The sequence below is a fragment of the Microvirga puerhi genome, from assembly GCF_020089865.1.
Taxonomy (GTDB): Bacteria; Pseudomonadota; Alphaproteobacteria; order Rhizobiales; family Beijerinckiaceae; genus Microvirga; species Microvirga puerhi.
Genome location: NZ_JAIRBM010000014.1, coordinates 57,672 through 114,604, shown reverse-complemented (window position 1 = coordinate 114,604; position 56,933 = coordinate 57,672). Strand labels below are relative to the sequence as shown.

Genomic DNA, 56,933 nt, shown 5'->3' with positions numbered 1-56,933 from the left:
GGCGGGACCGTCAGCATTGCCCAGATTGCCTTCCAGCACCGCCACATCAAAGATGATTTGGCTGCCTTCCATCTTTGGGTTCTTCAGAGTGACGACTGCATCCTTTACCGAAGCTCCTGCCTTGTCGAACACCGACACGGTCGCGTTCGGTGGGTCCTTGGCAAAGCTGTCGGAGCCGACCGCCCACTCTTCGAGGAGATGAGCCGTCAGGGCGTGGCCCGCCGCCCGCACCGGACGATCAGCGAAGATGATGGAGTTCGGAGCGACGCCCGTGAGAACGAGTTTGTCTCCCTCGAGCTTCGCTCCTGCGGAATTCATGACGATCAGCGCCGGCTCGACCTCGGGCTTCACCTTGCCGATCTGCTTTTGACCTGGTTGCCGGATGGCATCCTGGGCCTGCGCGCCAGCACACAGGAAGGCCAGGACGGCGGCCACCTGAATGGCTGTCGATGGTGCTCTTCTCATAGTGATCTCTCCTGTGCGGGCTTCGAGGTGATGACGGACGTCAGTCCCCGAACACGCCCTGCTGCCGGGGGACACTTCGCGGATCGGGGACTGCCGCAGACCGCCCGTGGAAACGGGGCGTATCCGGGCATGACGTTAGCAAGCGACCGCGATGGCCTGCCTGTAGCATCGTGTAATTTACGGAGTGGCGATCGCAGTAAGTGCCGGGTTCGAGGGCGTCCGGACGATGTCCCCGCAGGGCTGTCCCACCCGCACCTACAGTAAGTTACTTCCGTTTCGAAGCCCTTCCATCGATGATGTCCGTTGCCGGACGGCACACCTGCGCTTCCGAACCCGGCAACGGGGTTGCACCATGCACCACGCCGTCCAAGCCGCTATCGCCCGCTTCCCGGACCGGGGCCACGCCATCGAGGAGCTGGCCAAGGCCGACGAAGACTTCCTGTCGCTCTGCGAAGACCTCGCGGAGGCGCAGGTGGCCCTCGCGCGCTGGGAGCGCTCGGACGCTCCGGTTAGGACGACACGCTGCGCCGAATACCGGGAGCTGGTGAGGGAGCTCGTTGCCGAACTCGAGGCGGCGCTTGATCGGAATGCCTAGGAGCTTCCCATGAGGGCACACCCTAGGAACTGGACGAGGATCGCATCCTGATGAGACATCCGATCCGCACTTTCGCCGAAGACAGGATGATGTGACATGGAGCGGATCGGCACGACCGCAGTCATACCCCTCCTGAACAAGGCGGCCCCCCCGAGGCGGAGGTCGGGCGCGACGCTCCGAGGAGCCGATCAGGGGCGGTGCGAATGCTCGGTCCCTGCGACCTGGCCCTCGCCAGCCCGCATGAGCAAAGGTCCGGGGCGGAAGGCGGTGGCGCTCATGGCTGACTTCATCAGGTCCACGCTTCTCCAACACCGATCGCCTTGGCACGCCCTCACCCGTTCCCGCTCTGAATCTGCAAAGGAGAAGTCGATGCTCGTCAGACTGCCATTTTTCCTGATCCTGTCCGTACTGGTCTCCGGCTGCATGTCGGGCACTTCAGGCAGCCAACCGCCAAATTACGTCGAGGCCGGGCTCACACAGAGCCCGCTCCCACGCGGATCAATGGTCGCGTCGCCGGATCTGCCTGGGGCCATTGGCGGTCCTGAATAGGCCGCCTCCTCATCAGCGGCCTATCCGAGACCCTGCATCAGCCGCGGCTGCGCGAGTGATTATGTCGGGGTGTTGGCGACCAAGGATTGGGCGGCAGCTTGCTGCCTCTCAAGTCACATCCGTATGTCACGGCGCGTGCTGGCGTTGGCTCCGTTCGCCCGAGCGCGTTCGGATACCGCAGGTGCTCACGCCGGCCGAAGCATGGCGGGGAATGGCAAGACACGCCACCGGACTCATTTTTGAATGGCTCCGCAATGGAGACTCACCAGCACGCAACTGCTCAAGCCTTGAGAGCAAGCGCCCCTGAACTGCAATCCTGATGCAAATCAAATCGGCTTCATCTGGTGGAGGTCGACCTGTCGTCCGGCGGCTGTTGCGATGGCCAGACGGCCTGGAACATCGCGAACATGAATGCGGTGGTAAGTCCGAACAGCAACACCCCGGCAAGGGATTGCAGGACACCCATCATCTGCCAATGAGGCGCCAGCGCGATGTTGCCGGTGCCGAATCCCGTCATGGCTCCCAGCGAATAGAGCATGGCGGACTTCACGTCCGGGATGGCGCCGAGTGTGAGATAGGCGAGGGCCCAAGTGATCGCCTCGATCCCATGCAGCGCCACGATCAAGAACACCGCTGCGTTCATGACCGCAGCGAACCGAAACATGAATTTCCGCTTACGGCTTACCTCTCGAAAGAGCACGGTGAACCCATCATAAATGAAGGCAAGGCCGAAAACGTGAATGATCACGTTCAGCAGGATCAGCGGAAGGCTCCAGGCCCAATCGCTGCCCCACGGCGTCTCGTCGAGAACATTCATGGTGTCGTCCCATCAAAACCGACCGGAAGCGAGCCCACGCACCATCACCAGTGGCGCATCCAATGCCGGCAACCGCAGCGCGGGACTATGTGCCGCGCACGTTATCGGAAGTTGCCGTTCCGCGCCAGGATGCATCGGACAGCGCGTCCGGCCGGGCAGTACCGCTTCGCGTTTCACGGAGGAGGTGACCTCATCACGCCCAGGATTGAACTTCGGTAACTATCCAAGGTCAGGACATGGCGCTCCTCGGACCAAAGAGCTTGGTTCAGTTCGGCGCTAAAGAGCTGACGTTCGTTGAGCGGCGGGATTGTGAAAGTCTGACCCATAGGAGATATTTGAGCTCAAACCAGGGCTTCAGACTTGGGTCAAAAAAAGTGCATTTCAAGCCTACAGGAAAGATGGCGCGCCACAGCCGTCCTCGGAGCGCCGAAATCGGAACGCTTCAAGCTGTTCATCTCAAGCCACCGGAAGACCACTGCTTGGCCCGCGATCGTCAATGGATCGGTCCGTTGTCCGCGGGCGCACGAGGCGCCTCTTCACGTAACCTACCGTAACATACTCCCCAAGCCTGCGGCATAGGGCGATGCTGGAGACATGGGACGGCGCATCCGTGCCGCCCGCGTTCGGCAACAACGTGGGGCGGACCGGGCCGCCGTTCCCGTCACGATCCTCAGCCACCCGGAGAGAAGCAATGCAATTCCCATCAATACTGACGCTTGGCGCGCTCAGCCTGGTCCTAGCAGCGTGCCAAACCCCACAGCAGGCGGTTCAGAGTAAAGAAAACCTGCTTACAGCAGCCGGCTTCACGCTTCAGCCAGCCAATTCGCCTGCACGGGTTGCCGCCATGAAGAAGCTCCCGCCGAACAAATTTGTTCACCAGACCTCGGGCGGGACAGTGGTCTATGTCTATGCCGATCCGGTCGATTGCCAGTGCGTCTATTTCGGCAATCAGGCAGCGTGGTCGAATTATCGTGCCGCCGTCTTTGCCAAGCAACTGGCCGATGAGCAGCAGATGACCGCAATGATGAACCAGAATGCCTTCGACTTTGGGCCGTGGGGTCCCGGCTTCTGGTAGGTCGTTCTTCGCACTCAGATACGCTGTCGTTCCGTCGGATGTGGCGCCGGATGTTTCTGTGTTTGCAGCGTCGAGCACGTAGATGAGGGCGTCCTGCCTGTGTTCAGGCCATGTTGCATGTCATCGAAAAACGGACGGTGCCACATACTGGAGAGCATAAGGAATTGTGGGGCAGCGATGTCTCTCGCGATATTGAACTGCCACCGATCCGACTTGCCGCAACCTTCTGAAGGGCCCCCGCACTGGCCGTCCCACACTTTCTCATGCTCCCCTAAATGGTTCGCAAGGAGCGTCGCGCTAGATTCCAAGATGCCGCACGGGATATCTGAAATGCTGTTCGAATTGGCGATTATGGCCGATGAGGAGCGACGCTTCGGATGGAAGATCGCCTTCGCTGATCGATTCGAACCCTGCCAGTGAGCTCAGAAGGACTGCATTCGGCAGGCTCGCGAGGAGCGTAGCTGGAGCCGGATCGTGGCTTGAGACTGCGACCAGCATCATTTGCCCAGGGCAGCCGAGCTTTGTGAACAGGTCCTCGAATTGATCCTGGACCTCCTGCCATTCGCCTGACTCAATCGTCTTGCGGGCCCAGATCATTGTGATGCCTTGTTGCTTCGGCTGGCCGACGCCGGGTGGCCGAGCGAGCCAATGCCGATTCCCAATGTGCTCCCCCGCATCATGGCTCAGATGAGCTTCCATGCGGCGAGCTCATTCTTCAGATACGCATAGTAAATGGGAGCCGCAATGAGGCCGGGAATCCCAAACACCGCTTCCATGACGAGCATCGCCACGAGAAGCTCCCACGCACGGGCGTGAATTTGAGTGCCCATGACCCGGGCATTCACGAAATACTCCAGCTTGTGAATCGCCACGAGAAACAGCAGAGAGCTGACGGCCAGCACGGGCGACACGCTCAGACTCACGATCACGATCACGGTGTTGGAAATCAAGTTGCCGATCACGGGCAGAAGCCCGGCGATGAAGGTCACCGCCAGCATGGTTTTGGTCAGTGGTAGCTGGGCACCCATCAAGGGAACCAGCCCGAGCAAATACAGTCCCGTCAGGATCGTGTTCAGCGCCGAGATCCTTACCTGAGCAAACACGACGCTGCGAAAGGCTGCTCCGAGGAGGCGGGCTCGCTCCCCTAGGACTTGCGTTAGAGGACCGCCTTCGATCTCGCCGGCCTCGTGGCTGATGGCGATCATCGCCCCGATGATCAGTCCCACGACAATATGCACCACGATCCGCCAGACATCCTCGCCAATCAGCCGCAACTGGCCGGCATTCTCGCGCAGCCATGCGGAGCTTGCTGTCTTCAATCCCTCTGGGTCAGCCGGGATATAGCCACCAACCCAGGACGGGAGGTGCGGGCGTGCGCTCTCGATGACATCGGCCATGCGCCGAAGCAGAATGGCAAGGCTTTCAGGCCCGCCCGACAACAAGGAAATCAGGCCCAAGATTCCGGTGCCGATGGCGATCACAACAAGCGTTGCGAGGAGCGACACAACAACAATCTTGCCGGTACGCCGGGTGACAAGGGCACTGGGTTCCGGGGCTAGCACATGCACCAGTTCATAGACCAGTAACCCGGCCAGTAGCGCGGCGAGCAGGCCAACCTTGAGTGCGCAAAGCAGAGCCAAGCCAGTGAGGATCTGGGTTATCGCTGCGAGCTGAGGGGATCGGCTTGCCCCTTCTCCGGGAGCAAGCGGCTCCTTGGACGAGAGACGGCGCCCAAATCGGTTGAGCATCGCCTACCTCAGGGGTGCGCAGGACACGGCAATTCTGCCCAGCATTGCGCGCATTGTCGATAGAATTCCGTCTGGAGATCGGGGCACTCTGCGCTCACAGTTCCTCATCTGCCCGATCTGCCGTGGGAGGCGATCGCCGGGCGCCTTTGGTCTGGCGGCCGGCTGGCAGTCGCGCTGTGACCTGACCGAAGCAGCGCGGGTCCTGCTTTTCGATGGACAACTGGTCGATGTCGGCGATCTGGTACTGCACGATGCCGGCATGGAGGGGTCGGAACAAGAATTGTTCCCACCCCCACAAGAGACCATGGGCATGCCTCCAGGGGTAGCCATGGCTAAATGGCTACCCCTGATGCTCAGAGCGAGTACAGATCCAAGGCACCGCTGAACCGGGTCCGGTACTGATCGAGCCGGCGCTCGTCCTTCTCCTCGGCTGCTCGCTCGACGAAGGGCGCATAATTGATGACGTTGAGCGCCTTGAGGATGGGTGCCATGGCCCGGACCTCCTTCTCGCTCAGCCCGTAACCGCCGAGAAACGCCTGCTTGGCATCGACCGAAAGGTCATGCAGCGCCAGCGCCAAGTCCCAGTACGGCGCTACGTTTGACGAGCAGAACTCCCAGTCGATCACTGCCGTGATGGCCCCCGCGTCATCCACCATCACGTTCTTCAGCCGCATGTCGCCGTGGTTCAGGACAGGATTCGCCTCCAGGTTCTCGATGTCTCGCAGCGTCGTGTTCAATGCCTTGAGTTGCGGCTTCGACAGCATCCTGTTCATCTCCAGCACCTTCAGCCGCTGCTCGATGTTGAGCTCGCGCTTGAGGTATTCGGCCCATGTCTCCTTCCGGGAGAGCTGATTGCTGGACCAGTCGAAGGTATGGCCGAATCCGCTGGTCGGGATGGTGTGGATCAGGGCGGTCAAGTGTCCCATCTCCCGCAGCACCGCCATCTGCTCCGGATGATGCGTCGCCTCGCCGCCCTCGACCTTGCGCGATACCATATAGGGGATCGGCACCACGTCGGCGCCGACCTCCAGCACCTCCGGTACCGGAACGCCAACCTTGCGGACCTGGGCCATGGCCCATTGCTCCTTCAAGTACTCCTTCACCTTGGCCGCCTGCGGGCTCATCCGGACGATGAAGTCGCCCTCCGCATGGTTGGTCTCGAAGACGAAATTGGTGATGCCGCCGCCCTTCTGGCTGACTCGCTTCGGCTTGGACCCGAAATGGTGGGCGATGATCGCCCGGGCCATGGCTCGCGCCTGACCTTCGCTGATCCTCGGCGGCTCTGGCAGGTTCTCGTTCAATGAGCGTCTCCGTGCAACAGATCGGCAAGCCGGGCAAGCAGATCGCCGAGTTCGAGGGAGTCGCGCACCTTCACCGTTCCGGTCAGACCCTTGTACTCCAGGTCGAGGGATCCGACGTGAACGGCCAGGCCGACGCCCTTCAGGAAGGTGTCCATCGGCGTGTCGCCGGCGCCGACTGCATGCGCCAGGTCGACTCCGAGACGTCCGGCCAGCGCCTCCAGGCCCGACAGCTTGTCGATCCCTGTATGCGTGATGAAGTTCGACTGCTTGGCATGCTGGTACGCCATCAGCCGATCCTGCTCCGCGTTGATCAGGAGGAAGATCATGCAGATGTCCCGGGCGTGGAGTTCATCCCTCAACGTCGCGGCAGGGGATGACGTGACGCGGGTGGCGCTGAGGTACTTGGCCCGAACCTCCTCGACCTTGTCCAGCGCCGGGGTCCAGATGAGTTCCCCTTGGGTCCAGTCGCGTGGGTAATAGAACAGCAGCAGGTCGCTAATCCCGCCCTCCGTCAGCCCTCGCACCCCGACCAGCACCTCGTCGATTTCGGTGGCCGTCAGGGGAAAGGCGTGGATCTCCTCGAACGCAATTTCGCCATCCTGCGTCTCGAAGAGGCTGCCCATGAGGCCGCCATTGAGGGAGACCAGAGGGAGCGGCGCATTGGTGATCGCATACCATTCCCGCCCGAAAGTGCGGATGACGTTCAGGGGAAAGCGCAGCGAGTTCAGGATCACGGGCCGGCCGTGGTCGCGCAGGCGCTTGAGGCCGTGGGAGACGGCGTCCGGGATGACGATGCGTCCCTCGAACTCGTGCACGGCCGTGCCATCGAGGTCGGTGACGATTGCCCCCTCACGGCCAAAACGTGAGGCCCGGACGAAATCCCGCAGGGTATGATCAGTCAACTCTGGTGCCATTGTGCGATGTGTAAGCTCAGCAGGAACAGGATCGAAGCTCCGCCGACCAAACGCCCGAAGCCCGGCTCCGTTCACGCGAAGCCGGTGGACAATAGCGGTCGGCTGGACGCCCGCTTGGGGTCAGCGCAAGTTCTGTGCCCAATAATACGCTAAGGTCGTCCGTAGCAGGAACACGGATCGAAAACCTGATCGGCAGACCGATCCGAAGACCGAAGATGGCGTGATTCTGGGATCGAAGCTGCTGTCTCAGACCGATGACCGATGGAGGAGGGGAGAGGCCTTCAGAGAGGCGTTCGCAAGACAGTAGAGTGGTCGTGATCGGGTCGACAAAGCGAAATCGCGCAATGGCTTCAACCGGGGACCTGATCAACGTGAGGATCATCCTGCCGCACATCGAAAGGGCAGTGCTCAAGCCTCCACGGGAGAGAGTCCCGATCCGTTCTGCCTTAGCGCATCAAGAGGTACAGGTCTTGTTCCGACCCCTGTTCGACACCCAACGCGACAAATCTCAAAGTTAAAGGCAAAGTGACAGCCGCCGAATCGCTCAGGTGTGCTCTCGCAGCTCGCCCAGGCTCTTTATCTTGACGCTGTGGTCCTGAAATCGCGCGACGATCTCAAGCTCTCCGCCTATGGCCTCGATGAAGCGCCGGAGCGTGCTGAGGTACATGTCCGCGCGCTTTTCGAGCTTGGCGACTGAAGCCTGTCCGATGTTGAGCGTCTGAGCGAGTTCGTCCTGCGAGAGTTGGAGTGCGCGCCGCACTTCGGCGAGGTCCATCTCCTCGACCGACCGCGCTGTCTCCGCGGCGGCTCGAGCTTGGGCCTCGGGCGAAAGCTCTGAGCGAAGTTCCGCAAAAGAGCGCCTTCCTGCCATTGTCTCTCTCCTCGTCTTTGAGCTCTTTAAGGTGCACGTCGTAGAGGTCGTCCGCGACGGGCACGAAGGTGTCGTAGAAGCGGTCATCCCCGGTCTTGTCCCCTCCGATCAGGAGGATGGCGACGCGGCGCGGGTCGAACGCATAGAAAACCCGGATCGGTCGACCGCCGCTCTGGACACGTAGCTCGCGCATGTGCTCACGTCGCGAAGTGGTGATCCCACTGGAATAGAGGAACGGGAGGCTTGGCCCGCGTTGCTCAAGCATGCCAACACGGGCAGTGATCTCCTCCTGGTCGGCCTCACTGAGAGTGTTCCACCAGTCCCCAAATTCGTCCGCATATTCGACCACCCAAGCCATGCCTATTAATATTCCTTTGAAGGAATGGTTTCGAGTGCCTTTAGTCGAGGGCCGCGTTTGTAGCGGGGCGGCAGGAGGCGGTCGGGAGCACAAGGATCTGTGGGGCATCCAGTGACACATCAGTTTCAGGAACCGGCCGTCTCAAGATGTTGACGAGCCCGTCAATGAAGACCGCCCTTAAGCGCTCCATAACTGCCCCACAAAACCTCATGCTCTCTGTGTCTGACGGGTGGCGGACTAAACATGCGAAGCTGCTCGCTCAAACTTGCCGCGGCCTTATCAATAAGCGCTCAGGAGAGTGCCTAAAGCCAAGCTGACGCCTTATTGCCACGATTGCCCGGCGAACTGTCCCCAAGCAAGGGGACTTTCATGATCTCTCGTCTCGTCCTGGGTTGCGCCGTGATGGCGTGTGCTCTCCCAGCAGCCGCGACTGACCGTGCCACCATCGAAGCCCTCGTGGCACAGCACGCCAAGGCTCATGGGATTCCGGAAACATTGGTGCATCGGATCATCAAGCGGGAGAGCGGCTATAATCCTCGTGCGTCGAACCGGGGCAATCTCGGTCTGATGCAGATCCGTTACGCGACAGCCCGTGGCATGGGCTACACCGGTCCTGCCTCCGGACTGCTCGATGCCAACACCAATCTAACCTATGCGGTGCCATACTTGGCCAATGCCTACAAGGTCGCTGGCGGCAACATGGATCGAGCCGTGTCGTTGTACGCTGGGGGCTACTATTACGAGGCCAAACGGAAACGTCTGCTGCAGCAGCTTCGAACGAGTGTCAGCGAGCCGGTTTCGACCGGGGCCATATCAGCTCCGTCCGCTCCACTGAAAGAGTCATCGTTCACGTTAGTGGGACGAGAATAGCTCCGACACGGTTCTTCACGTCAGCATGAACTCGGCGCGAAAGCTTGGGTCTGGGCCGATTGGGTCCAGTGACTGGACCTGTGGCCAAGGATGGCAGGAAAGATACGGAGGAGTCCAATTCCCTATGCTCCTGCCTTAGCCTGGGACCGTGACTTTCGTGAACTTGGAATCCAGGAAAAACAAGGGTTTTCGCCCCACAAAACTCATTCTCTCCTACTGAGAATGACCCAGTGCAATTTGGGCCACGGAGCGTCGCTGATCATACACCTATGGGCTTGTTTGTGGCTGGCGGATATGCAGCGCGATAATCTCCTTGAGCCATGCGGCGTCGCGGGCGGCGAGAGCCTCGACCATGGCATGATGCTCGCGGGCCGACTGCTCGACGCGCGCCCGCCTGCTCCATTGCCCAGCCAAGGCTGAGGACGTCCGGCTGCGAAGCTCAGTGACTAGATTGAGGAGCTCGGGGTTCGAGCACAGGCCAAGCAACTCCCGATGGAAGGCTAGGTTCGCCTCGTACTGATCCAGGATGGTCCCGTGAAGGATCGTGCCGTCGAACCGCCGGGCCAGATCGCGAAGATGCTCGTCTGCGGCGGGCGTTGCGCAGGCCACGATGCTGTCGACAGCGGCCGTTTCCAAAATGACGCGGAGTTCAAGAATATGGGCGGTCTGCTCACTGTCGGGCATGAAGACGTGATGGCCGCGATTGGGGGCGTGCTGCACCAGACGCTTCTGCGTCAGATAGTCTAGGGCACGCCGGACGTCCGGCCGCCCGTAGCCGTAGCGGTTTTCGAGATCGATTTGCTTCAACCACATGCCCGGACCAAAGACGCCGGACCGGACATCGCGTGTGATGAGGTCGGCCACAGTCATCCAAGCCTTCTTTGGCGTATCCGAGTTCGAGTCGGTTGTCGCCACGTCGTGTCCTTCCATCGCTGACCGTCGGGGTTTCTTGCCCTTTAGACAGAATTCGGCACCACCGCAAAATTGCTACTAGAAGCCCTCTTGCGTCCCTTCCATACCCATGCATCATATTGGTACCAATTTTGGAAAACATCTAGGCGCCTCACTTCTGAAGCCGCCCGGCCTCGAAACAAGGTGTCATGCTAGGAATGAGATCAGGCCGTGTCCGCGAAAAACTCCTCCCATATCTGGGATCTGGTCGAAGCCAAGCGCGAGGCGTTCTTTGCTCTCAGCGACCGCATCTGGGAGATGCCGGAACTCAATTATGAGGAATATCAATCCAGTGCCGAGCACACGGCGATGCTCGAGCAGCAGGGATTTCGGATTGCGCGCGGGGTCGCGGGCATTCCGACCGCTGTCATGGGCGAGGCGGGCGAGGGCGGACCTGTAATTGCCATTCTGGGCGAATACGATGCTCTGCCGGGCCTCAGCCAGGAAGCGGGAATTGCAGAGCAGAAGCCGGTCAACGCAGGCGGCAATGGTCATGGCTGCGGGCACAACCTGCTCGGCAGCGGCTCTCTCATGGCTGCGACCGCAGTCAAGGAATATCTTGAGGTCCATGGTCTAAAGGGGCGCGTGCGCTACTATGGCTGCCCAGCCGAGGAGGGCGGCTCCGCAAAGGGCTTCATGGTGCGGGCGGGCGTCTTCGACGATGTCGATGTCGCCATCTCCTGGCATCCCGCAGCCTTTGCAGGCATCAACAATCCGATCTCACTTGCCTGCAATGAGATCAATTTCCACTTCAGCGGCCGTTCTTCGCATGCGGCGGCCTCCCCGCATTTGGGCCGCAGCGCGCTCGACGCAGTGGAGCTCATGAATGTCGGCGTCAATTATATGCGCGAGCACATGCCCAGCACGGCGCGCATCCACTATGCCGTGACGGATACGGGGGGCTCGGCGCCGAACGTGGTGCAGGCTCGCGCGACAGTCCGCTATCTGATCCGTGCGCGCGACCTGCCGGAAATGCAAGGATTGCTGAGGCGGGTCCAGAAGATTGCCGAGGGTGCGGCGCTGATGACCGAAACGACGGTGCGCAGCGAGATTGTCAGTGGCGACGCCAATCTCATTGGCAACACGCCACTCGAACAGCTGATGCACCAGAATTTGGAGCGGCTCGGCCCCCCGTATTCGACGAACGAGACAAAGCCTTTGCTGCGGAAATCCAGAAGACCCTGACGGATGAGGACATCAGATCGTCCTTTGCTCGTTTCGGCGTTAAACCTCGGATGGGAGTTCCGCTCTGCGATACCATCTTCCCGCCCGAAAACGGGGATGGCACCCTCGTAGGATCCACTGACGTGGGCACCGTCAGCTGGGTCGTTCCGACAGTCCAGATGCGCGGCGCCACCTACGCCATTGGCACGCCGGGGCACTCCTGGCAGCTTGTGGCCCAGGGGAAAGCACCTGCGGCGCATAAGGGAATGGAACATGCGGCTAAAGTGATGGCCGGCACGGCTGTCGATCTCTTCGAAAATCCGGCTTTGATCGACGAGGCGAAGGCCGATTTCCGGCAGCGGTTGTCCGGCACGGCCTTCGTCAACCCCATCCCGGATGACGTGAATCCACCCATTCCCGAGAGATCCACCGATGTCTGAACTGCAGCGCTCCTCCAGTTCCGGGCCTGCCGGAACGAGCTCTCTGGGCGCGACTGTAGAGCCGACAAGGCTGATGGGCCATCTCCGTGAGTTTGCTCGCCGGGTGAAGCTCTCCGGCACACCGGAGGAGCTTGAAAGCTTTCGCTATCTCCAGAGGCAGATGGAGCAGTTCGGTTATCGGACGCAGCTGATCTTTCATGATGCCTATATCAGCCTGCCAATCCGCTCACGGGTGCTGATCGATGGCCACGAACTCAAGAGCATCACCCACTCGATGTCGGTGCCGACGCCGCAGGACGGCCTGACGGCCGATCTGGTCTATGTCGGGGAGGGCGATGAGGCAGCCATCACCCGGCAGGACGTCCGTGGCAGGATTGTGCTTGTCGACGGCATCGCCACGGAAGATGTCGCAGCTTTCGCATCTCGCGCTGGAGCCCTTGGGCAAATTCATATCAGTCCCAACGAGCATCTCTACGAGATGTGCGTCTCGCCCGTCTGGGGCAATCCATCCCAGCATACGCGAGCGCACCTTCCCAGCACCGCAATCTGCACGATCAGCCGTGACGACGGCGCGATCCTGCGCGAGCGCTGCTTGAACGGCGAGACGGTCCGGGCCTCGTTGAGAACCGAGGTCGATACCGGATGGCGCAAGACACCGTTGCTGGTGGCGGACCTCGAAGCCCCGACGGGTGACCCTGACAGTCCCTTTGTCCTGCTCTCCGGGCATCACGACACTTGGCACTATGGCGTCATGGATAACGGTGGAGCGAATGCCACCATGCTTGAAGCCGCACGGTTGCTCGCGGAGAGACGCGCCGATTGGAGGCGTGGTCTTCGGATCTGCTTCTGGTCCGGTCATTCGCATGGGCGCTACTCGGGTTCCGCCTGGTATGCCGATGAATACTGGGATGACCTTGACCGGCGCTGCGTTGCCCATGTCAACGTGGATTCGACAGGAGGCGAGGGGGCCACCATCCTGACCAACTCCGGCGTGATCGATGAGCTCAAGGGTGTCGCAGCCGATGCCGTAAAGGCGGTGACAGGTCAGATCCATGCCGGGCGGCGCCAGGGGAGGGCGGCTGACCAGTCCTTCTGGGGTGTCGGCATCCCATCCATGTTCGGCAGCCTCAGCCATCAGCCGCCGGGCCCGGTCAAGATGCTCACGGCGCTGGGCTGGTGGTGGCACACGCCGCACGACCTGTTCGAGCACATCGACCCAGATAACCTCGCGCGCGACACCAAGATCATCTTGTGGGTTCTCGATCGCCTCTTGAAGGAACGTGTGCTGCCGCTCGACTATACGGCGTATGCGGATGCCCTGTTGGCCGAACTCGCCCCTCTGGACGATGAGCTCGCCGATATCCTTCCAATCGACGGTCTCAAGCGCGCCGCAGAGACGCTTCGCAGGCACGCCGCAGCCCTGACGGCGATGGCATCGACTGCGTCGGATCGGGATGCCGAGAGGATCAACCAGACGCTGATGCAGGTCGCACGGGCATTGGTGCCGATCAATTACACGACCGGCGAGCGCTTCCACCACGACTCTGCCATGCCGCATCCCGCATGGCTGGCCTTGGAGGGACTGCGTGAGCTGGCCCGGCAAGACGCCCGCTCAACGGATCTACCTTTCTACGTCGTACATGCTCGGCAGACCCGCAACCGGGTTGCCCATGCGCTGCGGCAGGCCAATGAAGCCATTGAGGTGCAACTCCTCGATCACGCGAGGGGAGCATGATCCCCGTGACAAACCCGTCGCTGACGCACCAGCGGCCAACCAGGATTGCAGAATGAGGAAGATCAAGCTCTTTTCGGCCGTTATTGCGGCTGCTGTGGCACTCGGCGGGACCGTGGTTCATGCCAAGGACTGGACGAAGGTGAAGATCGGCGTCGAGGGTGCCTTTCCGCCCTGGAACATGATCAGCCCCGATGGCAAGCTGTCCGGCTACGACATTGATCTGACGGAAGACCTTTGCCGGCGAGCGCGGGTCCAATGCGAGCTCATCGCGGGCGAGTGGTCGAGCCTCATTCCGAGTCTCAATGCGGGCAAGTTCGACCTCGTGCTGACGCTTGGGATCAATGAGACGCGCAAGAAGGTGGTCGACTTTACCATTCCCTATGCAAGCGGAGTCGCGACTTTCCTGACCCTCAAAGGCAGCCCGATCGCGACAATGCCGATGACAGGCGAGCGCCTGAACCTCAACGACAAGAACGCTGCCGACCCCGTGATGACCCGGATCCGAGAGATCCTGAAGGGAAAGACGGTCGGCGTCGTTCAGTCGACAAGCCAGGAACAACTGATCCGCGCTTACTTCGGCAATGATGTGGATGTCCGCACGTACAAGACCTCGGCCGAACGCGACCTCGACATCACCGCAGGCCGCATCGATGCCGGGTTCGACAGCGGCGTCTATGCGACGACCGCGTTGGGCAAATCCGAAAACCAGGATCTCGTCATGACCGGCCCATTTATGAGAGGGGCAATGCTGGCCACGGATGTCGCCCTCGGCATGCGCAAAGGCGAGACCGAGTTGAAGGCCAAGTTTGACGAGGCGATCCGTGCCGCAGCGGAGGACGGCACAATCCGCAAGCTTTCAGTGAAGTGGAGCAAGCTTGATCTGACACCAAGCCTATCGCCTGCTGCCGCTTCGTCGCAGTAAGCAGCCGCAGGTAGCCAATATGTAAGGCCACGCGACTTAGCGGCCTTACGAACATCTGAAGCAACAAAGGATCGCCAAGAAACGGCCCGACCCATTTAGCAGGGCAGGTGTGGAGGACGAGAGCAGTGAAGAAGATTGTGTTGACGACAATGCTTGCCTTGGCTGGCACCTGTCCGGTCTTTGCGCTGGGCGCTCAAGCACAGGAAAAGACCTGGACAAAGATCCGCATTGCGACGGAAGGAGCGTTCACCCCGTGGAACTTCACGAAACCGGATGGCACGCTGGATGGCTTCGAGATCGATCTCTACAAGGATCTCTGCAAACGCATGAAGGTCGAATGCTCGATCGAGGCGCAGTCCTTCGATGGCATCATCCCGGCGCTGAATGCCGGCAAGTTCGATGCCATCATGGCCGGCATGTCAGCGACCGCCAAGCGCGAAGAAGTCATGGCCTTCACCCAGCCCTACGGCACGACTGGCCAGACCTTCGCGGTCCTGAAATCGAGCCCGCTCGCAAACATGCCCCTGAAGGACAGGGTGTTTTCGCTGTCGAGTAATGAAGCGGGTGCCGCTGCCGCCATCGACGAGTTGAAGCCTGTCCTGAAGGGCAAGGTCATCGGCGTGCAGGGCTCGTCGATCGCGGCGAACTTCCTCGATAAATATCTGAAGAGCACGGCGGAAATCCGCGAGTACAAGACGACAGAGCAGCATGATCTCGATCTCACGGCGGGACGCATCGATGTCATCATGGCCTCGACCGCCTACCTGTCCGGTGCGGCTGCGAAATCCGGCAACGAGGAGATGACCCTCGTCGGGCCGCGCTTCCAGGGCGGCATGCTGGGTCGCGGAAGCTCGGTCGGCCTTCGCAAGAGCGATCCGGAGCTGAAGGCCATGTTCGACAAGGCCATCACAGAGGCGAAGGCCGATGGAACTATCGAGAAGCTGTCGATGAAGTATTTCGGCTTCGACGTCACGCCACGTTAAGAAGACCCGTGCCGGCGAGCAGAACGTCTAGCCGGGGCTGCTGTTTGCGTCGGAGCCATGATCGGCTCTGACGCAGTGGTATATCAGCCGCCTGAAGGGTTCCCTCCGTCTCAGAATTCCAGACCGGCAAAGCCGCTCAGCGCCGGCTTGTCAAAAGCTGGGGATCCCATCAGAACCCGTTAAGACACGACCGCTCCACATTAGTTCCGCGAGCGACCTGCCAGATCATCGCATCACGAAGCTCAGTCACGCTACCAAGGGTTCCTGGCGCAGGTCGACGATTTGCGGGGGCCCAGCCAACCGTTTGCCGGTTTCCCGGTCGAAGGCATGCAGCCTCCTCGCCGGACATTCGAGACAGATGGTGCGGTGATCGAAATTCTCTGCGTTCCTCGGCAATTCAACGGCGAGCTCTTGCGGACCAACCGGGCAATAGGCGACTCGGCTACTCCCGAGCTCCTCGATCAGGTCGATAGAAACGGCCAGGCCACCATGCTTCGTATCGGATGAGACGACGACATCTTCGGGGCGGATGCTGAGCGTCAGCTTGGTGCCGGCAGCCAAGTTGGGCCCCTCCGCCGAAACGGCATGGGTCGGCGCACCATCGAAGGCCAAACGATCGTGATCTATCACCGAACCAGGAGAGCATGAGGTTTTGTGGGGCATTCAGTCATGGGTGCTTCACGAGCCCGCCCCTGCAACACGTTGACCTTTGCGTCGAATGGGACTGCCCTCAAGCGGTCTATATCTGCCCCACGAAACCTCATGCTCTCCCACTGGAGACCTCTGACGGGAAATCTGCCTGGATCACCGACGAGGTGCCACTGAAACGACGACCTTCCATCAAGACCATGAGGCCTGCGCGACAGGGGCATGACCTACCGCCCGGGCTGGAGTTCTTGAGGCGGACTTGACTGTTTTAGGACGCCGGCGGGAATACCGAAGACCCTGAACAGGATCTCTGCTGCCCACCATGTTCAACAATGATCGCTCCCGAAATCCGCGTGCAGGCAAGACTGGAGTATCAACCTCGAACAACATCAAATGGCGGTCATCGAGGGCCCAAATACTTCACAAGCTTCGATGACGCCGTCTACAAGACAAGCACCTGCAGCCGATCGGCTTGATGAACATGTCGAAATAGTTCTTGCCGTAATTGTAGGTGATCTCATCGCCAGGCTTAATGCGTTTGATGGCCCTGATGCGGATCCGGCCCCGGGACACTACCGCTTCGGCATTCGGCCGACAGGCATGATTGATGTAGCGGGCCGTATTCCAGCGCGGCGACCCGTCTATGGTCCAGCGACTGTTGATCTCAAACAGATAGCGTGTGCCTCGGCGGCGATGGACTTCCTCGTTTGAGACCCGCGGGCCCACGTACTCGATGATGAACGTGCCCTTCTCAATTACGTCTGCCGCAAACAGGCCGAGACCGGTTTCGGACCGCCCGATGCGAAAAGGCTCTTTTAGTGCTTTGGCTCGCATAGCGTTGAATAGACTCCAATCACCTCAAACCGACTGTGGTGTTTCCAAATGTCCGGCACCAGATCATGTTCGCGTGCCCAATCACGAAGATCTCCGCCAGATGAAATTGCATCGACTTGCCTAAAATCGACAGATTTGTGCTCGGCCTCGGCGGTCAAGCTTCATTACTCACAAGTCCACGCAAAATCTACGACGCTCAGGCCTGCTGTCGCTTTGCTCCTCAAGGCGAGATAAGGAACTCAACACCATCACTGGCAAGCCTTTGCCGCTCGATGTGAGATTTTGCCGATAAAATTGAGTTTTTCCCCCTAAAAGTGAGTCAGCGTTGACAGGGGCGTGCGGCTGGCTGCGATGGAACGGGACCTGACAGAGGCCGCCCAGGTTGCCTTGCTCCGGAGCTGTCACCAGCAAGCCCGTTGGCGCCACCGTCGATCGTCTCGCGCGCCGGATCCAGCACCGCGGTCACAGGCAGGGATCCAAGAGCAGCGAACAAACCTGAGCGGCCTCTCGCCTTGAAGGGCAAAGAATGTCGCTTTTCGACACCCAACCCGACGAAGCTCAAAATTAAAGGCAAAGTGACGATGGAGAATCTGACGGTCACCGAGATGGCGAGGAAGCATAAGCATCTGTGGGGCACCCAGTGACACATCCGTTTCAGGAACCCGCCATCTCAAGACGTTTATGAGCCCGTCAATGACGACTGCCCTCAGCGTTCCATAAACTGCCCCACAAAACCTCATGCTCTCCTGGTCCGCCCATAGCGCGATCAGCCCCTTCTCCTGAATGGGTGGCCGACGAGCTGCAGGTTCACCAGCGACCGTCCGCTTGACGCTGACGGAGCGCAAGTTCGTCATCGCTTGGGGGTTTTGTGGCAAAACTGCCGACGCGAACCTCTCCATTACGCGCAAACGATGCGAAGTGGACGCCCTTCGGCGAGTGCGTCTGCTCGACCAGCGTCCATGAACGCGCTGTCGCCGGATCGCTCGAATACCAGCGCTTGCCGCGTCCAAGCATAACCGGGAAGGTAATCAATGCCAGCTGATCGACAAGGCCTGCGGGAAGCAGCGCCTGGTAGAGCATACTGCTGCCCTGGATAAGCAGGTCCGGTCCATCGCTGGCCTTGAGGCGCGCGACAGCCTCGGCGGGATCGCCGAGGAGGCGTTGGCTGTTGTTCCATGTCAGCGGCCGGTCGGACGATGTCACGACGTGTTTTCGAACGGCATTGAACGTCTCGCCGATCGGCTGGTCGCCGTTGTGCGGCCAATAGGCGGCGAAGATCTCGTAGGTTCGCCGGCCTAGCAGCAGCTCAGAGCTGCCGCCCAGCAGCCGCCCCATCGGCTCGTCCAGCGTGTCGTCGAAATAGGGAAACGCCCAGCCGCCGTGCGCAAAGCCGGTCTGGTCCTCCTCCGGCCCACCTGGTGCTTGGATCACGCCGTCGAGAGACTGGAAAAGGGAGCCGATGACTTTACGCATTGACGGCTACACCGCGCTCCGCAGCCTCGATCCGGGCGATGTCGATCTTGCGCATCGTCATCATCGCTTCGAACGCTCGCCTAGCCGCGGCCTTGTCAGGATTGCTGTTAGCCCGCAGCAGCGCACGGGGCGTGATCTGCCACGAAAAGCCCCAGCGATCCTTGCACCAGCCACAAGCGCTTTCGTGCCCGCCATTGCTGACGATGGCATTCCAATAACGGTCGGTTTCTTCCTGGTCGTCGGTCAGGACCATGAAGCTGACCGCCTCATTGGCCTTGAAATTGGGTCCGCCGTTCAGGCCGACGAACGGCCGGCCGAGCACGGTGAACTCGACCGTGAGTTCGGTGCCCTCTGTCCCGCCCGGGAAGTCTGACGGGGCGTGCATGGGAGCGCCAACACTGCTGTCGGGAAAGGTTGCGGCGTAGAACTCCGCAGCCTTGCGGGCTTCCCCGCGATCGAACCACAGGCAGGTCATGAGCTTGTCGCTGGCCACAATATTTCTCCTCACTGACGCGGGCCTATCAATCCGAAGACGGCGCCCTGGGGGTCAACAGCGGTCAGCGAATACTCGCCGCCCGGGATTTCGTTGGGGCCGTGAAGGATCGTGCCACCGCCGGCACGCGCGGCGTCCGCCGCCCGGTCGATGTCGTCGACTCCGATGTAGAAGGTCCACGCAGCCTGGGACGCCTGCGGCGTCCTCGGCATGATGGCGCCGATCATGGTCTCGCCCTGATAGAGGAAGCGGTAGGAGCCGAAGTCGCCCATTTCCATGGCGCCCTCCTGCCGCCAGCCAAAGTGCTGGGTGTAGAAGGCGACCGCCCGATCCTGGTTGCTTGCCTGCAGCTCGTTCCAGCGGACGTGCTGCGGACGATCGACGGAGAAGACGTCGCTCTCCATATCAGGCCGACCGGCGGGCGGGGTTGGTGTCATCAGGTAGAAGGGCGCGCCGTCGGGATCAGTCACCATGGCGATGCGTCCGACGCCGCGAATGTCGCGGCCCGGCATCAGCGTCCGGCCACCGTCCTCCTCGACCCGGGCGACCGCCGCATCGACATCGGGGACGCCGAGATAGCCGAGCCAGCACGGCCGCGCGCCATGCCGCTGCATCTCCTCGGTCAGCCGTAACACCCCGCCGCTGTTGCCGCCATCGCTTCGGGAAATCAGCCGGTAGTTCATCTCGCCGAACGGCTGCGCCTCAATGGTCCAGCCCGCGACGACCGCGTCGTAGAAGCGCTTGGACCCGGCTGGCTCAGGGGTCATCAGCTCATACCAGATGAAGCTGCACGCAGGGTTGGCCATCGTCCCTACTCCGCCGCCGTGTCGAGGATCGGGTGGAAGCCGCCCCAGAACATGCGCTTGCCGTCGAACGGCATCGGAGTGCTCTGCTCAGGATCCGCTGCCATCATCCTGGCCCAGCCCGCATTCCGGGTCGCCTTGTCGGGCCACTGAATGTAGGAATAGACGACCTCTTCCCCATGCTGGGCCTGCACGGCGCGCCAGTAGTCGGTCACTTTGCCGGTCGGCACATCGTCACCCCAGGCCTCGAGCACTCTGACCGCACCGTACTCCTTAAACTTGCTGGCCATACGCTGGGCCAAAGCCTGGTAATCCGCCTTCTTCTCCGACGGAACCGGCACCACGAAGCCATCGGTGTAGCCGGCCGTGCCCGAGCCACGCTCATCGACGATGGTGTCGAAGCCGCCGTAGATCATGCGCTTGCCGTCGAAGGGCATTGCCGCGCCCATTTCCTTCATGCGCGGATCGCTCCCCATCTTCTCGTTCGCGGCATCCCGCGCGGCCCGGTCAGGATATTCGAACCAGGAGAAGACCACCGCTTCGTCATCCTTGGCCTGGACCGCCTTGCGGAAGTCGGTGACTTTGCCCTCCGGAACGTCGTCGCTCCAGCTTTCGACCATCCGAGTGGCCCCCAGCTCCCGGATCAGGGGTGCGAAGCCAGTCGCATGGTCCACATACGCATCCTTGTTGGCGATCGGCACCGCGACGATGAACCCTTCGATGTAGGTCATTTTCCGTCTCCTTCTTTCATGCTGGGCTCAGGCATTCGACTCGATAGCCCTTGAAGCATGACGCGGCGAGTTATATAATGCAACTGTGAAGTTAGAAAAAACAACTAAGACGCGGCGAAGCGAGCCTAGGCAGGGATACGACGATGCCTGCGGGACGGCGCATGCGCTGGAGCTGATCGGGGAGCGCTGGGCGCTGCTAGTGCTGCGCGAATTGCTGCTGGGTCCACGGAGATTTTCCGACCTACGGGCGGACCTGCCGGCGATCAGCGCCAACGTGCTGACTCAGCGGTTGAAGGAACTGGAAAGCCGTGGGTTGGTGCAGCGGCGCAAGCTCCCGCCGCCGGCCTCCGTGCAGGTCTATGAGGCGACCGAATGGGGGCTGGAGACGGCACCGCTGATCCGTGAAATGGGGCGATGGGCGGCACGGTCGCCAGAGCATGATCCAACCCTGCCATTGTCAGGCGTATCGATCATGTTGTCCTTCACTGCCATGCTGGATGCCGAGCGCGCAAAAGGCTTCGCAGGCACCGTCGCGTTCCGTTTTGGCGAGATGGTTTATGTGGCCCGAGTAGCAAGCGGCGCTATCGAGATACGGCGCGGAGCGGCGAAGGAGGGCGTGGCGCTGATCACTGGCGAGCCAAAGGAAGTTGCGGCGGTCGTCTACGGCGGCGCGGCGCTGGACTTGTTGCAGATCGAGGGAGATCGGAAGTTAGCCAAGCGATTCCTATCGCTCTTCACTCTGCCGTCCAAGGCCAGTTGAGACCCACAGTGACAGGGTCTCTTTCCAGGCAGACGTCCTCCAGTGGCTGCTCAAAGTTCTCCCTTTCTTAAAGTCTCAAGCATGAGAGCTTTTTGTCGAAAGAGGACGTAAGCGATCACCTGAACGTCCGTCCGTATTCAACCGTGCGACTGTTGCCGCTGAGCGAGTGTAATGAGAACGAAGCGGACGTATCCGCGACGTGCCCACAAAGTTTGCTCTTGGCAGATTTCGTCGAAAAAGTCCTCGTGCTTCCCTGACGAGGCACTCTCAGCAGGGGGATCGAGCCATGATGGGCGAGCGTCTCGTGATGCAGGAGAGTTTGCTCTACGAGTTCCGGCTCGAGGATCACGTCCCGTCCGATCACCTGCTGCGTTCCATCGACTGTTTCGTCGACTGCTCAGAATTGCGCCAGCATCTGGCTGGCTTCTACAGCACCACCGGACGGCCCTCCGTCGATCCCGAGTTGATGATCCGCATGCTGCTGATCGGCTACTGCCTCGGCATCCGCTCCGAGCGACGCCTCTGCGAGGAGGTCCACCTCAACCTCACCTACAGCTGGTTCTGCCGTCTCGGGTTGGAGGGCAAGCAGCAACGGCTCAGAATCTGAGAAAGCTTGCCAGACTGGTCGCTTCACCACGGCCTCAAATGACCCAAGGAGCCTAGGCCCGAAGGATACACCTCACAACAGTCCTAACCTCAACAAGGCAAGCTGCATCGCTGTCCCAGTCCGTTTGGATGCCGACTTTTTCAACGAAATCTGACCCAATGCTGACTCTCGTGGTCACGAGACAGGACCATCATGACGAACCGGGCATTCGGAAAGGGCAGGGGCATTCCGGAAATACTCCTTCATAGGAGCGCATGGTCAAGCGCTTCTTCAAGGATATCGAGGGCTTTCTCCATCTCCTCCTGGGTGGTAACGAGTGGAGGTGTCAGGGTTAGAACGGTTCCCATGGTGGTTTTGAAAGACAGGCCTCGTTCAAGGGCATTGTAGAGCGTGCGCTCTGCCACGAGCCTGGCGGGTAGCCCTTCAATATCCTGAAGCTCGATACCAATCAGAAATCCTCGCCCACGCACGTCACCGACCGATGGAAAGCGCGAATTCCAGGAGCGCAGCCGCGCGAGCGCTTGGGCACCGACGCAGGCCGCGTTCTCAACAAGGTGTTCATCCTCGATGATACGGATGGTCTCCAGGGCGGCCCTCGTGGTTACCGGGTTCTTTTCATGGGTGTAGTGCCCGAAGGCCCAAGCGCCTCCAACATCAAGCTCCGGCCTACAGATCGTTGCGGCTATCGGCAGGAGGCCGCCGCCAAGCCCCTTTCCAAGGACGAGAATATCCGGCGTCACACCAAAGTGTTCGCAAGAGAACATGTGCCCTGTCTTGCCGAGACCGGTCGGAATCTCGTCGAAGATCAGGAGCGTCCCAGTCCGGTTGCAGGCGTCGCGCACCTTGCGCCAGAAATCAGGTGGAGGCACATAGGGAACGGCACGGATTGGCTCGGCAATGAAGGCCGCGAAATCTCCCTCACGGCTCAAGACATAGTCAATCATGCGCGCACAGGCATCGCCGGATTCCTGTTCTGTCTTACCACCATAAGGACAATTTAAGCTGCCGAAAGGCGCAACATGTTCCGCGCCGGGCATCAGCGGTCCGTGCGGCCTGCCGCGAAACAGGGCCTCTCCGCCAACGCTTGCAGCACCGAAACCCGCCCCATGGAAAGCATCCCAGAAGGACAAGGTCTTGAAGCGTCCGGTTGCCGCCCGTGCAATCTTGATGGCGACCTCGACAGCATCAGAGCCGCCAGTCGTAAACAGGACCTTGGACAAGGTGCCTGGCGTGATCGATGCGAGCTTCTCCGCGAGGGCAACCGCGGGTTCACAAGTGAAACGACGGGGGGCGAAGGGAAGGGCATCCATCTGTTCGACAATGGCGCGTTTCAGTCGCGGATGCCCGTAGCCGATATGATGAACGTTGTTGCCATGGAAATCCATGTACCGCCGTCCGGCCAGATCTTCGATGTAGATGCCCTCTGCTCTGCGGATGGCATTGAGGCACGGTGTTGACACGGATTGGTGCAGGAAGCTGTCCGAATCCCTGTCCAGGAGGGCGCGGGTCGCGGAGTCGATATGCGCGGTGGCCCAAGCCGCACGCAAGGGCGTCGCATTGGTGTCGCTCTCGGATTCGTGTGGGACATCCCCCCTTATCGTTGCTGCATTGTTGCCCATCTCTTTGCCCCTTTGGTCGCTAAAGGAGCCTAGCATGTCCATAGGCTGGGGGAAGACCGGATATGTCGCAAAATGTGACATTTTGTGGCTATTCCTATGATCCCAGCTTCGCTACACTTATCCGACCAGCATTGCTGGAGGGACGATTTTGGCTCGAAACGCCCAGGTGAAGCCACTGGCTGCCCTGAGACATGGCGAGATTCTCAAACGCATCGCGACGAATGGCTTCGTCGCGGTCAATGAACTTGCAACCTATTTCGGCGTATCCCACGAAACCATCCGACGGGATCTGAAGCAGCTGGCCGACAGGAAACAGCTCGAGGTCATTCATGGTGGTGCTTCGCGCCGGGAAAGCATAGAACCGGACTATGAGGAGCGCGTCACGACGAATGCCGCTGGCAAGGCTGCCATCGCGAAACGGGCTGCTGCGCTCATCGAGGACGGGATGGTCCTGCTGCTCGATTCCGGTACGACGACCCTCGCCCTCGCGTCAGCGCTCAAGGAGCGAAGGAATCTCACAATCTGCACGGGTTCACTGTCGATCGCTCATCTGATGGCGCGAATGCCCGACACACGTGTTCACCTTCTCGGCGGCGAGGTCGATCCACGCGAGGAGGCGACTGTTGGCGTCGACATGCTGGAGGCTATTGCGCGCTTTCGTGTCGATATGGCCTTCATCGGTGTCGGCGGCGTCTCGCCGAAGGGAGAGGTGACGGACTACACCCGGATCGGAGCAGAGCAGCGCGCCCGCATGATCTCGGTGGCACACGAGGCCTACTTTCTGGTGGACCATGAGAAATTCGGCCGCTTGACTGCCCTGCGCATTCCCGGAGACGAGAATGTCGCTGGACTGGTGACTGACCGGCCACCGACGAAAGCCATTGCCGATGCTCTCCAGCGGCGCGGAATTCCTCTCCTAACCACATGATGTGAGTTTTTGTTGTTTTTTGTGTTGATTTGAGAATTTGCATGCGTCAGCTTGGGAAAGGTCTCAAGGGAACGCGCCGCCATGACCTCCTCCTGTCCCAGTCATGCCCGTGTCGTCATCATAGGTGGTGGCGTTATCGGAACATCCGTTGCATATCATTTGGCCAAGCTTGGCTGGCGAGACGTCGTGCTGGTGGAGCAAGGGAGATTGTCGTGCGGCACGACGTGGCATGCGGCAGGGCTGGTCGGGCAACTGCGGTCGCATAGCAACATCACACGGCTGATCCAGTATTCGACTGAGCTTTATGCTCAGCTGGAACATGAAACAGGTCTCGCCACGGGCTGGAAACAGACAGGCTCGCTCAGCGTCGCTCGCACCGAGGAGCGAATGACCCAGCTGCGCCGCACCGCATCCTCAGCCAGAGCCCAGGGCGTTGCCATCGAGCTGTTGTCGGCCGCGGAAGCGGGTGCGCTCTATCCGCTGATGCGGACGGATGATCTCAAGGGTGCAGCCTGGCTGCCCGGCGACGGCAAGGCCAACCCCGCCGATCTGACACAGGCGCTGGCACGCGGTGCACGCGACGGCGGTGTTCGCATCCTGGAGAAAACCCGCGTCACGGCAATCGATGTCGAGAACGGAGCCGTGACTGCGGTCAGGACGGACAATGGAACGATCAGATGCGAGATTCTCGCCATCTGCGCAGGCCAGTGGTCGCGTGATGTGGGTGGGATGTGCGGTGTGACCATTCCGCTCCATTCCGCCGAGCATATGTACATCGTAACCGGCGCCATCCCGGGCGTGACACCCGATCTGCCAGTGCTGCGCGACCCCGACGGATATATCTATTTCAAGGAGGAGGTTGGGGGCCTCGTCATGGGCGGTTTCGAGCCCCATGCCAAACCCTGGGGCATGAATGGAATTCCGTATCCCTTCGAGTTCCAACTGCTTCCGGATGACTGGGACCAGTTCGAAATCCTCATGCAGAACGCGCTGGTCCGGGTTCCGGCTCTCGAGACAGCGCCGATCAAGACCTTCCTCAACGGGCCGGAGAGCTTTACGCCGGATAACAATTTCATTCTGGGCGAGGCACCGGAGGTGCGCGGCGTTTTCGTCGCAGCGGGCTTCAATTCCATGGGCGTTGCCTCCGGCGGCGGTGCGGGAAGAGCGCTGGCGGAATGGATCGTCGAAGGCGAGCCCACCCTTGATCTCTGGCCTGTCGATATCCGCCGCTTCGCACGCTTCCACAACAACAAGACGTGGCTGAAGGAACGCGTCAAGGAGGTGCTCGGGCTGCACTATGCCATGCCATGGCCTAATAGGGAGTTGGAGAGCGCACGTCCGTTCCGCCGGTCGCCGCTCTATGATCGCCTTGCTGCGTCGGGTGCGGTCTTCGGTTCCAAAATGGGCTGGGAGCGAGCCAATTTCTTCGCTGCCCCGGACCAGTTCCGCGCCATCGACTATTCCTTCGGTCGCCAGAACTGGTTCGAGAGCGTCGGCCAGGAACACCGCACCGCCCGCGAGGCCGTGGCGCTGTTCGACATGACATCGTTCGCGAAATTCCAGGTGCAGGGTCCGGGAGCGGAAGAGGCTCTTCAGTATCTCTGCGCCAATGACGTCGCCGTTCCGGTGGGCCAGACGGTCTATACGCCTCTTCTCAATAGTCGTGGCGGCTTTGAAAGTGACGTCACGGTGGCGCGTCTCGCCCAGGACAGGTTCCTCCTGGTGACGGGAACCGCTCAGGCGACGCGGGATGCGCATTGGATCATGCGGCACAGCCCGACGGCGTCCTGCGTGGCCGTCACCGATGTTACATCCGCCTTCGCGGTTCTGGGTCTGGTGGGACCGCATTCGCGCAAGTTGCTGTCGCGTGTGACGGATGCCCCTTTCGACAATGCGGCCTTCCCCTTTGGCGCCATCCGGGAAATCGGCATCGGCCATGCAACGGTTCTCGCCTCGCGACGATCCTATGCGGGTGAACTGGGCTGGGAGCTGTGTATCCCAACCGAATTCGCCGTTCTGGTCTATGACATTCTCGTCGGTGCCGGAACCGATCTCGGGTTGGTTCCTGCGGGCTACTATGCCATCGACTCGCTGCGCATCGAGAAGGGCTACCGGGCATGGGGGCGGGAATTGTCGCCGGATGTGACAGCCTGGCAGGCCGGTCTCGGCTTTGCCGTCGCCCCCGATAAGGGTCGGGACTTCCTCGGCCGCGCGGCACTCCTGGCTGCTCGCCAGCGGCCTTTGATGAAACGGCTCGTTTCCTTCCTGGCCGAGAACCCGGACACTCCCATTGCCTGGGGCGGCGAACTGATCCGCGCGAACGGGGCAGCTGTGGGTGACGTCACGTCCGCGGCCTACGGATACACCCTTGGTGGAATCGTCGGCCTCGGCTGGCTCAATGGCCGTGAGGAGGCAGTCGACGCGGAATGGATTGCGAAGCGGCGCTTTACTGTGGACATCGCGGGCGTGGAAGTCCCCATCCGCTGCCAGCTCCGGCCATTCTATGACCCCGCGAGCGCACGGATGCGTGCTTGAGGCATCCCGAGGATGCGCCGCCGGCGCAAATGCCGAAGGCCGCTTTTCGCGTCATGCGAAGGATCTGGCCGTCAGGGGAGTGGCGAGCTTTTCGGCGATGTCGAGGAAACGAAAGACGAGCGGCACGCGGCGGCGCTCCTCGAGGCAGACCACATATTCCTCGACGGAGAGCGGGACGTTGTCGACTTTCAGAGTATGAAGCTCACCCTGATTGCGCACCTCGCTCTCGAACACGATACCGATCCCAAACCCCGCCAGAACCGCCTCCTGTACCGCCTCACGGGTCTGCACCTCGATCACCGATCCGGGCCGAATCCCCTTTTCCGATAGCGCCGCTTCGAAAACCTCACGGGTGATGGAGCCGCGTTCGCGAATGACGAGGGCGCGCCCATTGATCTCCTCCAGCAGAACCTGATTTCTGTGACCCCAATCATGGGTCTTCGGCACGAAGAGGACGAGCTTGTCCACGCGCAGCGGCAGACTGTGTATGCGTGGATCGGAGGTGCTCTTCGCCATGACCCCCACATCGGCCTTGTAGTCCAGGATCTGCTGCAACACATCGGCCGAATTGCCGACGGTGAGCGAGAAGGTGAGCCCCGGGTGGTCGGCCTTCAGCTGGACGAGGAGAGGCATGACGTGGTTTGCGCTGTCCGCAGCCACGCGCAGGTGGCCGTGAGTCAGGTTGCGCGCCCGGCCGAGCAGGGCAGCCGCCTCATCCTCGGCAGCGAAGAGGCGGGTGGTGATGCTGAGGAGATTCTGGCCTATCGGGGTCAGGGTGACCCCCCGGTATCGGCGGTCGAAGAGATTGACGGAATACGCCGCCTCGAGCGCCCGGACGTGGGCCGAGAGGGTGGACTGGCTGACGCCCGAAGCGATGGCGGCCCGGGTGAAGCTGCCTTCCTGCCCAACTTGGTGGAAGGCCCGTAGCAGGGTCAGGTTCATTCACGGCCTTATATAGATAAAATCTATACCATGCATTCATAACAAGTATTTGACCTATGGCAAGCTCCGCCGCACGCTCCGACCATTGGATGCAGGAGATGCCGCAATGTCGTCTTTCTCGCCTCGCCGGGCGCAGTCCGAAACCGGCGACCCCCTTCTTCTCACCCCTGGGCCTTTGACCACCTCCAAGACCGTGAAGCAGGCGATGGTCCACGACTGGGGTTCGCGCGATGCGGCATTCCTCAAGATCAACAAGGATGTGCTGACCCGCCTGCCTGAGATCATTCACGGCGAAGGAAGCTATGTCACGGTGCCGATGCAGGGATCCGGCACCTTCGCTGTTGAGGCAATGCTCACCAGCCTCGTTCCGGCTGACGGCAAAGTGCTCGTGCTCATCAATGGCGCCTATGGTCATCGCGCCAAGCGGATCCTCGACATCGCCCATCGCGAGACAGCGATCTACGAAACGCCGGAGGATACTCCTCCCGATCCGGATCGTGTGAACGCGATCCTGAAAGGTGACCCGGCCATTACGCACGTTTTCGTCGTGCATTGCGAAACCACGAGCGGCGTCCGAAATCCTGTCGAGGCGGTCGCCGATGTCGTGGCTCAGAATGGGAGGCGGCTCCTGATCGATGCCATGAGTGCCTTCGGCGCTCTGCCGCTGGACTCGCGGACGACAAGCTTCGACGCCGTCGCCGCTTCGTCCAACAAATGCATCGAGGGCGTGCCAGGCCTTGGATTCGTTCTCGTGAAGCGCGAGGTCATCGCAGGTGCGAAGGGCAATGCGACCTCCCTCGTCCTGGATCTGCACGACCAATGGCAAGGTTTCGAGAAAACAGGCCAGTTCCGCTTTACGCCCCCCATTCATGTCATCGTCGCCTTCCATCAGGCCCTGGAAGAGTTCTGGGCGGAAGGCGGTGTTGCGGGACGAGGCGGACGCTATGCGGAGAACTGCCGCATCCTCGTCGAGGGCATGCAAGACCTTGGTTTCAGCACATTGCTCCCCCCTGATCTGCAGGCGCCGATCATCGTGACCTTCCACATGCCGAAGGATCTCGCTTTCGACTTCCAGCGCTTTTACGATGGGCTGAGCGAGCGCGGCTTCCTCATCTATCCTGGGAAGCTGACGGTGGCGGATTCCTTCCGTATTGGCTGCATCGGCCGGCTCTATCCTAAGGACATGCATGCCGCTCTTGCGGCCGTGCGCGAAGTCCTGGTCGATCTCGGGGTTTCGACGCCCCTGCGCAGCGCGGCGTAAGGAGAGACACCATGAACGCGCACAACCGAACGAACCAGGTTATTGCGAACGGGCGCAATTATCGCATTCCGACGACGCCGACGGTAGCGGTCTGCATCGACGGCTCGGAACCGGGCTACATCGAGGCTGCCATTGCGGCCGGCCTCGCTCCGAACATCGATCGCATGATGAAGACGGGATCCAATCTGCTCGCCAAGAGCGTGATCCCGAGCTTCACCAACCCGAACAACATCTCCATCATTACCGGGCGTCCGCCCTCGGTCCACGGCATCGCGGGCAATTATTTCTACGACGTTCAGGCCCGGGAAGAGGTCATGATGAACGACGTGCGGTTCATGCGCGCGGATACCATCATGAAGGCGTTCCAGGATGCCGGCGCCAAAGTTGCCGTGGTGACTGCCAAGGACAAGCTGCGGACACTCCTCGGGAAGGGCCTCGATCCGTCTACGGGGCGCGCGATCGCCTTCTCGTCCGAGAAGGCCGATAGGGCCACGAAGGAGGAGAACGGTATTGCAGACGTGCTGAACTTCGTGGGAATGCCGCTGCCGGACGTCTACTCCGCCGACCTCTCCGAGTTCGTCTTCGCTGCGGGCGTGAAGCTTCTCAAGACGTTCCGCCCGGACGTCATGTACCTTTCGACCACCGATTACATCCAGCACAAGGCTGCTCCGGGATCCGAAACCGCGAACTCCTTTTACGCGATGATCGATCGCTATGTCGGTAAATTGGAAGCGCTGGGTTGCGTCATCGCTCTCACCGCCGATCATGGAATGAATGACAAGCATCTCCCGAATGGGGAGCCGGATGTCATCTATCTGCAGGATTGGTGCGACCGCGTTGCGATGGTCGACGGCGCGAGGATCATCCTACCGATCACGGACCCGTATGTCGCACATCACGGCGCTCTTGGCTCCTTCGCGACCATCTATCTCCCGGAACCCGCTGACCGGGCTGGAATAATGAAGAACCTAGCGGCGGTCGAGGGCATCGAACTCGTCCTGAGCAAGGAGGAGGCATGTGAGCGCTTCGATCTGCCGCCTGATCGGATAGGCGACATCGTTGCCATAACGACGCGCCACAAGGTCATTGGAACAAGCCGTGCGCGGCATGATCTTTCTGGCCTCACCGAGCCCTTGCGCTCGCACGGAGGCCTCACGGAACAGGTGGTTCCGATGATCGTCAACAGGAAAGTCTCTTTGCCCGAAGGGCGGACTTTACGCAATTTCGACGTGTTCGACGTTGCACTCAATCTGGCCTCGCAGGAGTAACGCCTATGAACGCAGCGGCCAAACTCCCTTTTCTGAAAGAGACCATGCGCATTGCCGGGAAGGAGGTAACGAGTGACGACGTCGTCGAGGTTCGCAACCCCTACAATAACGAACTTGTCGGCACCGTTCCTTCTGCCCGTCCAGAGCATGTTCGCGAAGCCTTCGCAAAGGCCCGCTCCTTCAAATCGAAGCTGACGCGCTATGAGCGTCAGCAGATTCTGATGCGCACGGCCGAAACTCTCCGTGATCGCAAGGAGGAGTTTGCACGGCTCATTTCGGCGGAATCGGGATTATGCTGGAAGGATGCGCTCTACGAGGCAAGCAGGGCGTACGATGTATGGTCGTTCGCCGCGCAGCTGATCGTTCGCGATGATGGCGAGACCTTCTCATGTGACATCAGCCCGAACGGAAAGAAGCGCAAGATCTTCACACAGCGCATGCCGCTTATGGGCGTCATTTCAGCCATCACGCCATTTAATCATCCGCTGAACATGGTGTCGCACAAACTCGCCCCGGCGATTGCAACGAACAACCGGCTTGTTCTGAAGCCTACGGAGCTTACTCCTCTGACTGCGCTCAAGCTGGCGGATGTACTCTACGAGGCTGGATTGCCTCCGGAGATGCTCTCGGTCGTTACTGGCAACCCAGGCACGATGGGTGATGCCATGATCACTGATCCGGATGCAGACCTCATCACCTTCACGGGATCGGTCCGCGTCGGCAAGCATATTGCGGCCACGGCTGGATATAAACGGACCGTCCTCGAACTCGGCGGAAATGATCCGCTCATCGTCATGGAGGATGCGGATCTGGACAAGGCCGCCGATCTCGCCGTCCAGGGAGCAACCAAGAACTCGGGGCAGCGCTGCACGGCCGTCAAGCGAATCCTCGTGGTGAGCAGCGTCGCGGATGAATTCTCGGCTCTCGTGCTCGAGAAGGCGAAGAAGCTCAAATGCGGCGATCCCATGGACCCTGATGTCGATATAGGGACCGTGATCCACGAGGGGGCGGCGAAGACCTTTGAGCAGCGTGTGAACGAGGCCGTCGCTGCCGGCGCCAGACTCCTTCATGGCAATGATCGCAAGGGCGCACTCTATCCTCCGACCGTCGTCGATCATATTCCCTACGATACGGAATTGGTCCGAGAGGAAACATTCGGGCCGGTCATCCCGATCATCAGGGTGCCCGACGATATCAATGAGGTCATCCGGATCTCGAATTCAACGGCCTATGGCCTGTCATCGGGCGTCTGCACCAACCGGTTCGACTACATTACGCGCTTCATCAACGAGCTCGATGTCGGGACCGTCAATATCTGGGAGGTTCCGGGTTACCGGATCGAGATGTCGCCGTTCGGCGGGATTAAGGACTCGGGCAATGGTTACAAGGAGGGCGTTTGGGAAGCGATGAAGAGTTTCACGAATGTCCGCACCTTCTCGATGCCTTGGGGGTGAGCCAATGGCGAGGCAGGTTGTGGCTTCCTGTCTCCTTCCCCGGCGGATCTCAGACCGCCGGCTGCGCAAAACATGCAAAGGCGTCGTTGACGGCGCTGTAAATCGCACGCTTGAATGGAACGACAAGGTCGACCGTCTCGCTCAGCGGCGCCCAGCGCCAGATATCGAATTCGGCCGCCTCGCCGTTCTGCCCAACGGTCACATCGATTTCGCTTTCATCTCCGAGAAAACGCATCGCATACCAGATCTGACGCTGCCCGCTGAATGCCGCGAGCTTGTGAGGCGGTCCGGAATAGGACGGGAAATCATAAGTCATCGCCGGATACATGCAGGCCAGGACACTTACGCTGCGTACGCTCGTTTCCTCCCACAATTCTCGCAGAGCTGCGGCCTGGGTTTCCTCGTGCGGATCGACACCGCCTTGCGGCATTTGCCATTCGTGTCCGGGCGTAATGATCTCGGGCCCATCGTCTCGCAGGCGGCGCGCAATCAGCACGAGGCCTTTTTGATTGAACAGAGCTATGCCGACATTGTGCCGATTGGGAAGGGCGGACATGAAGAAAGCCTACCTATTGCCTCTTGCGCGTACGGGGCAGGTCACACTAAGCTCTACCATATCGCGGGGCTCCCTTGCATGCCACTCCGCAGAAGATTGACGATGGGCTGCTTCTCTCTCCCGAGGGGAGGGCGAGTTGGGGCGCCTTCCGCCCAGGGAGCCATATTCTCCGACGAGTTTCTATACGATGGACCCGCTGGTCTTTGCTGCCGTTCTCGCCGCAGCGGCTATGCATGCCGGATGGAACGCCTCCCTGAAACTGAAGCTCGATCCGCTCCTGGCGATGACACGCATCACGACGATGGCAGGTGTTATCGCGATCCCGGCGCTCGCGTGGTTCGGGATGCCACGACTGGAATCCTGGCCATGGCTCGCAGGCTCGATCGTCCTGCATCTCGGCTATTACGTGGCCTTGACCGAAGCCTACCGCCACGCCGACATGAGCCAGGTCTATCCGATCGCTCGAGGCGGCGCGCCGCTCATGACGACGGCCGGCTCGCTTCTGCTGCTCAGCGAGCCAATTACTCCAAGAGGCATGGCGGGCATAGCTCTGCTCGCAAGTGGCGTCGTGCTGATGTCCTTTGCCGGTCGCGAAAGGAATTTGGACCTGAGAGCCGTGGTTTTGGCACTGGTCACGGCAGTCATCATCTGTGGCTATACGCTTGTGGATGGGATCGGCGCCCGCGTGGCGGGCGATCCGCACGCCTATGCCGCCGCGCTCTTCGTCGTCGATGGCTTTCCCCTCCTGGTTTATGTGCTGTGGTGTCATGGCAGCCGGCAGGTCGGCTGGACTTTCGCGAAACCCCTGACGGCCTTCATCGGCGGCGGCATGTCCCTGGCCTCGTACTGGATCGCGATCTGGGCGATGACGGTCGCTCCCATCGCGCTGGTCGCTGCATTGAGGGAGTCGAGCGTCCTTTTTGCGGCACTCATCGCCTTCACCATCCTGAAGGAACCGCTGCATTCGCGCCGCGTCTTCGCCGCGGCCTTCATTTGCATCGGTCTCGCATTGATCCGCATTCAGTGATCTGGCGGTCGGCTGTCGCACAGTCGTCATTGCGGGCTCCTAGTAAGCCCCAATCCCTGCAGGGAATATACCCGATTCGTGCAATTCTCGTCATGAAACCACAAAAATGGGCACATAATAATCTTGTGCCAGTATTCGACGGGGGATTTACTAATCACGCCTAAACAATAAAGAGGGACAGGCAATGAAGAAGTGGATTGCATTTGGCCTTAGCGCCGCTTTGACTTTCAGTTTCGCAGCGGCAGCGTCAGCTCAGCAGAAGACCAAGCTGACGGTTTATACGGCCCTTGAGAACGATCAGCTCGCGCCATTCAAGCAGGCAATTGAAAAGGGCGTGCCGGACGTGGAAATCTCATGGGTGCGTGACTCCACCGGCGTTATCACTGCGCGGTTCCTCGCCGAGAAAGACAATCCGCGGGCGGACATGGTCATGGGCCTTGCCGCCTCGAGCCTCCTCATGTTCGAGACGGCGGGGCTTCTGGAGGAGTATAAGCCGAAGGGCGCAGACGAGTTGAAGGAGATCTTCCGGGATCAGAAGGCTCCGTATACCTATACCGGCATGGACGCCTATCTAGGGGTCGTCTGCTACAATACCGCCGAGGGAGCGAAGATCGACACCAAGACTCCGACCTCGTGGCAAGATCTCCTCAAGCCCGCGTTCAAGGGCAAAATCGTGATGCCGCACCCGGCTTCCTCGGGCACGGGCTATCTCATGGTCGCAGGCTGGCTTCAGGGCATGGGAGAAGAGGCCGGCTGGAAATTCATGGACGGCCTGCATGAGAATATTGCCGCCTATCTCCATTCGGGCTCCGCGCCCTGCGTGCAGGCGGCAAAAGGTGAGCGCGTCGTCGGTCTTGCACTCGACATGCGCGGCGCATCCGAGAAGACCAAGGGCGCGCCTCTCGATGTCGTCATTCCCAAGGAGGGCACCGGCTGGGAGATGGAGGCAACCGCCATCGTCAGGGGCACGAAGAACCTTGAGGCTGCGAAGAAAGTCGCAGACTGGGGCGCGACTAAGGCCGCAAGCGAACTCTACTCCAAATCCTATGCGATCGTCGCCTACCCGGGCGTTAGCAACATTCCGCCGAACTACCCGGCCAATGCCGAGCAGGGAATGATCAAGAACGACCTGAGCTGGATGGCGGCAAACCGTGATCGCATTCTGGCCGAGTGGTCGAAGCGCTATGAGTCGAAGGCGGCGCCAAAGAACTGATGGCTTCGTCAATCCATGCCGGCTCAGATAGGGGACCAGGCCTGATGAACAGCGTCAGCATTCCATTACCACAAGGGGTCCCGCTCGATGGGCCGGCACACCACGAGGATGCTTATCTACGCATCGTCGATCTCACGAAACGGTTCGGCGCCTTCACGGCGCTGGACCGGATCAACCTAGAGATTCACAGGGGTGAGTTCGTCTGCTTCCTCGGCCCCTCCGGCTGCGGCAAGACCACCCTCCTGCGTGCCGTCGCAGGGCTCGACCAGCAGGATGACGGAACGATCTTCCTCGATGGGCGGGACGTTTCGCGTGCGGAACCATCCCAACGCGATTTCGGGATCGTATTTCAGTCTTACGCGCTTTTTCCCAATCTCACCGTCGCCCGCAACGTAGGCTACGGCCTCGTCAACCGCAAATGGCCGCGCGCCAAAGTGGCGGACCGCGTCCGCGAGCTTCTCTCCCTGGTGGGCCTGCCCGACCAGGGAGAGAAATATCCCCTTCAACTGTCCGGCGGCCAGCAGCAGCGCGTGGCCCTCGCCCGGGCACTTGCCACATCGCCGGGGCTTCTGCTTTTGGATGAACCGCTCTCGGCGCTCGACGCAAAGGTTCGTGTCCGGCTGCGCAGTGAAATCCGCGCGCTTCAAAAGCGTCTCGGGGTTACGACGATCATGGTGACGCATGATCAGGAGGAAGCCCTGGCCATGGCGGATCGGATCGTGGTCATGAACAGTGGGCGGATTGAGCAGGTTGGCTCGCCCGAAACGATCTATCGAACGCCCGAGACAGCATTCGTATCGGATTTCGTCGGCCACATGACCTTCCTTGACGCGAAGGTCGTGTCGCCGGGCAAGGTCGATGTCGGAGGCCTCGTCTTCGCGGTAGCTGACCCGCGTGGCTTCCTGCCCGGCACACGGGTGAAGCTCGCCATGCGGCCGGAGGATGTGAAGACTCGCAATATCGACGCCGGAACGCCGAATGCCTTCGAGGCGCGTATCGAAAGTCTTGCTTTCCTCGGCGCCTTCTGTCGCGCGACGCTGGTCCCGCTCGCTTCGCCGAAAACGTGCATCGCGGCGGATTTTTCCACGAACGCCATGCGCGATCTGCGCATCGCCATTGGCCAAACACGCTGCGTCGCCTTCCCTCCCGAAGCATTCCGCCTGTTTCCCCGTGAAGCGGGGGAGGGGCGCATATGAGTACCGGTCTTGTCTTCCCCGCATCGGGTGCTGCATCGCGCATGACTATCAATGAGCGGCAGATCGCCGGGCTCTTCATCGCAGCGCTCTGTCTCGTCCTCGTTCTTATTATTGCACTGCCGCTTTGGTCGCTGCTTTCGAAGAGCTTCGAAAGTGCCGACGGAACTTTCGTTGGGCTCAACAACTACCTTACTTATTTTACGACGCCGACGCTTTTCGTGTCGCTCCAGAATTCCTTGATTGTCGCTGCCATATCTACGGCAATCGTCATTCCACTTGCTTTTGCCTATGCCTATGCGCTGACCCGCACATGCATGCCGGCAAAGGGGCTGTTCTACGCGTTTGCCCTGCTTCCGATCTTCGCACCGTCGCTGCTGGCGGCGATTTCCCTCGTCTATATCTTCGGCAATCAGGGTTTTCTCGGGTTTCTGCTCTTGGGAAATAGCGTTTATGGTCCCATCGGCATCGTCATGGGCGAGGTTCTATCTACCTTTCCACATGCGCTGCTGATCCTCGTCACTGCGCTGTCGCTTGCTGACGGGCGCCTCTACGAGGCTGCCGCAGCGCTCGGCACGTCGAAGGCGCGTGTGTTCTGGACAATTACCCTTCCCGGCGCGCGGTTCGGCGTGATCAACGCGACCTTCGTGGTGTTCACCCTGGTCATCACCGATTTCGGCGTGCCGAAGGTGATCGGGGGACAATACGAAGTGCTGGCGACGGATGCCTATAAACAAGTCGTTGGCCAACAGAACTTCTCCATGGGCGCCGTCGTAGGAATGATACTGCTCGTGCCGGCGGTTATTGCCTTCATCGTCGACAAGATTGCAAAGCGTCACCAGGTGGCACTCCTCTCGGCCCGCGCCGTTCCGTTCGAGCCACCGGCAAACCGCAGAGTTGCACTTACCTATCTCCTATTCTGCTTGGTGGCCGGCGGCATCATCGTCGGAACATATGGGGTCGCCGTTTGGGCCTCCTTAATTCAGTACTGGCCCTACAACCTGTCGCTTACATTGAACAACTATGACTTTGCCAATGTCGAGCCGGGAGGCTGGCAACCCTATTTCAACTCGCTGACCATGGCGGCCCTGGTCTCCATCATTGGATCGGCCGTGGTCTTTTGCGGAGCATATCTGATCGAGAAGACCAATGCCTTCCCACGAGGCCGCGCCATTGCGCAGCTCCTCGCCATGCTGCCGATGGCGGTTCCAGGCCTCGTACTGGGACTTGGATACGTCTTCTTCTTCAACGCCTCATGGAACCCGTTGTCCTTCCTCTATGGAACGCTCGCCCTTCTCGTCATCAATACGCTCGCACACTTCTACACCGTCTCTCACTTGACCGCTCTTACGGCACTGAAGCAGATCGACGGCGAGTTCGAAGCGGTTTCCGCATCGCTGAAGGTGCCGTTCTGGCGCACCTTCGGCGCCGTTACAGTGCCGATTTGCGCGCCGACTATCCTGGATATCGCGGTCTACATGTTCGTCAACGCCCTGACGACTGTTTCGGCTGTCATTTTTCTCTATGGTACCGAAAGCAAGCTGGCCTCTATCGCGATCGTTCATATGGATGAGGCAGGCGCCAGCGCTTCTGCTGCCGCGATGGCTACGGTGATCATGACTACTGCAATTGGAGTCAAGTTGACACATCTGGTCCTCGCGCACACGATCTTTGATCGACTGCAACGGTGGCGGTGCAGGACAGCAACGTGAGGGGTTCGTCAGAACCCAGCTGTAACGATTGAGAGGATTTTGTTGCAAACTCACCCGCTTCTGAAGGAAGACAGTCTGAATGCAAGCAACGATCGAACAAGATTTGGCGCTGCTGTTTTGAAGTCAGAATGCGCCAATCAGTATGCAGAAGCGTGGCAGGTGCTGGTTTCGCTCTAGTCCGATTTCATGATGCTTCTGTCAGCATTATACGATGCCTGATTGAGCGCCTGTCCAGATCGTTCAACAGTTCAAAGGAGGTTGAAGGATGCCCGCCCAAGCTTTTCCCTTTGTTGAAGAAGCCGCCCTAGGTGTATCGATAAACGGCGAGGATGGTGAGTTTTCACTCCGAATGGATTTCGCGCAGATTGAAAGCATCAAGATGGCCTATGGAGCTGACGTGTTTGTTGCGCTCGCAATCCGATACATAGAGGACGCCTGCCGACACTACGATCTTGCTGACGACGAAGAGCTTTGGATCGCAACTGTGATGAATCATCTGGTACCGGCACCGTCAGCTTAATCCGAAGGTGACGGCTCCGGTACCGGGCTTTGGTGCGCAGTTCAAACGTGGGCCGCGAATCCCTGGCACAGAGGTTCAGACTACGCGTCGGGATACCGGCATGCCGAGGCTGGTCATCATGTTGATAACTTTGCAGCCGACCGCCACCTCCGTCTTTTGTGTTGGCAGGGGCCGGGCGTAGAGGCGGCGGCACCGTCACGTTAACGAAGGAGAGACGGGATGCTGGCATAGGCGAGGGCATGAAAACGAACTATCATCCTCGCCATGCCCGCCATCGCTTCCCCGCTGGAGTGATCAGCTGCGCGATCTGGCTGTACTTCCGATTTCCCCTCAGCCTCCGGATGGTCGAGGAGATGCTCGCCGCCAGAGGCATCGAGGTCAGCCATGAGACGGTCCGTCGCTGGGCGCTGAAGTTCGGGCCCGCATACGCTCGCCACCTCAAGCGCAAGCCGCCAAGCCGCCGCGACATCTGGCATCTCGACGAAGTCGCGGTCGCGATCGTCGGCAAGAAGCATTGGTTGTGGCGGGCCGTCCATCAGGATGGCTATGTGCTCGACGAGATCGTGCAGAGCCGCCGCGACACCACGGCAGCCAAGCGCTTGCTGAAGCGTCTGTTGAGGAAGCAGGGCTGCCCGCCCAAGCGGATGATTACCGATAAGCTCGGCTCTTATGCTGCCGCCCGACGTCAGATCATGCCAGACGTCGAACACCGCTCGCACAAAGGGCTCAACAATCGGGCGGAGAATTCGCATCTGCCGTTTCGCCGACGTGAACGGGCGAGGCAGGGCTTTCGATCTGCCAGAGGGCTGCAGAGGTTCGTCAACGTGTTCTCGGCCGTCCGCAACCTTTTCGTTCCACCCCGCTCCCGCCGCTCTGCCGCTGCCACCCATCTGCACTGCCTCAACGCGATGGCGGAATGGAACGTCGCGGCGAGTGTCGCCGCTTGAAGCTGTCATGCAGCCGAATTTGCCTCAATGTGCCCGACCGACTCTGGCTAACGTGACAACACCATGTGACAAGCCCTCTTTGGCGCGTCATAGCCAGCACTTATGTCATTCCAAGATTATTTCGATATCCTTTGGGCCTTCGCCACTTATCCTTCGCTGACCCTGATTGAAGACACAGGCCTCTCGGCCTACGAGCCCAGGCGAAAGGCAAAAAAATGTACAGACCCAACACGTTGAAACAGCGCATCGCGCGAGGCGAAAGCGTCTATGGAAGCTGGAGCGTACTTGGCAGTCCCTTCGCAACACAGGTGATATGCGAGGCCGGCTTCGATTTCGTTATCATTGACCATGAGCATGGCGTCGGCGACCACATGTCATTGGGGCTTCAGCTTCTGGCGCTGGAAGGATCTCCAACCGTATCGTTGGTCCGCGTGCCGCGAATGGATGGCAACTACATGCGGCGGGTCCTGGATCTCGGTGCGGCTGGCCTAGTTGTACCGTCGGTGGAGAACGCTGAGGAGGCACGCCAGATCGTCGACTGGTGTCGCTATCCTCCAAATGGCAATCGCGGCGCGGCGCCGGGCACGATCCGCGCCTCGGGCTTCGGCGTAAAGGCGAAGGAATACGCCACCACCGCTAATGACAGCGTTTTGTTGATCGTGCAGATAGAAACAGTCGAGGGTGTGCGCAACGCTGCGGAGATTGCCGCGGTTCCCGGTATCGATATGATCTTCATTGGCCCTTACGACCTGTCGGCCTCGGCGGGAGTGATGGGGCAAATGACACATCCCGTGGTGATCGAGATGATCGAGAATGTCGAGCAGACCGCTAAGGCGGCCGGCAAGCCGCTGGGCTCGGTTCTCTGGCCCGGTATGTCGCTCAAGGATATGTATGGGCGCGGCTTCTCGCTCATCGCTAGCGGCTCGGACGCCAGTCGCCTCCATGACGCCTGCGTTGCCGATATCCGGCGCTTCCGGGAGGCAGTCGAGCCGCGTTCGGACGCGACAGAGTGAGATAGGTCTATGTCAAATGTCCCCGTCAATATGGTCCTGCGGCCGTATGACCAGTACTGCCCGCTAATCCTCGGCAACGTCGAGACATCGGGTATCGACCTGCGGATTGATTTTCGAGCAGCGATCGGCAACGAGTTCCCCGAGACGCTCGATGTCGGCGAGGTCTCGTTCAACCGTTACGTGATGGCCTATGCGGAAGGTGATCATCGCCTCGTTGGTATTCCAGCTTTCATATTACGCGGTTTCCGTCATCGCAACTACATCGTCCGGCGCGACTCGGACCTGAAGAGCTTATCCCAGCTGCGCGGCAAGCGCGTCGGCTGCAATTCCTGGAGCGACAGCGGTACGCTGTGGGCTCGGCATGCCCTTCGGGACGCTGGCGTCGAGGTCACGGATGTGCAGTGGGTCATCGGACACCTGGACGAGAAAACGAAGCTCAAGCCCCGGACACCGCAGGACGTTCAGCCGCCCCAGGGAACCGAGTTCCTCGCCGAGGACAAAAATCTGATGGCGGAAATGATGGCTGGCCGGATCGATGCCATCACCACCGCCTTTATGCCTGACATGGTGTTCACGCCGGATGGCGCCGCGCGGCGTCTGGTGACGGATTTCCGTTCGGTAGAGGCCGAATTCCATAAGCGTACCGGGATCTATCCTGCCTTTCACATCATGGCGTTTCGGCGTGCTTTCGTGGAGCGCCATCCGGCAGCGGTCATCGCCGTCTACAACGCACTGCATGCGTCCTACAGTCAATGGTGGCTCAAGGCCAAGATGTTCGGAGAGGCGTCGCCTTGGGCAGCAGCCGAGATCGAGACGATGATCGCCGAATTTCCGTATGATCACCCGCCCTTCGGCATTGAACATGAGTCAACCCGTCGGATGCTAACCGCCATGTGCCAGGAGCAGTTCGCGCAGGGGCTAGTAAAGTCCCCGGCCAATCCGAATTCGCTGTTCGCCGAGTTCGAGACAATGCTCAAGGCAGCCGCCTGACCGGACTTATCGCAAGGATTGAACGATGCCCGTGATCAATCGCGTTACCGAGCTTGCCCCGGAGATCGTCGCGTGGCGGCAACATCTCCATCGCAATCCCGAGCTTCTGTTTGACCTGGATCTGACCTCGGCCTTCGTGGCTGAGAAATTGCGGACCTTCGGTTGCGACACTATCAAGACGGGCGTTGGTCGATGCGGTGTGGTTGCAGTCATCCAGGGACGTAGCGATCATTCGGGGCGCAGGATCGGCTTGCGCGCTGATATGGATGCTCTGCCGATTGAGGAGATCAGCGGTTCCGAATACCGGTCGCAGACGCCCGGCAAGATGCATGCCTGCGGCCACGACGGCCACACGGCTCTCCTGTTGGGGGCAGCGAAGTATCTGGCTGAGACGCGCAACTTCGATGGAGAGGCGGTCCTGATTTTCCAGCCGGCAGAGGAGGGCGCTCAAGGTGCGCGCTTGATGCTCGATGAGGGCTTGATCGAGTGTTTCGGCATCCAGGAAATCTACGGCATGCATAACCTGCCCGGTCTGGGTGTTGGCCACATCGCCGTTCGAGCTGGGCCAGTTATGGCCGCCGCCGACACTTTTCGCATCACTTTGACTGGCAAGGGAGCTCATGCGGCCATGCCGCATACGGGTCGCGACCCGATCCTCACGGCCTGCCATCTGGTGACGGCCCTGCAATCGATCGTTTCGCGGGATGTTGACTCCATGGAGCGCGCCGTTGTCTCGGTCGGGCGCATCAGCGCAGGTGACGCCTTCAACGTCATCCCGCAGACCGCGGAAATACTCGGCACCGTGCGAACCTTCTCTCCGGCAGTTCAGGACCTGATCGAGGCACGACTCAGGGAGATTGCCGATCACACGGCAGCTACTTTCCGTGCCACTGCGGAAATCTCCTATACACGGGATGTTCCAGGGGTGATCAATCATGCCGAGCAGGCAGCGTTCGCGGAGTGCGTTGCTCGAGATGTCTTCGGCGACGCGCATGTTCTCACTGACATGCCCGCCATGATGGGAGCAGAGGATTTCTCACAGATGCTGTACGCCCGGCCTGGAGCGTTTCTGTTCCTCGGCAACGGCGCCAGCGCCGCACTGCACCACCCGGCCTACGACTTCAACGATGAGGCGATTCCCCATGGCGTTTCCTTTTGGGCACGCCTCATCGAAACTGCGATGCCGGTCGGAAACGTCTAGACCGGCGTTGAAACTACCTCCGCGCAGATCTTCTTGAAGTTCCGAATGAATTCCTTCGTCAGGTCCGAACTCTTGCGGTGTGGATAGATCAGCTCGACGGGGACGTCGATGCGCGGCTCAAAGGGGCGGAAGGACAGCCGATCCTTCGGATGGAATCGGAGCGAGAACTCATCCACCAGCCCTATCCCGATGCCGTTCTCGACGTTGGGATAAACAGAGTTCACATTCTCGACGGTCAGCACTGGCTCGGGACGTTCGTTTCCCATGACTTTTTCATAGATCAGATAGAGCCATTGATGGCCGGGTGGATAGGAGACCTGCGGCCACTCGTTCAGCTCTGCATTGGTGATAACTTCTCGCGACTCAAGCGGATGTCCCTTGGGCAAAATGCAATAGATGCGCCCGATACATACCTGCTCGACCTCGAGACCTTCGGCCTGCGCCTCGCCGGTCCCGAAGGAAATGCCGAGGTCAACGCCGTCTGACGACACCGCCTGATATACCGCCTTTCGGGGTCGGACTAGGACATGCATACGTGCATCCTTATGGTTCGCCATGAAGCTCTTCAGCACATGGGAGACCAATCCACTACCGAGGGGCTGAATGGTGGCAATACTCATCCGCTGGGAAACGTCGCGCTGAAGGTAAGCAATGGTGTCGGCAATGGCCTGAAAATGTCGGAAATTACGTTGTAGGGCCTCATAAAGGACGCGCCCCTCGTTGCTAGGGATCAGGCGCCCACGCTCCTTCAAAAAGAGAGCGAACCCGAGTTGATCCTCGATACGACGTATCATCGTGCTGACGGTGGGCTGCGATATCTGCAAGCTTTCGGCCGCGGCGGTAACGCTGCCGGTGGAAACGACAGCATAGAAGACCTCCAGTTGTCGCAGACTGATGGAGCGCAACGGTGCAACCATGTTCATCATAAGCCATCACCTTCGTCGATGCAGCGTCGAGCCAAGGTGGCAGCGCCGAGCAGTGCGACAAATAACATGCAGCCCGGCAGCGACGCCACCGGGCTGTTCCAATCTAACAATCGTCAATACACCCAGCTGCCCGCCGTCCTCTCTCGGACAGGCGTTTGGCTTTCTGCTACTTTGCCAGGTTGATGCCGGGCTTTTTGATCATATTCCTCTCAAGACCCCATTTCTTCATGATCTGGGCATAGGTGCCGTTCTCGGCCAGGATCTCGAAGCTGGCGAGAAGTGCCTTGCGAAGATCGGTATTGTTCGGGGCAATCGCGCCCTGGTAGATGTCACCGAAACCGTTCGGGAGGTTGGCAGCCGCGAGATCGAGAATGTTCGGCGCCTGCGACACGAAGTAGGTAAGTGGAGCCTGACCCGAGAAGAAGCCGTCGGCGCGTTTCGAGCGGACGGAGAGGATTGCACCATTCTGGTCCTGGAAAGACTGCACGATAGTCGGCTTGCCGGCAGCCTCGCACTCTTCGGCCTTCTTCTTGAGTACGCGCTCGGCAGAGCCTGCAGCCATGACCGCGATATTCAATCCGCAGACGTCGTCGAGATTCTTGATGTTGCGTGGATTGCCCTTCTGCACGGCGAAGGCCACATATTCCTGTACCCAGTCGATGAAGTCGATCTTGGACCGGCGATCGGGGAAGTCACCGATCGGGCCCACCGACATGTCGTAGCGTCCAGCATCGAAGCCGGCGAGCATGGCTGCAAGACCGCTGACAGTCTGATGCCGGATCTCGACGCCGAGGATCTGACCGATAGCGACGCCGAGATCCGCCGAAGCGCCTTCCAGCTTGTCAGGGCCAAGAACGATGTCGTATGGTGGATAGGAGCCGTTGTTCACGGCAACCATGTAGCCGCGATCGCGGATGGTAGCCGGCACCAGCGCGCGAACCTGCTCGTCGAGCTTCTGGACAGGGATGTCGCTAGAGTGGCCAGGAGTTGCCATGAACGTCGCAGCCAGGACGGCCGATAAGCCTATCATCTTGATCTTGGTTCGCATCAATTCAGTCCTCCAGTTGGTTTAATAGGCGCGCTTCGGCGCTGGTTATTAGATCACACGGTTCAGGAAAGCCCGCGTGCGCGGATGCTTCGGATTGACCAGAACTTGGTCGGGCGGGCCCTCTTCGACGATCCGCCCGCCATCCATGAAGATCACCCTGTCGGCGGCTTCGCGCGCGAAGCTAATCTCATGGGTGACGACGATCATTGTGAGGCCAGACGAGGCGAGATCACGCATCGTCGCAAGCACCTCGCCCACGAGCTCAGGGTCGAGCGCGGATGTCGGCTCGTCGAACAGCATCAGCTTCGGCTTGATCGCCAAAGCCCGGGCGATGGCGACGCGCTGCTGCTGGCCACCGGACAGCTGGCGTGGATAGGCACTCGCCTTCTCCAAGAGCCCAACTCTCTTCAGAAGCATGCGGGCATAGTCTTCGGCGGAGGCCCGCTTCTCCTTATAGACGCCTACAGGTGCCTCGATGATGTTCTGCATCACCGTCATGTGGGGATAGAGATTAAACTGCTGAAACACCATGCCGATGCCATGACGCTGACGGGCAAGCTGCGCGGCATTGGCATAATAGAGCTTCCCGTCGCGCTTTACATAGCCGACCTGTTCGCCACCTACGAGAATAGAGCCTTTCTGCATGCTTTCGAGGTGGTTTATACAGCGCAATAGGGTGGACTTTCCCGAGCCTGAAGGACCGAGGATAACCACGGTTTCACCGATACGCACGTCCAGATCGATTCCTTTTAGGACTTCGTTGGCGCCGTAGGATTTGTGCACGTCGCGGGCCTGGACGAGAACTGGCGCGGAGGAGATGGTTTGAATGATATTCATTGAGCATCCTCCATGTCACTCGTGCTGACCCGCGGAGCCTCGCTGCGTCGCTCACCGCGGGCATAATAGCGTTCGATGTGGGACTGGGCGAAATTGAGCATCGACGTGATAAAGAGATACCAGACCACAGCGACCATCAGCAGCGGAATGATCTCGAAGGTGCGGTTGTAGATTGCCTGGACCGAATAGAGCAGATCATTCATGGCGATGACGCTGACCAGGGACGTCCCCTTAATCATGCTGATCAGCTGATTGCCTGTGGGCGGGATAATCGAGCGCATGGCCTGTGGAATGATAATGCGTCGCAGGGCTCGCTGCCGTGTCATGCCAAATGCCTGTGCCGCTTCGCTCTGGCCGTGATCGACCGAGATGAGGCCAGCCCGGATCACTTCCGCCATATAGGCGGCCTCATTCAGTGCAAGTCCGACGATGGCTGCCGTCAAGGGCGTGATGATCGTGTTGGTGTCCCAGCTCACGAGGGGCGGGGCGAAAGGGATAGCAATCGAGATCTGAGGGAACAGCGTAGCTAGATTGTACCAGAAGATCAGCTGCACCAGCATCGGAGTGCCGCGGAAGAACCAGATGTAGAGGCCGGCGAAACCGGATGCGATCCGATGCCCGGAAAGGCGGCAGATAGCGAGGACGAGCCCGATGATTGTACCCAGCACCATGGCAACGACCGTGAGGCCGAGCGTGACTCCTAGGCCCTGCATCACAGTGGGGTCAAACAGCCAGTGAAAGACGGTGTGCCACTGGAATGCATCGTTGGCGATGATCATCCACGCCATGTAGAGCGCAAACAGAATGGCGGCGCATGTCAATGCCCAACGCGGATAGTTGACGGCTGCGACAGCGCGCGAAACATCCCAACCCTCAGAGGAGTCCGCAGTTATAGCGCTGCCAGCCCGGTCCATTGCCGCCATCTCGGTTCCTTCTATTCGGATGTCGCGCCCGCGACCCTGAGCCGGGGTCTCCTTAGATTGGAGATTAGAGGTCTGCGGATTGGGCTCTAAAACAGCTAAAATTTACGCGAGACATAGACGATGACTATAGAAAGCGGAGGCTTTCTATCCCACCTAACGGCATGTCATGAGATCGCTCTCGTCGTGTCCAGCGGCCTCATGAATCACCTGGCGGAAAAGGGGCGAGATCTCCCAACACCGTCGATTATACAGCTTTCAGCCAAATATCCGGCTTAACTCACGCGTCAGCCGCAATTTGGCGACGCTGCCAATGTCCCCTTTCATTGCGGGCCGAATAAGCTGCACGGTGGGCAGTTGCTTCGTCGGTCATCCTCAGTCGCTGTGCCTCGATACCTCTTCTCGGCTCTAGACAACGCTGTTTCTCCTACCTCATAATAATGAGGTATATTCCATATTTATGGAATTAAGGGAGGTAGGGAATAGTGAAAACAATGAAATTTTCAGTAATGACAGGGATGGCAGTCGCGCTCCTAGCCCTTGCCCCAGCATCTGCACAGCAGCGGGGTGGTGTGATCAACGTTGCCACTATCGGAGAGCCGCCAACTCTCGATCCGATGGTAAGCTCCACCGACATCGTCGGCATGATCGGTCAACATATTTATGAAACGCTTTTCACCTTCGACAAGGATTGGAAAACGTCTCCCCTGCTAGCCGCTGGGATGCCCTCGATCTCACCTGATGGCCGGATCTATACGATCAAGCTGCGGCAAGGCGTGACGTTCCATGATGGGCAAATGATGACCTCGAAGGACGTGGTGGCTTCACTGAAGCGCTGGACGGACTTGGCAAGCCGCGGCAAGCAAATCGTAGACAACATCGCTTCCATTGAGGCCCTTGACCCCACAACTGTGCAGATCAGCCTGAAAGAGCCATATGCACCGTTGCTGGCTTTGCTGGCGTTCAACAATTCCGCCGCCGTCATCATGCCAGCGGACAAACTCGACAATCCAATCAAGGATGCGATCGGCACCGGGCCTTATAAGGTCAAAGAACGCAAGCCTGATCAGTATCTGCAGCTGGTGCGTTTCGATGCTTATCAGTCACCGCCTGGCGAAGTGAGCGGGTACGGAGGCGCTCGGCACCAATATGTCGATGAGATCCGGTTCATTCCGGTGCCGGATGCCAACACTCGTGTCGAAGGCGCATTGGCAGGCCAATTCACTTATACCGACTCACTTCCGATCGAATCTTACCCACGCTTGAAGGGTAGCGCGTCTGAAGCAGTCGTCCTTGCCCCTTTCGGATGGCCGATGTTCGTCATGAACAACAAGGAGGGGCTCCTGAGTGACCTGCGATTAAGGAAAGCGGTGCAAATTTCTCTCAAACAGGAGGATATGCTGGCCGCCGCATTTGGCGACCAGGCATTTTACGCCGTTAATGCGCCAATGTATCCGAAGAACTTTATCTGGCATACAAAAGCTGGGGCCGAGCCCTACAATGTTGGCGATCCAGACAAAGCGAAAGCTCTCCTCAAGGACGCTGGGTATGGCGGGCAGAAGCCACTACGCATCGTCACGAGTCGGCAGTATGAATTTCACTATAAAATGGCACAGGTTGCAGCCGAATATCTCAAGCTAGCGGGCTTCAATGTCGCGATGGAGGTTGTCGACTGGGCTACGCTTGTGCAGCGAATTCGGAATCCTGCTCTTTGGGATATCTTCATCACTCATAGCCCGTTTCTCGCCGACCCTGCGTTGATCAGTATTCTGTCTCCAACGGCAAGCGGATGGTGGGATACGCCGGCGAAGACCGAAGCGGTGGCCGCCCTCAACAAGGCGACTACGGAGGGCGAACGCATCCAGCTTTGGGAGAAAGTACAGAGCCTAATCTTTGCTGAAGCACCTTTGGTGAAGATTGGTGATTTCAACTCACTCTCCGCGAAGTCTCCGAAACTGCAGGGGTTCACGCCTTCGCCATGGCCCGCTTTCTGGAATGTTTCTTTGAAGCCATAGGACAACAAAACCTTAAAGCTATTTGAGTGACGTCCGCTGATCGAGTTGGTCAGCGGGCGCCCGTATCATGATCAGGCGTTGAAAACATGGACACGCTTTCCCTCACTACCCTTCCGCCTGGTTTTTCTGCCAGCATCGACAACCTCTTCAAATCCTGGAATCGACCTGACACTCCAGGTGTTGCCGTTGGTGTAATCTACCGCGGAGAAATCGTTCACCGCACCTGCTACGGTATGGCCGACCTGGCGCATGCGGTCCCACTCGAGCCGCGTACGGTGATCCGTATCGCATCGCAGAGCAAACAGTTCACCGTACTTTTGACTCTAATGTTGGAAGCGGAAGGAAAACTGTCCCTTGACGACGATGTCCACCTACATTGTCCATGGCTTCCCGCCTATAATGATCCCATTAAGCTGTGGCATCTCGCATCCAACACCAGCGGTCTTCGTGACATTCTCGAACTCATGATCTTAAGCGGAGTGCCAATTCTCGCGCCATCTTCGCGACGGTTAGCACGCGCCTTCGTGGCTCGGCAACGGAAGCTGAACTTCCGATCCGGAGAAGACCTGTTATACAGCAACACCAACTTTCTGTTACTCTCGGAGATTCTCGAACAGGTCTCAGGTAAGTCCTTCGACGAGCTTCTCACCGAGAGGATTACCGGTCCGCTTGGAATGAACGACACGCAGTTGATGCCGCGTGACGACGTGATCGTGCCACGCCTTGCAACTCACCATCGTGTCGGCCCTGACGGTGATTGGCTCAAGGCAGCGTGGGGTATCGCCATCGGTGGCGAAGGAGCCATAGTTTCCACACTGGATGATATGTTGCGGTGGCAACAAAACCTCCGGCGGCCGATCGTCGGAACGCCGGAGATGTTTGCGCGGATGCGTACGTCGACTCGGCTCGCAAACGGAGAAACCGTGCCCTATGGACTTGGTCTGGTTAATACCGTTCATCATGGCCTGAAAGGGATAGGCCATGGTGGATGGATTGCAGGGTCGAAATCCGAAGCCGTTTTCTTTCCAGACGTAGACCTTGGGATCGTTGTCCTCGCGAACACCGACGAGATCGTCCCCTTCGAATTGGCTAGACAAATCGCAGACTTGGCCCTTAGCAGGGACACTTCAATAAGCCTGTCGATAGGCACGAGAGATCAGCTCAACGCAGCTTCAGGTGTATACCGTCACAGGACGGACAACGATATCTTCAAAATCGTACAGCGGTCATCAGGACCGGCACTCGTGACGAGCATGGGAATTGCTTCCATCGCGGAAATTGCGCCTAGTATTTTCGCTCCACGATCGTCCATTCCAGCCTTTACCTTCCGACTTGAGGAGAACGGTTCGATTACGACGGACCGATTTGGATGCAAGCTTCGCTTTGATCGAGTGTCGATATACGGGACAGAAAGCGATGTCTCTAACTGCGTCGGTAAATATTATGACGATGATTCCGGGTTAGCTGCAGAAATTCGTGAAGCGAATGGTTGCAAATGGCTGCGCCTATCGTCGGATATCGGTGCCTGTATGCTCGAACTTGAGAGGATTGATACGGACCTTTTTGTTGCACGCCAAGGAGATACGGACATTCACGATGCTTGGCGGATTGCGCCTTGGGTCTTGCCATGGCTTTATACGGTCCGCTGCTTCGAAGGTGGTATTGCACTCAGTAGCGATAGAACGAAAAACCTTGTTCTCCATCGGTGTTCTGGACGCGGGCTGTAACAACGACAGGGTCTCTCTCGTAACAAAGGCCAGGGTTTATAGAGTCCCTGGGAGCCGTGATCCGAATCAGATTGAGAAAGGCGTCGCAGCTGAGAGTGGCAGCAAAATCATAACCCACTGGGGTCTGCTCATGGCACGAGGCGGAAGTACACCAAATGTCTGCTCATGCAGGAAGTACCAGACATTCCATAACGAGGGCGAACTTCGCTGCCTGGCCCTCACCCGAGCTTCCGCGCTGGCGTCAAGGGGCGGGCGTCGGAGCCCATACGACTGTTCGTTCCGGCTGGGGAAGAAGGAGGAGGTAGCGCATTGCCAAAACGAGAGGCGACCGGCTCCTTGCCAATGATCAGGCGTGAATGTCGACCAAGGTCTCGTTGCCCGGCCAAATTTAGGAGGGAGCGTCTCTTTGCTGCCGCCGCGTACGAGTTTGGCGCTCATCCAGCGTGACCATGGCGAACACCCTTTCCCTGGTCGATTTCTGTGGTGGCGTCGAAACTGCTTGCGTCCTCCAAGTTCGGCTGCATGGTACCCCAATATCGTTCGAAGCCACCCTATGACCGACTTCCACCGGCAGATTGCAGACCTTGAAGACGAGATCGACGCGCTGACTGACGTGGTGGAGCGCTGCCGGAAGAGCATGATCGTCGCGAGGGGCGCGCTTGTAGCAGGGGGGCTGACGGTCGGAGCAGTCCTGCTTGGGCTTGTCCGGCCCGATCCAATCGTCCTCATCGTTGGGATCGCCACTACACTGGCCGGGATCGGCTTTTACGGATCCAGCAAAGGCACCCTGGACGAAACCTCGGGAAGGATCAGGGCGCTTGACGCCCAGCGAGCCGAGATTATCGACGAGATGGACCTCCGGACGGCTCCGTTGCAGTAACTCGCTGAGGCAGTGGCCGTTACGGGTTGACCGGAAACCTGATGGTGGCAGTGGTGCCGGAGGAGCCGGCGCGAGGCTTAACCACCGCCGTGCCGCCTAGCTGTGCCGCCATCGCGTGGATCAAGCGTCGGCCCAGGCCAGTGGACTCCCGGTCTGCCAACGGTCCGAACGGCAAGCCGATGCCGTCATCAGACACGATCAGGGTGAACTCATCGTTCTCGCGGTGGAACGCAACCATGACCATCCCGGGCTGCTCGGCCGGAAAGGCATATTTCAGGCTGTTGGTGACCAGCTCGTTGACAATCAGACCGGTTGCCACGGCTCGCTCCTCTGTCAGAAAGTGCTGCTCAACTGCCACTTTGAACCCGATCGGCCGTAGGCCGATCAGTGCCGTTTTGAGATCGTCGCATAGATCGATGACATAGGATCGGATATCGACGACTGCTGTCGTGTTCTCCCGTTTGAGGCGATCCTGTAAGCGGCTCATGACGTGCAGGCGCTCGGCGGTCGAAACCAGGGCGGCCTGCGCACTCGGATCCAGCACTGTCTTCGCCTGCAAGCGAACGAGAGCGGTAAGCAGAGCGAGATCGTTCTTCATGCGATGGCCGGCCTCCTGCAACAGGAGATCTTTGTCCTGCTCCGCCGCGGCCAAGTGGATATTGGCCTGGCTCAGCTCAAAGGCCAAAGTGTGCAGGTTCCCAATCACCGCGGCCGTCACGATGCCAGCCACCACGAACAGGGCCAGGCCGACACTCTGGTGCGGATCGCTGATCCGAAAGCTGCCTGCCGGCTCCATGAGATTATAGGCAATTAGGGCGGCGCTCAGAAGTGTCGAATAGGTGCCGCTGCCATGATCGAAGAGCGCCGCGTTAATGACAATGGTGACAAAGAACAGAACCAGCGGATAAGCTGCAAGGGGCTCGGTCAAGCTCACCTGCAGTCCATACACCATGAAGATAATCACGGTGGCGGTGAGATAGCGCGCCCAGAGCGGCCATTGTCGCGTTTCAAAGCTATAGGCAAAGAACGCCTGCATGGGTGAGGAAAGCGCCGCAACCACGCAGGTTCCACGGCCGGCAACATTCAAGAGCATCGTCTTTCGGTATTGTCATGGGAACGGCTGACGCGGGCGGCTAATGCCCAGTAGATTTGGGGGATGCAGCCCATCTCCTCTGCTCGACACCAGTTCCCACCTGAGATTATCCGGCAGCCAGTCTGGCTCTACTTGCGTTTCACCTTGAGCTATCGCGATGTGGAGGAACTGCTGGCTGAGCGGGGCCTTGATGTTTCCGACGAGGCGATCCGGCGGTGGGTGCTGAAAATCGGACCTGCATACGCCCGCAACCTGCGCCGGCTAACGCCGAAGCCGACGGCCACTTGGCAGTTGGACGAGGTGGTCGTCTCGGTCCAAGGGAGGCGCATGTATCTCTGGCGAGCGGTCGACAGCGAAGGCGAGATCCTCGACATCCTCATGCAAGCGAGGCTAGACAAAGCAGCTGCGGTGAAGCTCATGCGCAAGTTGCTGAAGAAACAGGGGAATGCTCCCAGCGTACTCGTGACCGACAAGCTGCCGTCATCTGGAGCAGCCAAACGCGAGTTGGGGCTTTCCGCGCGTCATGAGCAAGGTTTGCGCAGGAACAATCGGGCCGAGAATTCGCATCAGGTGGTGCGACGACGCGAACGCAAGATGCGGGGCGTCAAGTCGCCCGGATCGGCCCAGCGCTTCCTGTCGATACCCTCTGCGGTCCACAACATCGTCAATCTTCAGCGCCACCTCATTTCCCGCCGCACTCTCCGCTTCATTAGGGCAAAGGCCGCTGCCCAGGGGCATCTGGCGACAGCAGCCGCCTAAGCCAAGTTCTGCTCTGAGCTCTGCTCACCCTTATCCAAGTTCCCGTGACAGTGCCCGGCCAAGTCCTGACAGCTTTTGATCGAACCGCGTGATAGAATGCATGCACCACAGCTTCAGAAGGATCGTGGTTAACTACAATGGATATCACGGCAGATGAAATCGCAGCCGATGTATTCCGCGTATCCTACTATGCCCCGGAGTTGGACTTCACCTTCAATCAATACCTTGTTCGCGATGACGAGCCCTTGCTTTACCATACTGGCTTCAGGAGAACGTTCCGTAAGACCAGAGACGCAATCGCTCGCTTGATCGATCCGGCGAAGGTACGCTGGATTGCCTATTCCCACTTCGAACCGGACGAATGCGGTGCTTTGAACGAGTGGCTCACGGCAGCGCCCGAGAGTTCGGTCATCGCGGGTCCGGTAGGCGGGGGTGTGGTGCTGGACGACTTCGCAGATAGGCCCGCCACAATTCTTGAGGATAATGAAACACTGTCGACCGGACGTAGGCGCTTCAAGTTCCTTTGCACGCCTCACGTTCCTCATGGCTGGGATGCAAGTCTTCTCTTCGAGGAGACGGAAGGAACGCTGTTTTGCTCCGATCTCTTCCTCCACAATGGACGGCAATCACCGATCGTAGAGTGCGACATCGTCGAACCTGCTCGCGATCAGATCGTTTGCTCTTCTGCCGGGCCTTTTGCGCATAGCCTCCCATATACCACGCGAACTGATGCAGTCTTTCAGAGGCTTGCTCGACTTAATCCGCGGACGCTTGCGGTCATGCATGGCGCCGCATTTAGGGGCGATGGTGCACGTGCCCTAACCGATCTCGGCAGCGTCATGGCGGACCTTGCCCGAGGTGGCGTGCTTTAGGAGAGATCCTACGCAGCTTTGGTCCGCCAACGTCCGCAACGGGTCGACTCTAGCTGCTCGACCACGGGGCTCTGCGAATGGCGGTTTATGGCACATCCTGGGGTTCTGTCGTAGCTTTGAAGCTTGCGCCGCCTGAGCTACGACCCGAGGGGGTGAGAGGGGCTGACGGTGAAGCAGAAGAACAAGAACCCATTCAAGGGTTGGCAGTTCACGGCGGAGATCATCCTGTGGGCGGTCCGCTGGTACCTGCAATTTCCAATCAGCTATCGTGACCTGGAACGCATGCTGGCTGATCGAGGCATTCAGGTCGACCACACGACCCTGTTTCGATGGATCCAGGCTTACGCTCCGGAGTTGGATAAGCGCGTGCGTCTGCATCTGCGCATGACGAACGGTTCCTGACGGGTGGACGAGATCTACATTCGAGTGAAGGGTGAATGGGTTTATCTCTACCGCGCCGTTGATGCGACGGGGCAGACCATCGACTTTCTGCTATCCCCAAGCGGGATACGTCTGCCGCCCGGCGCTTCTTCCGCAAGGCCTTAGGGCAGCCGAATACGGTCAATCCGTGAACCATCACGGTCGACAAGAATGCGGCCTATCCCGTCGCGACGAAGGCTATGAAACGTGCCGGCGAGGTCTGGCGGTTTGCCAAACTCCGGCAAGTGAAGATTTTGAATAACATCGTCGAGCAGGATCACCGGCGTATCAAACGGCTGGTTCTCCCAGGATTGGGCTTCAAGAGCTTCGCGACGGCCACGCAGACGATTGCCGGCTACGAGGCCATGGCGATGATCCGCAAGGGACAGGTTATCGATGCTCCAGGGAATGACATGGTCGCTCAGCGCGCCTTTATTGCCAGCCTGTTCGGCGCAGCCGCCTGACGGGGGTCCTAGGCGGACCTTCGCGCGACCTATGTCAGGAGTTGCAACGGAACCCTCAAGGATTTGGTGGCGGAACGAATTACGGTGCGGGAGACCTCCCAGTGGTACTGTCAAGTTGGCAAGAGTCCAGGGTCTATGGCGGGCCCCCGCGCATGAGCACGACGTCCAACCTCTATCGCGGATTCCGCTTTCAAGCCGAGATCATCAACCAGGCGGTCTGGTTGTATCACTGCTTCAGCCTGAGCATACGCGAAGTCGAGCTGATCTTGGCGGCTCGCGGCGTCGTGGTCAGCTACGAGACCATCCGAGAATGGAGCCGGCGCTTCGGTCGGAACTTCGCCAATCGTCTCAAACGGCGTCGGCCGCAGCTGGGTGATAAGTGGGTTTTAGGTGAGGTGTTTATCCGTATCCGAGGCAAACTGCACGATCTCTGGCGAGCGGTTGATCAGCAGGGAAACGTACTCGATGTTCTGGTGCAGAGCCGCAGCAACAAAAAGGCAGCAAAGCTTTTCTTTCGCAAGCTGCGGAAAGGTTTGTGCTACACGCCGAGGGTTACCGTGACGGACAAACTCGGATCCTACGGCGCCGCTGAACGCGAGATTCTGCGGAGCGTATAGCATCGGCAGAGCCGGTATCTCGATAATCGCTGTGAGATGTCGCACCAACCCACCCGAAGGCGTAAGCGTCGCATGCGGCGGTTCAAGTCAGTCCGGCATGCCCAGCAATTTCTTGCCACCCACGCCCAGATCCTCAACCACTTCCAACGCCGCCGTCATCGTCTGTCCGCCAGTGAGTACCGGGCTGCGCGGGATCGCGCCTTTGCTACGTGGCGCGACGCCACCGGTGCGGCCCTACTAGGCTGATGTGGACTGACCCGAGGGCTGCGCCCATCGCAGCTTTGCCTCTTCGGCGCCAAATTGACAATACCGCAGTTCTAGTCGCACGCTGTCACTTAGCTACGACGGCCGGTAAACACGTTCAGACCAACAAGACGATCGATAATAAGAACGATGATTGCCGAGCCGATGACCGACCAGGTTGAGACCGCCGCAATGATCGGTCTGTATTGGTACAGAAGGTATTCGTAGATTTTGATCGGAAGGGGTTGCAACTCGCGCGGCGTGAGAAAGACCGAGATGGAAAAGTCGTTCCACGACGTTATGAAGGCGAACAGGAAGCCGGCGATAACACCGGGTTTGATCAGCGGCAATGTGACCGACACGAACGTTCGCCAGGGAGATGCGCCGACGCTGCCGGCAGCATCCTCCAGAGCGGGATCGAGATGCTCGGTAACGGCCGTGATGGTTCGCACCGGATACGGCATCGTGATTATTACGTGGCCAATCATTAGGATGGACAGATTGGTTACACCGAACGCATAGATCATCACTGAATAAAGGGCCAAGGCGAAGATTATCGATGGCACGAGCAGCGGCCCCATGAATGACAGGGTCAGTATCCTCGCTACTGCGGGTGGCGCTTTCCTCAATTGGAGTGCGACTGGTAGCGCGAAAAGCGTCGAGAAAGCGGCCGCCACTACTGCGACGACGAAGCTGATCAGGGCGCCGTTGACGAAGCTGCCCTCTGTCAAAGCCGCCATCATCCAGCGCAAGGTCAATTGCCGAGGCGGGAAGAACATTGCTTCCGCATTCAATGCAGCGCCGGCGACCACGATAAGTGGAGCGACGACGAAGGCAAATGCGCAAGACGCCGCGATTCCCAATCCTGTGGGGACTGGCCAGCGCGCTTTCCCACTCGATACTGCTGTGGTGGCGGTCATGCTGCTTTCCTCGCTGTTCGGAATGTTCGATTGATCACAAACAGGTAAATAGCCGTAATCACGATGCTTAGGAGCGTCAGGCTGATCCCGACCGCCGCGGCAAACGGAAAGTTGCCTTGTACCGTTGCCTGCACATAGGCCATCATGCCCATCATCTTGACCCGGCCGCCGCCCATAAGGGACGGAATTGCAAACGCTGCAGCGTTTAGCGTAAAGGCAATCAGCGTGCCGGCGACCACTCCCGGCAAGGACAGCGGAAAAGTCACGGCCCAGAACGTTTTATACTTGTTCGCGCCGACGCTTTCGGCCGCCTCTTTCAGAGCCGGATCGACGGCAGCAAGCACGCCGATGAGGGGCAAAACGACGTAGGGTATGGCAATCTGGACCAGTCCGATCAGGACGCCAAGTTCGGTATACATGATCCGAACCTTGGGCATTCCAAGAAAGGTCAGCGCACTGTCGACAGCCCCTCCACTCATAAGAAGGACATTCAAGCCGAAAATCCGGATGACAATATTCACAGAAAGGGAGACCACCACCATGCTGGTGAGCAAGCCTCTGCGATGCGCAGGAAGTTCAGCAATATAATAGGCGAGTACGTAGCCAATAATCAAAGCGAGCACTGTGGAGACAACCGAGAGCTTGACAGTCGTCCAAAGCGCCGTCTCCAGGTAGAAAGGATCCGTCCAGAAGCGAGCATAGTGCT

The 56,933-nt window shown here is 59.5% G+C and carries 52 protein-coding genes and 6 pseudogenes (2 of these 58 cut by a window edge); 31 read left to right on the top strand and 27 right to left on the bottom strand.

All coding sequences use genetic code 11. The annotated features are described in order from the left end of the window. A protein-coding gene (locus tag K9B37_RS17545; protein WP_224314825.1) for a hypothetical protein crosses the window boundary here: on the bottom strand, positions 1-465 show its 5' portion. 183 nt of this gene lie to the left of the window's left edge; only the first 465 of its 648 coding nucleotides appear in the window; the start codon lies at positions 463-465; the stop codon falls past the left edge of the window. Positions 466-817: 352 nt separating this feature from the next. Between K9B37_RS17545 and K9B37_RS17540 the strand changes: the two genes are divergently transcribed. After that, positions 818-1,060 (top strand): hypothetical protein, encoded by a 243-nt coding sequence (locus K9B37_RS17540; RefSeq protein WP_224314824.1) that lies wholly within the window; start codon positions 818-820, stop codon positions 1,058-1,060. Between the two features lie 369 nt (positions 1,061-1,429). Then, positions 1,430-1,609: a hypothetical protein gene (locus tag K9B37_RS17535; RefSeq protein WP_224314823.1), complete on the top strand. Its 180-nt coding sequence runs from the start codon at positions 1,430-1,432 to the stop codon at positions 1,607-1,609. Positions 1,610-1,946: 337 nt separating this feature from the next. Here the strand turns inward: K9B37_RS17535 and K9B37_RS17530 are convergent, their stop codons facing one another. Continuing rightward, the gene (locus tag K9B37_RS17530; protein WP_224314822.1) at positions 1,947-2,426 is read right to left on the bottom strand and encodes a hypothetical protein; all 480 of its coding nucleotides are present in this window, start codon (positions 2,424-2,426) and stop codon (positions 1,947-1,949) included. Between the two features lie 691 nt (positions 2,427-3,117). On the opposite strand from K9B37_RS17530, the gene K9B37_RS17525 reads away from it, so the two are divergent. Next, positions 3,118-3,501 carry a hypothetical protein gene (locus K9B37_RS17525; RefSeq protein ID WP_224314821.1) on the top strand — a complete coding sequence of 128 codons (384 nt, stop codon included), beginning with the start codon at positions 3,118-3,120 and terminating at the stop codon, positions 3,499-3,501. A gap of 297 nt (positions 3,502-3,798) precedes the next feature. Here the strand turns inward: K9B37_RS17525 and K9B37_RS17520 are convergent, their stop codons facing one another. The 7 genes and pseudogenes from K9B37_RS17520 to K9B37_RS24680 all read right to left on the bottom strand — a co-directional run. Continuing rightward, complete coding sequence (locus K9B37_RS17520; RefSeq protein ID WP_224314820.1) at positions 3,799-4,200, bottom strand: hypothetical protein; 402 nt, start codon at positions 4,198-4,200, stop codon at positions 3,799-3,801. Continuing rightward, positions 4,185-5,249: an AI-2E family transporter gene (locus K9B37_RS17515; RefSeq protein WP_224314819.1), complete on the bottom strand. Its 1,065-nt coding sequence runs from the start codon at positions 5,247-5,249 to the stop codon at positions 4,185-4,187. Before K9B37_RS17515 ends, K9B37_RS17520 begins: the two co-directional genes overlap by 16 nt. 94 nt (positions 5,250-5,343) lie before the next feature. Beyond that, positions 5,344-5,526: a hypothetical protein gene (locus K9B37_RS17510; RefSeq protein WP_224314818.1), complete on the bottom strand. Its 183-nt coding sequence runs from the start codon at positions 5,524-5,526 to the stop codon at positions 5,344-5,346. 76 nt (positions 5,527-5,602) lie between these two features. After that, the gene (locus K9B37_RS17505) at positions 5,603-6,550 is read right to left on the bottom strand and encodes a phosphotransferase family protein (RefSeq protein WP_224314817.1); all 948 of its coding nucleotides are present in this window, start codon (positions 6,548-6,550) and stop codon (positions 5,603-5,605) included. Beyond that, positions 6,547-7,452, bottom strand: coding sequence for a Cof-type HAD-IIB family hydrolase (locus K9B37_RS17500; RefSeq protein WP_224314816.1), 906 nt, complete (start codon positions 7,450-7,452; stop codon positions 6,547-6,549). Before K9B37_RS17500 ends, K9B37_RS17505 begins: the two co-directional genes overlap by 4 nt. Positions 7,453-8,008: 556 nt before the next feature. Continuing rightward, positions 8,009-8,335, bottom strand: coding sequence for an XRE family transcriptional regulator (locus K9B37_RS17495; protein WP_224314815.1), 327 nt, complete (start codon positions 8,333-8,335; stop codon positions 8,009-8,011). A 100-nt stretch (positions 8,336-8,435) separates the two neighbouring features. Beyond that, positions 8,436-8,600 (bottom strand): annotated as a pseudogene (locus K9B37_RS24680) (type II toxin-antitoxin system RelE/ParE family toxin); the annotation flags it as partial. A 495-nt stretch (positions 8,601-9,095) separates the two neighbouring features. On the opposite strand from K9B37_RS24680, the gene K9B37_RS17485 reads away from it, so the two are divergent. Further along, on the top strand, positions 9,096-9,563 hold the full coding sequence (locus K9B37_RS17485; protein WP_439651748.1) for a transglycosylase SLT domain-containing protein: 468 nt from the start codon (positions 9,096-9,098) through the stop codon (positions 9,561-9,563). Between the two features lie 267 nt (positions 9,564-9,830). Here the strand turns inward: K9B37_RS17485 and K9B37_RS17480 are convergent, their stop codons facing one another. Beyond that, complete coding sequence (locus K9B37_RS17480) at positions 9,831-10,433, bottom strand: GntR family transcriptional regulator (protein WP_224314813.1); 603 nt, start codon at positions 10,431-10,433, stop codon at positions 9,831-9,833. Positions 10,434-10,685: 252 nt separating this feature from the next. Between K9B37_RS17480 and K9B37_RS17475 the strand changes: the two are divergent. From K9B37_RS17475 to K9B37_RS17460, 4 genes and pseudogenes are all read left to right on the top strand, one after another. After that, a pseudogene (locus K9B37_RS17475) lies at positions 10,686-12,118 on the top strand (M20 family metallopeptidase). After that, positions 12,111-13,853 carry a M28 family peptidase gene (locus K9B37_RS17470; RefSeq protein ID WP_224314812.1) on the top strand — a complete coding sequence of 581 codons (1,743 nt, stop codon included), beginning with the start codon at positions 12,111-12,113 and terminating at the stop codon, positions 13,851-13,853. Before K9B37_RS17475 ends, K9B37_RS17470 begins: the two are co-directional and overlap by 8 nt. A 52-nt stretch (positions 13,854-13,905) precedes the next feature. Beyond that, positions 13,906-14,775, top strand: coding sequence for a transporter substrate-binding domain-containing protein (locus K9B37_RS17465; RefSeq protein WP_224314811.1), 870 nt, complete (start codon positions 13,906-13,908; stop codon positions 14,773-14,775). A gap of 149 nt (positions 14,776-14,924) precedes the next feature. Beyond that, positions 14,925-15,758 (top strand): transporter substrate-binding domain-containing protein, encoded by an 834-nt coding sequence (locus K9B37_RS17460; protein ID WP_224314838.1) that lies wholly within the window; start codon positions 14,925-14,927, stop codon positions 15,756-15,758. Between the two features lie 246 nt (positions 15,759-16,004). On the opposite strand, the gene K9B37_RS17455 is transcribed toward K9B37_RS17460, so the two are convergent. From K9B37_RS17455 to K9B37_RS17430, 6 genes are all read right to left on the bottom strand, one after another. Then, complete coding sequence (locus K9B37_RS17455) at positions 16,005-16,319, bottom strand: TOBE domain-containing protein (protein ID WP_224314810.1); 315 nt, start codon at positions 16,317-16,319, stop codon at positions 16,005-16,007. A 507-nt stretch (positions 16,320-16,826) separates the two neighbouring features. Next, positions 16,827-17,240: an SET domain-containing protein gene (locus K9B37_RS17450; protein WP_224314809.1), complete on the bottom strand. Its 414-nt coding sequence runs from the start codon at positions 17,238-17,240 to the stop codon at positions 16,827-16,829. Between the two features lie 807 nt (positions 17,241-18,047). Continuing rightward, positions 18,048-18,713 carry a dihydrofolate reductase family protein gene (locus K9B37_RS17445; RefSeq protein ID WP_224314808.1) on the bottom strand — a complete coding sequence of 222 codons (666 nt, stop codon included), beginning with the start codon at positions 18,711-18,713 and terminating at the stop codon, positions 18,048-18,050. Then, entirely contained in the window at positions 18,706-19,206 is a 501-nt protein-coding gene (locus K9B37_RS17440; protein WP_224314807.1) for a VOC family protein, read from the bottom strand. The genes K9B37_RS17445 and K9B37_RS17440 overlap by 8 nt, the downstream gene beginning before the upstream one ends. Before the next feature lie 11 nt (positions 19,207-19,217). After that, on the bottom strand, positions 19,218-20,012 hold the full coding sequence (locus tag K9B37_RS17435) for a VOC family protein (RefSeq protein ID WP_224314806.1): 795 nt from the start codon (positions 20,010-20,012) through the stop codon (positions 19,218-19,220). Positions 20,013-20,017: 5 nt separating this feature from the next. After that, complete coding sequence (locus K9B37_RS17430; RefSeq protein WP_224314805.1) at positions 20,018-20,740, bottom strand: DUF1428 domain-containing protein; 723 nt, start codon at positions 20,738-20,740, stop codon at positions 20,018-20,020. 85 nt (positions 20,741-20,825) lie between these two features. On the opposite strand from K9B37_RS17430, the gene K9B37_RS17425 reads away from it, so the two are divergent. Then, positions 20,826-21,500: a winged helix-turn-helix transcriptional regulator gene (locus K9B37_RS17425; RefSeq protein WP_224314804.1), complete on the top strand. Its 675-nt coding sequence runs from the start codon at positions 20,826-20,828 to the stop codon at positions 21,498-21,500. A gap of 286 nt (positions 21,501-21,786) precedes the next feature. After that, positions 21,787-22,083 (top strand): annotated as a pseudogene (locus K9B37_RS17420) (transposase); the annotation flags it as partial. A 266-nt stretch (positions 22,084-22,349) separates the two neighbouring features. Here the strand turns inward: K9B37_RS17420 and pbfA are convergent. After that, positions 22,350-23,726 carry a (R)-1-hydroxy-2-aminoethylphosphonate ammonia-lyase gene (pbfA, locus tag K9B37_RS17415; protein WP_224314803.1) on the bottom strand — a complete coding sequence of 459 codons (1,377 nt, stop codon included), beginning with the start codon at positions 23,724-23,726 and terminating at the stop codon, positions 22,350-22,352. A gap of 148 nt (positions 23,727-23,874) precedes the next feature. Here pbfA and K9B37_RS17410 point away from each other — a divergent pair, with 148 nt between their 5' ends. Both K9B37_RS17410 and K9B37_RS17405 read left to right on the top strand, forming a co-directional pair. Then, complete coding sequence (locus tag K9B37_RS17410; RefSeq protein ID WP_224314802.1) at positions 23,875-24,654, top strand: DeoR/GlpR family DNA-binding transcription regulator; 780 nt, start codon at positions 23,875-23,877, stop codon at positions 24,652-24,654. An 81-nt stretch (positions 24,655-24,735) separates the two neighbouring features. After that, positions 24,736-27,189 carry a GcvT family protein gene (locus K9B37_RS17405; RefSeq protein ID WP_224314801.1) on the top strand — a complete coding sequence of 818 codons (2,454 nt, stop codon included), beginning with the start codon at positions 24,736-24,738 and terminating at the stop codon, positions 27,187-27,189. A gap of 51 nt (positions 27,190-27,240) precedes the next feature. Here the strand turns inward: K9B37_RS17405 and K9B37_RS17400 are convergent, their stop codons facing one another. After that, positions 27,241-28,131 carry a LysR substrate-binding domain-containing protein gene (locus tag K9B37_RS17400; RefSeq protein WP_224314800.1) on the bottom strand — a complete coding sequence of 297 codons (891 nt, stop codon included), beginning with the start codon at positions 28,129-28,131 and terminating at the stop codon, positions 27,241-27,243. Between the two features lie 106 nt (positions 28,132-28,237). Here K9B37_RS17400 and K9B37_RS17395 point away from each other — a divergent pair, with 106 nt between their 5' ends. From K9B37_RS17395 to phnY, 3 genes are read left to right on the top strand one after another with little or no spacing between them, the layout of a single operon-like run. Then, positions 28,238-29,392 carry a 2-aminoethylphosphonate--pyruvate transaminase gene (locus K9B37_RS17395; protein ID WP_224314799.1) on the top strand — a complete coding sequence of 385 codons (1,155 nt, stop codon included), beginning with the start codon at positions 28,238-28,240 and terminating at the stop codon, positions 29,390-29,392. An 11-nt stretch (positions 29,393-29,403) separates the two neighbouring features. Then, positions 29,404-30,660, top strand: coding sequence for a phosphonoacetate hydrolase (gene phnA, locus K9B37_RS17390; protein ID WP_224314798.1), 1,257 nt, complete (start codon positions 29,404-29,406; stop codon positions 30,658-30,660). Positions 30,661-30,665: 5 nt separating this feature from the next. After that, positions 30,666-32,114: a phosphonoacetaldehyde dehydrogenase gene (phnY, locus tag K9B37_RS17385; protein ID WP_224314797.1), complete on the top strand. Its 1,449-nt coding sequence runs from the start codon at positions 30,666-30,668 to the stop codon at positions 32,112-32,114. A gap of 49 nt (positions 32,115-32,163) precedes the next feature. Here phnY and K9B37_RS17380 read toward each other — a convergent pair whose 3' ends face one another. Beyond that, positions 32,164-32,670 carry an RNA pyrophosphohydrolase gene (locus tag K9B37_RS17380; protein WP_224314796.1) on the bottom strand — a complete coding sequence of 169 codons (507 nt, stop codon included), beginning with the start codon at positions 32,668-32,670 and terminating at the stop codon, positions 32,164-32,166. A gap of 187 nt (positions 32,671-32,857) precedes the next feature. On the opposite strand from K9B37_RS17380, the gene K9B37_RS17375 reads away from it, so the two are divergent. From K9B37_RS17375 to K9B37_RS17355, 5 genes are all read left to right on the top strand, one after another. Beyond that, complete coding sequence (locus tag K9B37_RS17375; RefSeq protein WP_224314795.1) at positions 32,858-33,697, top strand: EamA family transporter; 840 nt, start codon at positions 32,858-32,860, stop codon at positions 33,695-33,697. 184 nt (positions 33,698-33,881) lie between these two features. Then, positions 33,882-34,910 (top strand): putative 2-aminoethylphosphonate ABC transporter substrate-binding protein, encoded by a 1,029-nt coding sequence (locus tag K9B37_RS17370; protein ID WP_224314794.1) that lies wholly within the window; start codon positions 33,882-33,884, stop codon positions 34,908-34,910. 44 nt (positions 34,911-34,954) lie between these two features. Further along, on the top strand, positions 34,955-36,106 hold the full coding sequence (locus tag K9B37_RS17365) for a putative 2-aminoethylphosphonate ABC transporter ATP-binding protein (RefSeq protein WP_224314793.1): 1,152 nt from the start codon (positions 34,955-34,957) through the stop codon (positions 36,104-36,106). Then, positions 36,103-37,815, top strand: a complete 1,713-nt coding sequence (locus K9B37_RS17360; RefSeq protein WP_224314792.1) for a putative 2-aminoethylphosphonate ABC transporter permease subunit — start codon at positions 36,103-36,105, stop codon at positions 37,813-37,815. Before K9B37_RS17365 ends, K9B37_RS17360 begins: the two co-directional genes overlap by 4 nt. A 265-nt stretch (positions 37,816-38,080) precedes the next feature. Beyond that, the gene (locus tag K9B37_RS17355; protein ID WP_224314791.1) at positions 38,081-38,335 is read left to right on the top strand and encodes a hypothetical protein; all 255 of its coding nucleotides are present in this window, start codon (positions 38,081-38,083) and stop codon (positions 38,333-38,335) included. Between the two features lie 75 nt (positions 38,336-38,410). Here K9B37_RS17355 and K9B37_RS17350 read toward each other — a convergent pair. Continuing rightward, positions 38,411-38,524 (bottom strand): annotated as a pseudogene (locus tag K9B37_RS17350) (IS5/IS1182 family transposase); the annotation flags it as partial. A gap of 50 nt (positions 38,525-38,574) precedes the next feature. Between K9B37_RS17350 and K9B37_RS17345 the strand changes: the two are divergent. From K9B37_RS17345 to K9B37_RS17330, 4 genes are all read left to right on the top strand, one after another. Then, a complete protein-coding gene (locus tag K9B37_RS17345) occupies positions 38,575-39,282 on the top strand; it encodes an IS6 family transposase (RefSeq protein ID WP_224314790.1) in 708 nt (235 codons plus the stop codon). A gap of 215 nt (positions 39,283-39,497) precedes the next feature. Further along, a complete protein-coding gene (locus K9B37_RS17340) occupies positions 39,498-40,295 on the top strand; it encodes an HpcH/HpaI aldolase family protein (RefSeq protein ID WP_224314789.1) in 798 nt (265 codons plus the stop codon). 9 nt (positions 40,296-40,304) lie between these two features. Beyond that, complete coding sequence (locus K9B37_RS17335; protein WP_224314788.1) at positions 40,305-41,285, top strand: ABC transporter substrate-binding protein; 981 nt, start codon at positions 40,305-40,307, stop codon at positions 41,283-41,285. A gap of 25 nt (positions 41,286-41,310) precedes the next feature. Then, entirely contained in the window at positions 41,311-42,486 is a 1,176-nt protein-coding gene (locus K9B37_RS17330) for a M20 aminoacylase family protein (RefSeq protein ID WP_224314787.1), read from the top strand. Here the strand turns inward: K9B37_RS17330 and K9B37_RS17325 are convergent. From K9B37_RS17325 to K9B37_RS17310, 4 genes are all read right to left on the bottom strand, one after another. After that, positions 42,483-43,412 carry a LysR family transcriptional regulator gene (locus tag K9B37_RS17325; RefSeq protein ID WP_224314786.1) on the bottom strand — a complete coding sequence of 310 codons (930 nt, stop codon included), beginning with the start codon at positions 43,410-43,412 and terminating at the stop codon, positions 42,483-42,485. The genes K9B37_RS17330 and K9B37_RS17325 overlap by 4 nt on opposite strands. A gap of 166 nt (positions 43,413-43,578) precedes the next feature. Beyond that, positions 43,579-44,460: an ABC transporter substrate-binding protein gene (locus tag K9B37_RS17320; RefSeq protein ID WP_369414344.1), complete on the bottom strand. Its 882-nt coding sequence runs from the start codon at positions 44,458-44,460 to the stop codon at positions 43,579-43,581. 48 nt (positions 44,461-44,508) lie between these two features. Beyond that, positions 44,509-45,297, bottom strand: a complete 789-nt coding sequence (locus K9B37_RS17315) for an amino acid ABC transporter ATP-binding protein (RefSeq protein WP_224314784.1) — start codon at positions 45,295-45,297, stop codon at positions 44,509-44,511. Continuing rightward, positions 45,294-46,220 carry an amino acid ABC transporter permease gene (locus K9B37_RS17310; protein ID WP_224314783.1) on the bottom strand — a complete coding sequence of 309 codons (927 nt, stop codon included), beginning with the start codon at positions 46,218-46,220 and terminating at the stop codon, positions 45,294-45,296. Before K9B37_RS17310 ends, K9B37_RS17315 begins: the two co-directional genes overlap by 4 nt. A 491-nt stretch (positions 46,221-46,711) precedes the next feature. Between K9B37_RS17310 and K9B37_RS17305 the strand changes: the two genes are divergently transcribed. The 3 genes from K9B37_RS17305 (at position 46,712) to K9B37_RS17295 (ending at position 50,839) form a co-directional block, all read left to right on the top strand. Then, on the top strand, positions 46,712-48,232 hold the full coding sequence (locus K9B37_RS17305) for an ABC transporter substrate-binding protein (RefSeq protein WP_224314837.1): 1,521 nt from the start codon (positions 46,712-46,714) through the stop codon (positions 48,230-48,232). Positions 48,233-48,318: 86 nt separating this feature from the next. Beyond that, positions 48,319-49,959 (top strand): serine hydrolase domain-containing protein, encoded by a 1,641-nt coding sequence (locus tag K9B37_RS17300; protein ID WP_224314782.1) that lies wholly within the window; start codon positions 48,319-48,321, stop codon positions 49,957-49,959. 553 nt (positions 49,960-50,512) lie between these two features. Further along, positions 50,513-50,839 carry a hypothetical protein gene (locus tag K9B37_RS17295; RefSeq protein ID WP_224314781.1) on the top strand — a complete coding sequence of 109 codons (327 nt, stop codon included), beginning with the start codon at positions 50,513-50,515 and terminating at the stop codon, positions 50,837-50,839. A gap of 19 nt (positions 50,840-50,858) precedes the next feature. Here K9B37_RS17295 and K9B37_RS17290 read toward each other — a convergent pair whose 3' ends face one another. Further along, entirely contained in the window at positions 50,859-51,932 is a 1,074-nt protein-coding gene (locus tag K9B37_RS17290; RefSeq protein ID WP_224314780.1) for a sensor histidine kinase, read from the bottom strand. Positions 51,933-51,995: 63 nt separating this feature from the next. Here K9B37_RS17290 and K9B37_RS17285 point away from each other — a divergent pair, with 63 nt between their 5' ends. The 4 genes and pseudogenes from K9B37_RS17285 (at position 51,996) to K9B37_RS17270 (ending at position 55,310) form a co-directional block, all read left to right on the top strand. Next, positions 51,996-52,691, top strand: a complete 696-nt coding sequence (locus tag K9B37_RS17285) for an IS6 family transposase (protein ID WP_224314779.1) — start codon at positions 51,996-51,998, stop codon at positions 52,689-52,691. Positions 52,692-52,828: 137 nt separating this feature from the next. Next, complete coding sequence (locus K9B37_RS17280; protein ID WP_224314778.1) at positions 52,829-53,563, top strand: oxygen-binding di-iron domain-containing protein; 735 nt, start codon at positions 52,829-52,831, stop codon at positions 53,561-53,563. Between the two features lie 168 nt (positions 53,564-53,731). Continuing rightward, positions 53,732-54,447 (top strand): annotated as a pseudogene (locus K9B37_RS17275) (IS6 family transposase). Positions 54,448-54,599: 152 nt separating this feature from the next. After that, a pseudogene (locus tag K9B37_RS17270) lies at positions 54,600-55,310 on the top strand (IS6 family transposase). Positions 55,311-55,399: 89 nt separating this feature from the next. Here the strand turns inward: K9B37_RS17270 and K9B37_RS17265 are convergent. Together K9B37_RS17265 and K9B37_RS17260 are read right to left on the bottom strand one after the other, a co-directional pair. Beyond that, on the bottom strand, positions 55,400-56,227 hold the full coding sequence (locus K9B37_RS17265) for an ABC transporter permease (RefSeq protein ID WP_224314777.1): 828 nt from the start codon (positions 56,225-56,227) through the stop codon (positions 55,400-55,402). Then, positions 56,224-56,933: the 3' portion of an ABC transporter permease gene (locus tag K9B37_RS17260; protein ID WP_224314776.1), read on the bottom strand. Its footprint extends 142 nt past the window's final position; the window shows 710 of its 852 coding nt (coding positions 143-852); its start codon lies beyond the right edge, outside the window; its stop codon occupies positions 56,224-56,226. The genes K9B37_RS17265 and K9B37_RS17260 overlap by 4 nt, the downstream gene beginning before the upstream one ends.

Bases quoted from the DNA above. Each gene is read 5' to 3' on its own strand.
- K9B37_RS17335 (WP_224314788.1), top strand. From the start codon at position 40,305: ATGTCAAATGTCCCCGTCAATATGGTCCTGCGGCCGTATGACCAGTAC.
- K9B37_RS17515 (WP_224314819.1), bottom strand. From the start codon at position 5,249: ATGCTCAACCGATTTGGGCGCCGTCTCTCGTCCAAGGAGCCGCTTGCT.
- K9B37_RS17460 (WP_224314838.1), top strand. From the start codon at position 14,925: ATGCTTGCCTTGGCTGGCACCTGTCCGGTCTTTGCGCTGGGCGCTCAA.
- K9B37_RS17470 (WP_224314812.1), top strand. From the start codon at position 12,111: ATGTCTGAACTGCAGCGCTCCTCCAGTTCCGGGCCTGCCGGAACGAGC.
- K9B37_RS17430 (WP_224314805.1), bottom strand. From the start codon at position 20,740: ATGACCTACATCGAAGGGTTCATCGTCGCGGTGCCGATCGCCAACAAG.
- K9B37_RS17345 (WP_224314790.1), top strand. From the start codon at position 38,575: ATGAAAACGAACTATCATCCTCGCCATGCCCGCCATCGCTTCCCCGCT.
- K9B37_RS17485 (WP_439651748.1), top strand. From the start codon at position 9,096: ATGGCGTGTGCTCTCCCAGCAGCCGCGACTGACCGTGCCACCATCGAA.
- K9B37_RS17320 (WP_369414344.1), bottom strand. From the start codon at position 44,460: ATGCGAACCAAGATCAAGATGATAGGCTTATCGGCCGTCCTGGCTGCG.
- K9B37_RS17375 (WP_224314795.1), top strand. From the start codon at position 32,858: ATGGACCCGCTGGTCTTTGCTGCCGTTCTCGCCGCAGCGGCTATGCAT.
- K9B37_RS17280 (WP_224314778.1), top strand. From the start codon at position 52,829: ATGGATATCACGGCAGATGAAATCGCAGCCGATGTATTCCGCGTATCC.
- K9B37_RS17445 (WP_224314808.1), bottom strand. From the start codon at position 18,713: ATGCGTAAAGTCATCGGCTCCCTTTTCCAGTCTCTCGACGGCGTGATC.
- K9B37_RS17290 (WP_224314780.1), bottom strand. From the start codon at position 51,932: ATGCTCTTGAATGTTGCCGGCCGTGGAACCTGCGTGGTTGCGGCGCTT.
- phnY (WP_224314797.1), top strand. From the start codon at position 30,666: ATGAACGCAGCGGCCAAACTCCCTTTTCTGAAAGAGACCATGCGCATT.
- K9B37_RS17340 (WP_224314789.1), top strand. From the start codon at position 39,498: ATGTACAGACCCAACACGTTGAAACAGCGCATCGCGCGAGGCGAAAGC.
- K9B37_RS17535 (WP_224314823.1), top strand. From the start codon at position 1,430: ATGCTCGTCAGACTGCCATTTTTCCTGATCCTGTCCGTACTGGTCTCC.
- K9B37_RS17305 (WP_224314837.1), top strand. From the start codon at position 46,712: ATGAAATTTTCAGTAATGACAGGGATGGCAGTCGCGCTCCTAGCCCTT.
- K9B37_RS17400 (WP_224314800.1), bottom strand. From the start codon at position 28,131: ATGAACCTGACCCTGCTACGGGCCTTCCACCAAGTTGGGCAGGAAGGC.
- K9B37_RS17285 (WP_224314779.1), top strand. From the start codon at position 51,996: ATGCAGCCCATCTCCTCTGCTCGACACCAGTTCCCACCTGAGATTATC.
- K9B37_RS17355 (WP_224314791.1), top strand. From the start codon at position 38,081: ATGCCCGCCCAAGCTTTTCCCTTTGTTGAAGAAGCCGCCCTAGGTGTA.
- phnA (WP_224314798.1), top strand. From the start codon at position 29,404: ATGAACGCGCACAACCGAACGAACCAGGTTATTGCGAACGGGCGCAAT.
- K9B37_RS17300 (WP_224314782.1), top strand. From the start codon at position 48,319: ATGGACACGCTTTCCCTCACTACCCTTCCGCCTGGTTTTTCTGCCAGC.
- K9B37_RS17295 (WP_224314781.1), top strand. From the start codon at position 50,513: ATGACCGACTTCCACCGGCAGATTGCAGACCTTGAAGACGAGATCGAC.
- K9B37_RS17395 (WP_224314799.1), top strand. From the start codon at position 28,238: ATGTCGTCTTTCTCGCCTCGCCGGGCGCAGTCCGAAACCGGCGACCCC.
- K9B37_RS17465 (WP_224314811.1), top strand. From the start codon at position 13,906: ATGAGGAAGATCAAGCTCTTTTCGGCCGTTATTGCGGCTGCTGTGGCA.
- K9B37_RS17310 (WP_224314783.1), bottom strand. From the start codon at position 46,220: ATGGCGGCAATGGACCGGGCTGGCAGCGCTATAACTGCGGACTCCTCT.
- K9B37_RS17495 (WP_224314815.1), bottom strand. From the start codon at position 8,335: ATGGCAGGAAGGCGCTCTTTTGCGGAACTTCGCTCAGAGCTTTCGCCC.
- K9B37_RS17520 (WP_224314820.1), bottom strand. From the start codon at position 4,200: ATGGAAGCTCATCTGAGCCATGATGCGGGGGAGCACATTGGGAATCGG.
- K9B37_RS17480 (WP_224314813.1), bottom strand. From the start codon at position 10,433: ATGACTGTGGCCGACCTCATCACACGCGATGTCCGGTCCGGCGTCTTT.
- K9B37_RS17435 (WP_224314806.1), bottom strand. From the start codon at position 20,012: ATGGCCAACCCTGCGTGCAGCTTCATCTGGTATGAGCTGATGACCCCT.
- K9B37_RS17365 (WP_224314793.1), top strand. From the start codon at position 34,955: ATGAACAGCGTCAGCATTCCATTACCACAAGGGGTCCCGCTCGATGGG.
- K9B37_RS17330 (WP_224314787.1), top strand. From the start codon at position 41,311: ATGCCCGTGATCAATCGCGTTACCGAGCTTGCCCCGGAGATCGTCGCG.
- K9B37_RS17540 (WP_224314824.1), top strand. From the start codon at position 818: ATGCACCACGCCGTCCAAGCCGCTATCGCCCGCTTCCCGGACCGGGGC.
- K9B37_RS17360 (WP_224314792.1), top strand. From the start codon at position 36,103: ATGAGTACCGGTCTTGTCTTCCCCGCATCGGGTGCTGCATCGCGCATG.
- K9B37_RS17405 (WP_224314801.1), top strand. From the start codon at position 24,736: ATGACCTCCTCCTGTCCCAGTCATGCCCGTGTCGTCATCATAGGTGGT.
- K9B37_RS17450 (WP_224314809.1), bottom strand. From the start codon at position 17,240: ATGCGAGCCAAAGCACTAAAAGAGCCTTTTCGCATCGGGCGGTCCGAA.
- K9B37_RS17380 (WP_224314796.1), bottom strand. From the start codon at position 32,670: ATGTCCGCCCTTCCCAATCGGCACAATGTCGGCATAGCTCTGTTCAAT.
- K9B37_RS17315 (WP_224314784.1), bottom strand. From the start codon at position 45,297: ATGAATATCATTCAAACCATCTCCTCCGCGCCAGTTCTCGTCCAGGCC.
- pbfA (WP_224314803.1), bottom strand. From the start codon at position 23,726: ATGGGCAACAATGCAGCAACGATAAGGGGGGATGTCCCACACGAATCC.
- K9B37_RS17265 (WP_224314777.1), bottom strand. From the start codon at position 56,227: ATGACCGCCACCACAGCAGTATCGAGTGGGAAAGCGCGCTGGCCAGTC.
- K9B37_RS17525 (WP_224314821.1), top strand. From the start codon at position 3,118: ATGCAATTCCCATCAATACTGACGCTTGGCGCGCTCAGCCTGGTCCTA.
- K9B37_RS17325 (WP_224314786.1), bottom strand. From the start codon at position 43,412: ATGATGAACATGGTTGCACCGTTGCGCTCCATCAGTCTGCGACAACTG.
- K9B37_RS17530 (WP_224314822.1), bottom strand. From the start codon at position 2,426: ATGAATGTTCTCGACGAGACGCCGTGGGGCAGCGATTGGGCCTGGAGC.
- K9B37_RS17370 (WP_224314794.1), top strand. From the start codon at position 33,882: ATGAAGAAGTGGATTGCATTTGGCCTTAGCGCCGCTTTGACTTTCAGT.